This is a genomic window from Pedobacter heparinus DSM 2366, assembly GCF_000023825.1.
GTDB classification, from domain to species: Bacteria; Bacteroidota; Bacteroidia; order Sphingobacteriales; family Sphingobacteriaceae; genus Pedobacter; species Pedobacter heparinus.
Map to the genome: position 1 here is coordinate 4,152,351 of NC_013061.1, position 57,671 is coordinate 4,210,021.

The 57,671-nt window shown below is 43.4% G+C and carries 49 protein-coding genes and 1 tRNA gene (1 of these 50 only partly in view); 20 read left to right on the forward strand and 30 right to left on the reverse strand.

Annotation, left to right across the window (positions count from 1 at the left end):
• Positions 1 to 33: 33 nt before the first annotated feature.
• From PHEP_RS17365 to PHEP_RS21755, 9 genes are all read right to left on the reverse strand, one after another.
• Positions 34 to 1,641: a sulfatase gene (locus PHEP_RS17365; RefSeq protein ID WP_015809289.1), complete on the reverse strand. Its 1,608-nt coding sequence runs from the start codon at positions 1,639 to 1,641 to the stop codon at positions 34 to 36.
• Between the two features lie 10 nt (positions 1,642 to 1,651).
• The gene (locus PHEP_RS17370) at positions 1,652 to 3,556 is read right to left on the reverse strand and encodes an ulvan lysase-like protein (protein ID WP_015809290.1); all 1,905 of its coding nucleotides are present in this window, start codon (positions 3,554 to 3,556) and stop codon (positions 1,652 to 1,654) included.
• Between the two features lie 159 nt (positions 3,557 to 3,715).
• The gene (locus tag PHEP_RS17375; protein ID WP_015809292.1) at positions 3,716 to 6,679 is read right to left on the reverse strand and encodes a glycosyl hydrolase; all 2,964 of its coding nucleotides are present in this window, start codon (positions 6,677 to 6,679) and stop codon (positions 3,716 to 3,718) included.
• Between the two features lie 50 nt (positions 6,680 to 6,729).
• Positions 6,730 to 7,044, reverse strand: a complete 315-nt coding sequence (rhaM, locus tag PHEP_RS17380; RefSeq protein WP_015809293.1) for an L-rhamnose mutarotase — start codon at positions 7,042 to 7,044, stop codon at positions 6,730 to 6,732.
• A gap of 1 nt (position 7,045) precedes the next feature.
• On the reverse strand, positions 7,046 to 8,530 hold the full coding sequence (locus PHEP_RS17385; RefSeq protein WP_015809294.1) for a glycoside hydrolase family protein: 1,485 nt from the start codon (positions 8,528 to 8,530) through the stop codon (positions 7,046 to 7,048).
• A gap of 1 nt (position 8,531) precedes the next feature.
• Entirely contained in the window at positions 8,532 to 8,990 is a 459-nt protein-coding gene (locus tag PHEP_RS17390; RefSeq protein ID WP_015809295.1) for a hypothetical protein, read from the reverse strand.
• Positions 8,991 to 9,026: 36 nt separating this feature from the next.
• Positions 9,027 to 10,586 carry a RagB/SusD family nutrient uptake outer membrane protein gene (locus PHEP_RS17395; protein ID WP_015809296.1) on the reverse strand — a complete coding sequence of 520 codons (1,560 nt, stop codon included), beginning with the start codon at positions 10,584 to 10,586 and terminating at the stop codon, positions 9,027 to 9,029.
• A gap of 20 nt (positions 10,587 to 10,606) precedes the next feature.
• Entirely contained in the window at positions 10,607 to 13,717 is a 3,111-nt protein-coding gene (locus PHEP_RS17400; RefSeq protein WP_015809297.1) for a SusC/RagA family TonB-linked outer membrane protein, read from the reverse strand.
• Between the two features lie 334 nt (positions 13,718 to 14,051).
• Positions 14,052 to 14,744, reverse strand: coding sequence for a DUF4377 domain-containing protein (locus tag PHEP_RS21755; protein ID WP_049772280.1), 693 nt, complete (start codon positions 14,742 to 14,744; stop codon positions 14,052 to 14,054).
• 110 nt (positions 14,745 to 14,854) lie between these two features.
• On the opposite strand from PHEP_RS21755, the gene PHEP_RS17410 reads away from it, so the two are divergent.
• Positions 14,855 to 15,103: a hypothetical protein gene (locus PHEP_RS17410; protein WP_143715770.1), complete on the forward strand. Its 249-nt coding sequence runs from the start codon at positions 14,855 to 14,857 to the stop codon at positions 15,101 to 15,103.
• 28 nt (positions 15,104 to 15,131) lie between these two features.
• Here PHEP_RS17410 and surE (PHEP_RS17415) read toward each other — a convergent pair whose 3' ends face one another.
• The gene (gene surE, locus PHEP_RS17415; RefSeq protein WP_015809300.1) at positions 15,132 to 15,863 is read right to left on the reverse strand and encodes a 5'/3'-nucleotidase SurE; all 732 of its coding nucleotides are present in this window, start codon (positions 15,861 to 15,863) and stop codon (positions 15,132 to 15,134) included.
• Positions 15,864 to 15,937: 74 nt separating this feature from the next.
• Between surE (PHEP_RS17415) and PHEP_RS17420 the strand changes: the two genes are divergently transcribed.
• Positions 15,938 to 16,846 (forward strand): diacylglycerol/lipid kinase family protein, encoded by a 909-nt coding sequence (locus PHEP_RS17420; RefSeq protein ID WP_238326495.1) that lies wholly within the window; start codon positions 15,938 to 15,940, stop codon positions 16,844 to 16,846.
• 158 nt (positions 16,847 to 17,004) lie between these two features.
• Here the strand turns inward: PHEP_RS17420 and PHEP_RS17425 are convergent, their stop codons facing one another.
• From PHEP_RS17425 to PHEP_RS17445, 5 genes are read right to left on the reverse strand one after another with little or no spacing between them, the layout of a single operon-like run.
• Positions 17,005 to 17,607: a histidine phosphatase family protein gene (locus PHEP_RS17425; RefSeq protein WP_015809302.1), complete on the reverse strand. Its 603-nt coding sequence runs from the start codon at positions 17,605 to 17,607 to the stop codon at positions 17,005 to 17,007.
• On the reverse strand, positions 17,600 to 19,054 hold the full coding sequence (locus tag PHEP_RS17430) for an FGGY-family carbohydrate kinase (RefSeq protein ID WP_015809303.1): 1,455 nt from the start codon (positions 19,052 to 19,054) through the stop codon (positions 17,600 to 17,602). Before PHEP_RS17430 ends, PHEP_RS17425 begins: the two co-directional genes overlap by 8 nt.
• 2 nt (positions 19,055 to 19,056) lie before the next feature.
• Positions 19,057 to 20,505, reverse strand: a complete 1,449-nt coding sequence (locus PHEP_RS17435; RefSeq protein WP_015809304.1) for an FGGY-family carbohydrate kinase — start codon at positions 20,503 to 20,505, stop codon at positions 19,057 to 19,059.
• Positions 20,506 to 20,533: 28 nt separating this feature from the next.
• Positions 20,534 to 21,493 (reverse strand): 2-hydroxyacid dehydrogenase, encoded by a 960-nt coding sequence (locus PHEP_RS17440; RefSeq protein WP_015809305.1) that lies wholly within the window; start codon positions 21,491 to 21,493, stop codon positions 20,534 to 20,536.
• A gap of 49 nt (positions 21,494 to 21,542) precedes the next feature.
• Entirely contained in the window at positions 21,543 to 22,829 is a 1,287-nt protein-coding gene (locus tag PHEP_RS17445; protein ID WP_015809306.1) for an MFS transporter, read from the reverse strand.
• A gap of 278 nt (positions 22,830 to 23,107) precedes the next feature.
• On the opposite strand from PHEP_RS17445, the gene PHEP_RS17450 reads away from it, so the two are divergent.
• Positions 23,108 to 23,872 carry a DeoR/GlpR family DNA-binding transcription regulator gene (locus tag PHEP_RS17450; protein ID WP_015809307.1) on the forward strand — a complete coding sequence of 255 codons (765 nt, stop codon included), beginning with the start codon at positions 23,108 to 23,110 and terminating at the stop codon, positions 23,870 to 23,872.
• Positions 23,873 to 23,951: 79 nt separating this feature from the next.
• Here the strand turns inward: PHEP_RS17450 and PHEP_RS17455 are convergent, their stop codons facing one another.
• Both PHEP_RS17455 and PHEP_RS17460 read right to left on the reverse strand, forming a co-directional pair.
• Positions 23,952 to 24,311, reverse strand: a complete 360-nt coding sequence (locus PHEP_RS17455; RefSeq protein WP_015809308.1) for a response regulator transcription factor — start codon at positions 24,309 to 24,311, stop codon at positions 23,952 to 23,954.
• 59 nt (positions 24,312 to 24,370) lie between these two features.
• The gene (locus PHEP_RS17460) at positions 24,371 to 25,687 is read right to left on the reverse strand and encodes an alpha/beta fold hydrolase (RefSeq protein ID WP_015809309.1); all 1,317 of its coding nucleotides are present in this window, start codon (positions 25,685 to 25,687) and stop codon (positions 24,371 to 24,373) included.
• A gap of 145 nt (positions 25,688 to 25,832) precedes the next feature.
• On the opposite strand from PHEP_RS17460, the gene PHEP_RS17465 reads away from it, so the two are divergent.
• The 4 genes from PHEP_RS17465 to PHEP_RS17480 all read left to right on the forward strand — a co-directional run bounded on the left by PHEP_RS17465 (position 25,833) and on the right by PHEP_RS17480 (position 29,442).
• Positions 25,833 to 25,906 (forward strand) — tRNA-Ala (locus PHEP_RS17465).
• 136 nt (positions 25,907 to 26,042) lie between these two features.
• Positions 26,043 to 27,647 (forward strand): Na+/H+ antiporter, encoded by a 1,605-nt coding sequence (locus PHEP_RS17470; RefSeq protein ID WP_015809310.1) that lies wholly within the window; start codon positions 26,043 to 26,045, stop codon positions 27,645 to 27,647.
• A 12-nt stretch (positions 27,648 to 27,659) separates the two neighbouring features.
• Complete coding sequence (locus tag PHEP_RS17475; RefSeq protein ID WP_015809311.1) at positions 27,660 to 28,229, forward strand: acyl-CoA thioesterase; 570 nt, start codon at positions 27,660 to 27,662, stop codon at positions 28,227 to 28,229.
• Positions 28,180 to 29,442 carry a phage tail sheath family protein gene (locus PHEP_RS17480; protein WP_238326496.1) on the forward strand — a complete coding sequence of 421 codons (1,263 nt, stop codon included), beginning with the start codon at positions 28,180 to 28,182 and terminating at the stop codon, positions 29,440 to 29,442. The genes PHEP_RS17475 and PHEP_RS17480 overlap by 50 nt, the downstream gene beginning before the upstream one ends.
• On the opposite strand, the gene lpxB is transcribed toward PHEP_RS17480, so the two are convergent.
• From lpxB to surE (PHEP_RS17495), 3 genes are read right to left on the reverse strand one after another with little or no spacing between them, the layout of a single operon-like run.
• Positions 29,373 to 30,503: a lipid-A-disaccharide synthase gene (gene lpxB, locus PHEP_RS17485; RefSeq protein WP_015809313.1), complete on the reverse strand. Its 1,131-nt coding sequence runs from the start codon at positions 30,501 to 30,503 to the stop codon at positions 29,373 to 29,375. The genes PHEP_RS17480 and lpxB overlap by 70 nt on opposite strands.
• Positions 30,504 to 30,779 carry a hypothetical protein gene (locus tag PHEP_RS17490; RefSeq protein WP_015809314.1) on the reverse strand — a complete coding sequence of 92 codons (276 nt, stop codon included), beginning with the start codon at positions 30,777 to 30,779 and terminating at the stop codon, positions 30,504 to 30,506.
• A gap of 7 nt (positions 30,780 to 30,786) precedes the next feature.
• A complete protein-coding gene (gene surE, locus PHEP_RS17495; RefSeq protein WP_036674772.1) occupies positions 30,787 to 31,632 on the reverse strand; it encodes a 5'/3'-nucleotidase SurE in 846 nt (281 codons plus the stop codon).
• Positions 31,633 to 31,895: 263 nt separating this feature from the next.
• On the opposite strand from surE (PHEP_RS17495), the gene PHEP_RS17500 reads away from it, so the two are divergent.
• A complete protein-coding gene (locus PHEP_RS17500) occupies positions 31,896 to 34,829 on the forward strand; it encodes a M16 family metallopeptidase (protein WP_015809316.1) in 2,934 nt (977 codons plus the stop codon).
• Between the two features lie 70 nt (positions 34,830 to 34,899).
• On the opposite strand, the gene acs is transcribed toward PHEP_RS17500, so the two are convergent.
• Positions 34,900 to 36,798, reverse strand: a complete 1,899-nt coding sequence (acs, locus tag PHEP_RS17505) for an acetate--CoA ligase (protein WP_015809317.1) — start codon at positions 36,796 to 36,798, stop codon at positions 34,900 to 34,902.
• A 325-nt stretch (positions 36,799 to 37,123) separates the two neighbouring features.
• Between acs and PHEP_RS17510 the strand changes: the two genes are divergently transcribed.
• From PHEP_RS17510 to PHEP_RS17545, 10 genes are all read left to right on the forward strand, one after another.
• Positions 37,124 to 38,050 carry a helix-turn-helix domain-containing protein gene (locus tag PHEP_RS17510; RefSeq protein WP_162141667.1) on the forward strand — a complete coding sequence of 309 codons (927 nt, stop codon included), beginning with the start codon at positions 37,124 to 37,126 and terminating at the stop codon, positions 38,048 to 38,050.
• A 332-nt stretch (positions 38,051 to 38,382) separates the two neighbouring features.
• Entirely contained in the window at positions 38,383 to 38,850 is a 468-nt protein-coding gene (locus PHEP_RS17515; protein WP_015809319.1) for a sigma-70 RNA polymerase sigma factor region 4 domain-containing protein, read from the forward strand.
• Complete coding sequence (locus PHEP_RS17520) at positions 38,840 to 39,358, forward strand: hypothetical protein (protein WP_015809320.1); 519 nt, start codon at positions 38,840 to 38,842, stop codon at positions 39,356 to 39,358. Before PHEP_RS17515 ends, PHEP_RS17520 begins: the two co-directional genes overlap by 11 nt.
• A 104-nt stretch (positions 39,359 to 39,462) precedes the next feature.
• Positions 39,463 to 39,696 (forward strand): 50S ribosomal protein L28, encoded by a 234-nt coding sequence (gene rpmB / locus PHEP_RS17525; RefSeq protein WP_015809321.1) that lies wholly within the window; start codon positions 39,463 to 39,465, stop codon positions 39,694 to 39,696.
• A 40-nt stretch (positions 39,697 to 39,736) separates the two neighbouring features.
• A complete protein-coding gene (rpmG, locus tag PHEP_RS21945) occupies positions 39,737 to 39,919 on the forward strand; it encodes a 50S ribosomal protein L33 (RefSeq protein WP_015809322.1) in 183 nt (60 codons plus the stop codon).
• 36 nt (positions 39,920 to 39,955) lie between these two features.
• Complete coding sequence (locus PHEP_RS21950; protein ID WP_015809323.1) at positions 39,956 to 40,114, forward strand: DUF4295 domain-containing protein; 159 nt, start codon at positions 39,956 to 39,958, stop codon at positions 40,112 to 40,114.
• A 72-nt stretch (positions 40,115 to 40,186) separates the two neighbouring features.
• Entirely contained in the window at positions 40,187 to 41,149 is a 963-nt protein-coding gene (gene ftsY / locus PHEP_RS17530; RefSeq protein ID WP_015809324.1) for a signal recognition particle-docking protein FtsY, read from the forward strand.
• Between the two features lie 24 nt (positions 41,150 to 41,173).
• Positions 41,174 to 42,508, forward strand: a complete 1,335-nt coding sequence (rimO, locus tag PHEP_RS17535) for a 30S ribosomal protein S12 methylthiotransferase RimO (RefSeq protein ID WP_015809325.1) — start codon at positions 41,174 to 41,176, stop codon at positions 42,506 to 42,508.
• A gap of 46 nt (positions 42,509 to 42,554) precedes the next feature.
• Entirely contained in the window at positions 42,555 to 44,141 is a 1,587-nt protein-coding gene (bshC, locus tag PHEP_RS17540) for a bacillithiol biosynthesis cysteine-adding enzyme BshC (RefSeq protein WP_015809326.1), read from the forward strand.
• A 5-nt stretch (positions 44,142 to 44,146) separates the two neighbouring features.
• Positions 44,147 to 45,232, forward strand: coding sequence for an Ldh family oxidoreductase (locus PHEP_RS17545; RefSeq protein ID WP_015809327.1), 1,086 nt, complete (start codon positions 44,147 to 44,149; stop codon positions 45,230 to 45,232).
• Between the two features lie 2 nt (positions 45,233 to 45,234).
• Here the strand turns inward: PHEP_RS17545 and lepB are convergent, their stop codons facing one another.
• Genes lepB through PHEP_RS17570 form a run of 5 tightly spaced genes read right to left on the reverse strand, consistent with a single transcriptional unit; the run spans position 45,235 to position 49,624 of the window.
• The gene (gene lepB / locus PHEP_RS17550; protein WP_015809328.1) at positions 45,235 to 46,431 is read right to left on the reverse strand and encodes a signal peptidase I; all 1,197 of its coding nucleotides are present in this window, start codon (positions 46,429 to 46,431) and stop codon (positions 45,235 to 45,237) included.
• Positions 46,432 to 46,437: 6 nt separating this feature from the next.
• On the reverse strand, positions 46,438 to 47,178 hold the full coding sequence (gene dapB, locus PHEP_RS17555; RefSeq protein WP_015809329.1) for a 4-hydroxy-tetrahydrodipicolinate reductase: 741 nt from the start codon (positions 47,176 to 47,178) through the stop codon (positions 46,438 to 46,440).
• Positions 47,179 to 47,233: 55 nt separating this feature from the next.
• The gene (locus PHEP_RS17560; RefSeq protein WP_015809330.1) at positions 47,234 to 47,887 is read right to left on the reverse strand and encodes a DUF5683 domain-containing protein; all 654 of its coding nucleotides are present in this window, start codon (positions 47,885 to 47,887) and stop codon (positions 47,234 to 47,236) included.
• A complete protein-coding gene (locus PHEP_RS17565; RefSeq protein WP_015809331.1) occupies positions 47,887 to 48,810 on the reverse strand; it encodes a ParB/RepB/Spo0J family partition protein in 924 nt (307 codons plus the stop codon). The genes PHEP_RS17560 and PHEP_RS17565 overlap by 1 nt, the downstream gene beginning before the upstream one ends.
• Positions 48,811 to 48,820: 10 nt before the next feature.
• Positions 48,821 to 49,624, reverse strand: a complete 804-nt coding sequence (locus PHEP_RS17570; RefSeq protein ID WP_015809332.1) for a ParA family protein — start codon at positions 49,622 to 49,624, stop codon at positions 48,821 to 48,823.
• Between the two features lie 183 nt (positions 49,625 to 49,807).
• Here PHEP_RS17570 and PHEP_RS17575 point away from each other — a divergent pair, with 183 nt between their 5' ends.
• Entirely contained in the window at positions 49,808 to 50,329 is a 522-nt protein-coding gene (locus PHEP_RS17575) for an NADPH-dependent FMN reductase (protein WP_015809333.1), read from the forward strand.
• Here PHEP_RS17575 and PHEP_RS17580 read toward each other — a convergent pair.
• Positions 50,316 to 50,774: a substrate-binding domain-containing protein gene (locus PHEP_RS17580; RefSeq protein ID WP_015809334.1), complete on the reverse strand. Its 459-nt coding sequence runs from the start codon at positions 50,772 to 50,774 to the stop codon at positions 50,316 to 50,318. The two genes, PHEP_RS17575 and PHEP_RS17580, sit on opposite strands and share 14 nt — an antisense overlap.
• A gap of 18 nt (positions 50,775 to 50,792) precedes the next feature.
• Here PHEP_RS17580 and PHEP_RS17585 point away from each other — a divergent pair, with 18 nt between their 5' ends.
• Positions 50,793 to 52,454: an ABC transporter substrate-binding protein gene (locus PHEP_RS17585; RefSeq protein ID WP_238326497.1), complete on the forward strand. Its 1,662-nt coding sequence runs from the start codon at positions 50,793 to 50,795 to the stop codon at positions 52,452 to 52,454.
• A gap of 4 nt (positions 52,455 to 52,458) precedes the next feature.
• Here the strand turns inward: PHEP_RS17585 and PHEP_RS17590 are convergent, their stop codons facing one another.
• The 3 genes from PHEP_RS17590 to leuS all read right to left on the reverse strand — a co-directional run.
• The gene (locus PHEP_RS17590) at positions 52,459 to 54,897 is read right to left on the reverse strand and encodes a TonB-dependent receptor (protein ID WP_015809336.1); all 2,439 of its coding nucleotides are present in this window, start codon (positions 54,895 to 54,897) and stop codon (positions 52,459 to 52,461) included.
• A 78-nt stretch (positions 54,898 to 54,975) separates the two neighbouring features.
• Complete coding sequence (locus PHEP_RS17595; RefSeq protein WP_015809337.1) at positions 54,976 to 56,928, reverse strand: LTA synthase family protein; 1,953 nt, start codon at positions 56,926 to 56,928, stop codon at positions 54,976 to 54,978.
• A 177-nt stretch (positions 56,929 to 57,105) separates the two neighbouring features.
• Positions 57,106 to 57,671 carry the 3' end of a leucine--tRNA ligase gene (leuS, locus tag PHEP_RS17600; protein ID WP_015809338.1) on the reverse strand. 2,245 nt of this gene lie beyond the right edge of the window, so the window shows 566 of its 2,811 coding nt (coding positions 2,246–2,811); its start codon lies off the right edge, out of view; it ends in the stop codon at positions 57,106 to 57,108.

Genomic DNA, 57,671 nt, shown 5'->3' on the forward strand with positions numbered 1-57,671 from the left:
ATTATGATCAGGCTCTTTTTCGCTTTATAGCTTTTACGGCTTTTCTTTACTATGAAAATACCTGATCATTTTATCCTTTAAACTTTTGGCGATCAGTGCATAATTTCTATCCTTCACTACATTTATTTTTTCAAGCGGGTCCTTCTGATAATCATACAATTCATCACCAACAACAGCGGTAGCCTTAAATGCCTGGTTACTCCTGAAATTCTCCATCCATATCGTGTAACGATATCTTTTTGTGCGAAGTGAATAACCCATAACCTTCGCTGAAGCGTCTGTCATTCGTTGTGTTTCCACAGCATTTGAACTTCGGGGATACTGGCTGATCGCAAATTCCTTTATCGAAGAGGCAGGATTTCGCATCAATGGAACCAGACTGGTACCCTCTAAATGCTGGGGCACCGGAATACCGGCTAAATTGCAAAGCGTAGGAAAAACATCTACAAATTCTGAAAGGGAAGTAGTGGCGGAGGATTTAATACCTGGAGCTGAAAAGATCAAAGGGCTACGGGTGGCCTGTTCAAAATCGGAATGTTTGCACCAAAGGTTATGATCGCCTAAATGCCATCCGTGGTCGCCCCAAAGTACAATGACCGTGTTTTTACTTAAACCCAGTGAGTCCAGGGCATTTAATAAGATGCCTACCTGTGCATCTACATAAGAAACCGCTGCATAGTATCCATGTATCAGTTCTTTTTGTTTAGCTATGGGTAAAGTTAGCCCATAGCTTTTCTGATCAGTAAAAGATAATAAATCCGGAATATCTGAATAAGCCCTGAGTTCCCCCGAATTGTGGTAAGCTACATCCACTGCATTTTTAGATTTTTCCTGAAACGCTGCAACCGGCATATCCTCCCGCTGATACAGGTCCCAGTATTTCTTCGGTGCATTAAAGGGCAAATGAGGTTTGGCAAAGCCTACGGCAAAAAAGAAGGGTTGGCTTTTCTTTTGGAGTGTTGTTAAAATATCCTTTGCCTGCAGGATGTTGGCTCCGTCAATATATGCCTGATCGGGTACATCCACACATTCTACCGATGGTTTGATCGTAGCCAACAATTCCTGATCGGTTATGATCTTTCCTTTAGCCTCAGCCCTGCGTTTTTCAACCAGTGATTTAATCTCTTTTCCCTGATAATAATTTAAAACAGGCTGTCCGGTAGAGGCAGCATAATATTTTTTATCTGTTCTGTAATGTGGAACGGTCCAGCTTGGTTTATCTAAATCCTCATCCACACATCTTGGATCATATATCTTACCGATAGCCTGCGTGGAGTATCCCTGACTGGCAAAGTATTGCGGGATGGTCAGAATATCAGGATTCATATCCCTCATCTTTGTTTTCAAATCCCATACTTTGGTTATATCAGGGCGCATTCCGGTCATGATACTCGCTCTGGTTGGACCGCAAACTGCCTGCTGGCAATAGTTGCTTTTAAAAACCGTACCCATTTTTGCCAACCGGTCTATATTGGGTGTTTTAATCAACCGATCGCCATAACAACCTAAAATAGGCTTCAGGTCATCAACAGCGATAAACAATACGTTTGGCTTCTCCTGCTTTTGAGCAAGTACCTGAAAACCCATGGTAACCAGCCCTAAAAAAGAGATGATCTGAATGGTCTGAGTTCTTAAAATCATAATTGTGCTGTTATTTTTTACCAAGAAATATTTTTAAAGTTTGAGGTGCAGCTGAAACCGTGTTGAAACTGATCACAACCGGATAAGCATTTACCCCTGGAAATGGAGACCAGTATTTGTCTGCATTTGCGCCAAGTGTTATTTTATAGGGAATGGTGCTGCTTATCACGCTTAATTCCCATTCAGCATCTGAAGCAGCTGTTTTTATCACTACGGTACTGTCGTTTTTCAGCTTAAAAGTAGTCCCTTTATCTTTTACAATAGGCTCAACAATGCTATATTTTTGACTTTCTCCCGTAACTGTAAACTCTTTTGTGAGATACCCCTCATAAAACCCTTGTGTTAAATTGTAGCTGGTATTAGATTTTACGCCTTTAATCGTTTGCATATAACCAGCAGCTACTACTTTAACATGATCAGATTCCTTCAATACATTCATTCTGGCATCTGCCTCAAATATATTGGAGTAGTAAGTGGTGTCCTTTGTAAACCCAACCCTCGGTGTTAATGACAACAGGTCCTTTTCAATAGGCATATGTAACTCTTCAATCCTCTGGTACGATGAAGAAGATGAAGATTGCATAAAACCATTTGTACCAAATCCATCGTACCACAGGTTTGTAATGCTGCCACCCCGGCATACAGATTCGCGTGGGTACCTTCTTATTTCTCCATAAGCAGATACCGTAGCCATCATTTTAGCAGTACGGATAACAGCTACTTTCATGTCCGGGAAAAATTTATACCAGTTGTGGTCTTGACTGGACGAGGGGGATTTAGCCTGTATTTTTGTTTTTGGCCCATATTCAATGGCCAATGCAATACTCTGGGCTCTGGCAAAAGTAGAATAATTGCAGGGTGGAGAACTGCTGGCATGTTCTGCGGCATGCGGACCATAACCAATCCAGCCATCCTGCATCGCCCTTGTATTTAAATAGTCCAGGCATTTTAATCCTGCAGCTCCAAATTCCGGGTCCATATCGGCCAGCAAAGCGAAACTGAAATATACGCCAGGAGCAGTTTTTGTTCCGCTTTCATAATTCCATTTGAACGATCGTGTACCCCACGAGTTATCAATAGATCCATTGGGATATACAAATAGTGCATGTGTTTTAAGTAAATTGGCGGCAATTTGTTTAATCTGCAAATCGTTTTTCAAAATGGCATAAAGTGCAATATAACCGATGCTTTGGGCCATATTGTATCCTTCATCTACGCCCTTGCCCTCACCGCTCAAAAAATTATCAGCGGTAACGTAGTTTAAAGTGCTGGTATGCATTAAGGAATCGGCCTTTATCAACCAGCGCTGTTTGGGCTTACTGGCAACTTTGTAGGTGTACAATAAAGTGGCAGCGCCAGTGGGATTATAATTGATATTTCCAATGGGAAAGGTTGCAACAATATAATCAGCAGCCATACTCATGGATTGGTTCCATTTTTCAATTTCGGCAGCACTAAGCCAGGGTTTCAAAATAGCATATGCACCAGCCAGTGAGATCAATTGATCGGTGGTTGTTCCATGCCAGCCTTTTTGTTCCGGATCGGGCCAGCTTTCACTCCAGCCCCCTGTGTTTTTGCCTTCGGTTTGTTGGATTTTTATCAGCCAGTTGCCCAATTTAATAGCTGCATCACGATATCGGACTTCCTTGGTAAGCTTATAGGCAATTGCAAAAGGATATACGGCCTCTGCTGCACGCGAGTGTATGGGGTGGTTTTCCGGATTTAGTGAGGGACAAACCAGGGCACCAAAGTTTGGATCAGTTGGTCCGTTGATCTGCGTGGTAAGTAATACATCACATAAAGACTGTAATGTAGTTTGATAAGGGTCCTTTTGCGCATGTAAATTACCTGAAGTAATCAATAAAAATAAAATGACAAAAATTATCTTTGCATTGTTGTTTATCCTCAAACTCATATTCAATTACTTTATAAATTCACTTGACATCTTGACATATCAAAGCGAATTTATAAGAATCCTGCTTAAATGAGTTTCAGTTTTGGTTCAAATACTTTTGAATTTGATGCAATAAATTTTATTTTCAGATACCAGCACAAGCAGAAAATGGCCAATCAACTAGCGGACCTGAATGCTGACCGGGCCAAGCAAACCTGAAGATAACAGTTTATCTTCTTTTTTAAAGATGATATTGGTGTTTGTCAACCGTTTTTCAATGGGCAATGCAGCATCCCCGATCAAACGGTTCGGCCAAAGGTTGATGATTTCTATTTCCAGCTGGTTACCCGAAGTTTTAAGTGCTCCGCTGATGTCCACCATCCAGGGCGCAGTCCATATGGTTCCCGGGTCTTTACCGTTCAGCTTTACACTGGCAATATTTTTAACTACCCCCAGATCCAGAAATAATTGTTTTCCTTTCGCCAATGGCATATCCAGGTCAAACTGTTTTCTGTATATGGCCTTTCCCGAATAATACCTGATCCGCTCATCCTCACTTTTGCTCCAGTCCTGTAAACTATTAAAGGTTACCCTTTCAGGCCCGCCCCATTTGGGGTCAAAACTTACTTCCCAAGTGCCCTTGATTTCCTGTAAGAGCGCTAAACCCAATCTGCCCTGGAACAGCCATTCATCAGCTGGCTTTAAAACAGGCCTGGCCGATTTCACAAAGATCACAAATATGGAGTGGTGTGGTAGAAAATCAAATTCGATTGCAATCCTGCCCTTAGCTGCTTTATATACCGGCATGGGCAAGATGCGCCCACTTACAGCATCCCACAGCTGGGGGTGGTAACCTGTACTCACCCTGAACGTACAGGTAGTTTTAGCAGCAGCTTCTTTACGATTGGCCAGGAAATATATCTCCGCGTCTTTTGTAGTACGGTGAATAAAATCAATGTAATTGGCTTCACCTGTATATTCAAAATCTGGAACTATGCCTTTGTTCAATAAAACAGCACGGACAGTCTGGCCCGTAATCACCGCAGCAGAACCCCAAATCTCCTCAGCTATTTGATCCAGTTCCTGGTCGCATTGCGGATAGTTTTTTAAACCCGGATCTTTTACCGGTTTAGGGCCAATAATGGTAGCCCCGGCCTTTACCAGTTCCCTGATTTTTTTGGCTACAGGTAAGGGCATAAAACTTACTTCAGGTAATACCATAAGCGCATAGCTCATGCCATCGGGCAATACGATCCGTTTGTTTTTTACACTCAGTCTGGTTAGCAGCACCTCCTCATTGCATACATCATAGTCGTAGCCTTTCCCTAAAGCCGGGTCGGTACGTTTGGGTGCTACCAGGTTTGGTGCCCAGTCGCCATTGTAATAAAGCACATCGGCCACAAAAAGGCCCGACTGTAACAAATACTGACAGCGGTTCACATAATCCAGAAAAGAACCTGCTTTTTCCCACCAGGTGATGTTCCTGTTAAAATGTGTGCCTGCACCATATTCATATCCGGGTTTGCCGTCGCGTGGACGTGTAGCGGTTGAAGTATGGATCACAAAACGGTTTATACCTTCGCAGAAAGCACGGTCGGCCACCGGCTTCAGGCTTTCGGGCGAATCACTCCAATGCGGCTTAAATGAAGTAAGCGCTTCAGCTGAAACCTTTTTTTTGCCATAAATATGAGCTGCCGAAGCCACCAGCTTTCCTACCTGGTTCTGGTCATGCTGTACAAATGTTTTACCCTGCCAGAATTCGCCCATCGGCAAATCCATGCGACCAAGATTTTTAAGCGCATCCATACACATCGTACCTGACCAGCTGGGCCCACCAGCCTCGCTTTGTACCTGCAAGCCATTTTCATGACATAGTTCTGCAAAACGTTTATAATGCCCATCGGCCATACAATCTGCTACCGTTTTCCGGTAATCGTATAAAAAGCGTTCAGATATTTCCGCACTGTCTATTACCACACCTGCAAAAACAGGCAGGTAAGGCGTGGCATCATAGCCACGGTACCCTTTAAAATGTTTTAAAAATTCTGATGTCCAGTTCGGAAAGCCATCTTCAAAACTATCGTCATGAAAATACTTCAGCGATTTGCCTTTAAACTCCCCTGCTTCTTTCAGCAGGATATTGCCCAGATGTTCAAACTGCCGCTCTACCCCTTTCTTATCCAGCCAGTCGATCTCCAGCCCTGCCGCTTCAGGCAATGCATAGGCAGTACGCGCGCCGGTCATCCGATGCCCCGTCCTGATCAAGATCCAGTTCCCTTCTGGCACATCCCATTCCAGCTGCCCGTCTGTCGTTACCTTCGAAGTCAGGTCTATCACATCCGAAGAAGAAACAGGCTTATCATCAGCCGAGGCCGTCCATGGCAACAAAGTCGGCTCCATTACCTCTGCGGCTTCCGCATGGCTGCTTGCATCGAGCCGGTTGCTTTTTGCTGCAAATGATCTGGCACGGTCGCCATCTTTTAACGACAGTGCACCCGGAATTTCCTTATAAGCCACTACCGAAGTATCCCTGTAATCCAGCTGTTCCATCGGCAGGTCAATATAATCTTTTATAAAAAGCTGTTTGGCATTGTCATAACCATCCCTGCTACCGGGCAAAGGGAGTTTTCCGGAAAAACGGGCCGGACCGCTCAGCCTTGTTTTGGCCTGCAGCAACCACCTCCCTGAATCTTCCGGTTTAATCCAGGCGCCCCCCATTGCCCAACCAGTGCTCAGGTTTACCCCTACCTCAATGCCATGCCTGTCGGCCTCTTTTAAAGCATGCCTAAAAAGTGAACGCCACTCATCCGATAAAAATTTCGGGCCTTCAGGGATCGGGCCACTGCCAAACCCGCTGATCGAGTTGATCAGCAATACGCCGCCCATACCTTTTGCTTTAAATTCAGCAAGGTCCAAACTAATCCCTTCCTCATCTACCAGGCTGTTAAACCACCACCAGTAACAAGAGGCTTTAGCACTATCGGGCGGGTTCGTAAACCCAGCTTTCAGGAGCTTTAAAGTCAGTTCTTCTTCAGTCAGTTTTTCATCAAAAATGCTGGCTTTACTGTTTAAGCTAAATACAGCCATATTTGCTGCAACCAGGGAGCTGATCTGTATAAATTTTCTTCGGTTCAGGTTCGGCATATATGGTTAGGTTGAGGGTTCAATTATATTATTTTTAATTAATTGTAAGATCAGGCCAGATGGAACAGTTCGTTTAAAGTAGTCAGAACAGGAACTCCCTCTGCATCACTCAGGGTAATATCACTCATATATTTCCACCATTCACGCATCTGCTGTTGCTGTGAAAGCCAATCGAGCTGTGCGCTGTCGGTTAGCTTTAACGTGGCAAAAAGTGTATTTGTCTGCTCATCCAAATAAATAGAATACGCTGAAATACCCGCTTGTTTTAACAAAGCGGGTATTTCGGGCCATATTTCCTGATGTCTTCTCTTATACTCGTCAACATGGCCCTCAAGCAAGGTCATTTTAAAGGCTATCCTTTCCATTTTAATCTTTTATTTTAATAATGGTAACAGAAAAGGGTTTTACCAGGAAGGCGTTGCCCTTTATTTCACCTTCTGCAATAGGATTGTCCCCTGTCGAAACGTCTACGGTCTGCAGTTTAGCACCTTCCATCCCGGTGACTTTAAGGTTAACCACTTTATTTGTTTTGTTGATGAGCAACAGTTTTTTACCGCTTGCGGTTATAAATGCCTGTGCAACCACATCAGGACTATAGGAATTCGCCGCAACCAACTTATCACCTGGACCAAAATTATCTTTCAACAGTTTCAGCACCCAGTATCTTGCGTTAGGTTTTCCGTTTTTCCAGTTCATCATCGATACATCAGGAAACTGCGTAGGATAACCCACAAGTTGCGATTCACCGGCTACATCAATACCTATTTTGCTAAGCTCTACATACAGATAGGCAAACATGGCGCCCGACAGGTTCCAGTATCCATCAGGTATCACACCCTTATAATCCCTGTTCTGCAGAATATTTCCGATTTCGTTGATCTGCGTAAATGTATTTGGGGCAAGGCGTTTACGGATATTCTCTATATACCTTACACGGTCCAAAAAACCATTGGCCTGGTCAAAAAAAGAATATTGATAGCTGTCGATCTGCTGGTCTATAGAGGCCGGGCGGCCATAAAAATGATAGGAAATGCCATCAAGAGGCACGCCGGATTTATGGTTGGCAGGATTAAGGAAAAACTCAAACCACTGCGGATCCGTTTCGTGTGCAACAGAGATTCCTACAAATTTTGTTTCCGGAGCGATCTTTTTGAGCTCATTAACAACTGCATCATAAATTTTGGTATACAGCTGGGGCGACATCCGATGCTCCAGATCCGGTTCATTTAATACTTCCCAGTAAGGAAATTTATAGTGGTGTCCAGATTTGTGAAATTTGCCAAGTTCATCGGTAAAACCACCCCTGGTATACCAGCTAAAAACTCTTGCAAAATAATCTGCAACCTCCTTGCAGGTTGTATCACGCAGTTCTTTGCCCTGATTATATTCCCAGAAAGGTAAATCGGGATCATCAGGGTGCTCAACAGGTTTAGCCGTTTTGAACATCCATACTGGTATAGTACTAAAATTTATTACAGCCGGATGTCCCTTCGTGGCTTCCATAAAATCGATCACAGCAGGGTCAGCATATTGAAAATCCCAGAAGGTTTCAGTAGCAGTTGGGGCCTTCAGTTCAACAACCGCTGCTTTAGGGTAGGGAAACCAGGGTACATAACGCACATAATTGGCACCCATGTTTTTTAAAGCCTCAAAAGTAGCTTTATGAATTGGTGAATTTGCACGCAACATGGGGTTATATACTACCTGCAGTGTAGGTGTGGTTTTAGAAACCGCAATGGTATTGTTCCAGTTTATAGAAATTGGTTTTTCCTGTGCGGCAAGCTTTTTAAAAGGTATAAGTACCATGACCACTATGGCCATACAACAGGTACGTTTAAGCTTTTTATACATTTCAATTTTTTATCCCAACATAGGTCACCCCATCAGCAAAGCCTCCCCCAAAAGCATTCTGAAGCCCCCAGCCTGTGTTATAACTGTCATACCACAAATCATACGTTAAAATAAAGCCTAAATAAATTTCTGTTTGTCCGGTGCCCTCTGTGGCCTCGCTGATAAATGTACCGCCATAATTTAAGGCCTCATCGTAATAAGCAATCCAGGATATCCCGCAATGTACATCTGAAGTTAGTACCAACGGAACCGTACAGGCAGAATTGCTGTAAAAACGCATGTAATAATCATACCCACTCCATTCATGCCGCTGCCATCCTCCCGGATAATCAGTTCCGCCACTGGGATTTTCTCTTTCCAGTCTGGCATATACCTGTGCCGATACATCGTTGAAACTGAATAAGACTACTGTAAACAAAAGTGCCCACAATGCTTTTTTAAGTGTCTGATAATTCTTCATGTTTTTTAGTTTAAAAGGTTAATTTATATTGGTTCGTTACAAAGGATTCTGTGTTAAGGCAGGGTTAAATTCTCTTTCCGATGATGGGATCGGGAACAATAATTTATTTGCAGTAACATTATAACTGCTTGCCGTATGCCATGGAAACGCAGCCTTTATGGCTATTCCATGTGCATTCATGATCTGTACTGCATTTCCCGATCTTACCAGATCATGCCATCTTTTATTTTCAAAAGCAAGTTCGGTACGACGTTCTTTTAAAATAATGGCGCGCAGAGCGGTCTGGTCGGTAGTCGAGATCTGACCTAAACCAGCCCCAAAAGCCCTGGTCCTTACTTCGTTCAAAGGTCCCAGTGCCGTAGCTTTGTTTTGCTCATTACGGGCTTCTGCCAGCAATAATAAAGCTTCCGCATAGCGGTAAATTGGCCAGTTGTCATTGGAATTCAGCGCTGCCAAAAAAGGAGGATGGATAAATTTCTTAACGTAAGGCAGGTTTATTTTGCCTGCTGCCGGAGGGGTAGCTGTAGTGATGTCTTTTTTACTCGCATACACAAATTCATCACTTCCATTATATGCGCCTTCAATGATCCCGATTGAAGCATCCAGGCGCTTGTCGCCCGGCTCATAAGCGCTGATCAGGTCTGGCGTAGGGGTATTCCAACCCCCATCAGTCTTATTGTTCGACGGAAAAGCGGTACCGGTAATCACGGCAGTAGAGGTAGTTCTTGGTAAAAACATAAAAGGTATAGCATTAGGTGCAGTTCCGGCAGCTGTACCTTCTAAGTATTGAACCTCAAAAATAGATTCCCTGCCGTTCTTTTTTGATGGTAAAAACGCATCGGCATAATTAACCTCCAGCGCATAGCCCATCGGCTGTAATGTAACCAACAAGTCTTCTGCATCTTTCCATCTTTTTAAGGTCACATATACATCGGCCAGCAATACAGTCGCAGCACCTTTGGTGGCCTCACCAGCTTGTTTATTGCTGGCAAATGTTGGGTTCGGAAGTTCCTTTATCGCATCAGATGCATCAGCAATGATCTGCGCATACACTTCAGCCTCTGTAGAACGGCTTACAAAAGCATCATCAGCAGTCTTTAGTTCTTTCAGGTATAATGGAACTCCACCAAACTGCCTTACCAGCTTAAAATAACCCCATGCACGTAAAAACTTCGCCTGCCCATCAATACTATTCTTAGCCGCTTCAGCCATTTCAAAACCCGCCAAACGGTCGATCACAATATTGGCCCTCGAAATTACCCTGTAACAGTGTTCCCATAAAGCCAACACATAAGTATTGCCGGGCAGGTTTTCAAAATCGTCAATATTTTCACGGTTTACATAAGCTGCCCCACGGTTGGTTGCAAAAGGCTGGTAATGGGTATTATCGGAGCGCATCTCTGCGGAATGGAAGTCGTTGGTCATCACATCACGCAGCGGTACATAAGCCCCGGCAACGGCTTGTCTGAACTGCGCTTCAGTTTTAAAAAATGTAGCAGAGGTATACTGGTCTTCCGGAGCCAGGTCTAACAGGCTTTGTTTACAGGCGGTAGCTGTAACAGCAAGTATAGCGATTATGATATATATCTTTTTCATGTCTTTTATGCTAAAATGAACTATCTGAATGTTGTTGAAATACCGATTGAAAATGTTCTTGGAACCGGATAGCCATTTTCATCTACCCCGATTCCTTTAAAAGCATCGGTGCCGTCAAAGCTGATCTCCGGGTTCATCCCACTATAGCCTGTTATTACAAAAGCCTGTTGTACAGATGCATAAACCCTGAAATTCTGGAGCAGCGTTTTACCTTTCATATTGAAACGGTAGCCCAGTGAAATGTTTTTTGCTGCCAGATAAGATCCGCTCTCTACCCACTGGCTGTTCACCTGACGCCCCATATCTGTTGTACTATATCGGGTTGTAGGATAAATTCCTGAACCGGGGTTATCTGCCGATCTCCAGTGGTCTGCAGCAGCTTTCAGCATCACCCTCGAACCGTCCAAATTGGTTGCATAAGCCCATTTGGCCGCATTCAGCAACTTGCCACCAACAGAGCCGGCCATAGTAATGTTAAGGTCGAAGTTTTTGTAGGTAAAATTGTTGGTAAACCCAAAATTGAAATCAGGGGTCGGGTCGCCGATAAAAGTACGGTCGTATTCATCAGAGATGATGCCATCCGGAACACCATTTGGTCCGCTGATGTCTTTCATTTTCAAGGTACCTTCGGCAGAATTCCTGTACTTGGCTACTGTAGGATCTGCTATTTCAGCAGCCGTGTAGAGGCCCTGGAACACAAAGCCATAAAACTCACCTAAGCGGTGACCAATCTGCTGGCGAAAGTAATCGGAAGATACACCGGTATTTCTTCTTACAAAGCCAGGTGCTACCAGGTTGTTGATGATGTTCCTATCAAATGAGATGTTAAAATTGGAGTTCCATTTTAATTTACCCGTTAAATTCTCGGAATTTACAGAAAACTCATGCCCCCAGAATTCAATCTCCCCAACATTAAATAAGATCGACCTGAAGCCGGATGCCCATGGAATAGGCCTGTCCTGGATCAGTCCGTCCGAAACCTTATGGTAATAATCATAAGTGATACTTACCCGGTTCTTTAAAACAGAAAGATCAAAGCCCACATCAAACTGTTTGTTGCGTTCCCAGGCAAGCTCAGCATTCTCTAAACGGGTAATGGCCTGCCCGGAAGCCAATGCGCCATTTAAAATATAATTGGATTGCCCCATAGTGGCCAGCGCTTCGTAATTTCCGAATGCATTGTTTCCTACAATACCATAACTTGCACGTATCTTAAACAGATCTACAAAATTAAAGCCCTTCATAAAATTTTCATCACTCATTACCCAACCTGCCGATACAGAAGGGAAAGTACCATACCTTTTATTTGCCCCAAACCTTGATGAACCATCACGGCGTATGGCTCCAGACAAAAGGTATTTACCCTTATAATTATAATTTAACCGGCCAATAGTCGACATCAGGGAATATTCACTTAAACCACTTGTAGCCGATGTAATGCTGGTAGCAGCAGAAAGATACTGGATATCGTCACTTGGAAAATTGGTACCGTTGATGGTCGCACTATATCCCCTGTACTGCTGTACGGAATATCCACCCAGGGCCTCAATGTGATGATCGGTCCCAAAGGTTTTATTGTATACCAGGTTTGCTTCCGCTGTGTACGATCCGTTATCAAAAGATTGGTTGATAGCAGTAGGTACTCCTTGTGTTGGTGCAATTACTCCTGATATAAAATTGTTGCGGGTTTCAAAACCTTTATCTACACCAAAATTCGTTTTTAAGCTTAAGCCCTGTAAAAATTCATAGTTTAAATAAGCATTTCCCAGTATCCGGGTAGTGATATAATCGTCTTTGGTACCTAGAAACCTGGCTACCGGGTTGATGTAATCTACCATACCCGGCGATTTTACAAATCTTTTTAAAGAACCATCGGCGTTATAAGGAGTTTCCAACGGACTGGCCTCCATACCGTTCTCAAACCATCCGCCAACACCATCGGTACTTACCCTGTTGTTGTGGTCCAGTCGATAACTTGGTGCTACGTTAACCCCTATCTTTAATTTATTATTGCTTAAAGAAAGGTCTGCATTATAACGTAAAGAGTACAGTTTGGTTGAAGTATTGATCAGTACTCCCTGCTGTTCCAGATACCCTGCAATAACCGTAGAAGAAGATTTTTCGCGGGCCGACTGAAAACTTACATTATAATCCTGTATGGGCGCTGTCCTGGTCATCAGTTTAAACCAGTTGGTACCTTCGCCATATTGCTCAGGATTGCCATAAGCAGCTACCTGATCCGCTGGCGGAACAAATGTAGGCACATATATTTTCTGGTCCTCGTACCTGTTTTTCATATAAGTAGCGAATTCCCGGGCATTCATCATTTGGGGAACCCGGTTTTCCGGGATCTTCTGCACACCATAATTGGCATTGAACTCGATCTTGGCATCACCAGATTTGGCATGTTTGGTAGTGATCAGGATAACCCCGTTTGCTGCGCGCGAGCCATACAAAGCCGTGGCAGAAGCATCTTTTAAGATAGAGAAAGATTCGATCTCTGCAGGATTAATGTTGTTGATACTCCCTGTAACCGGCATCCCGTCTACCACAAACAAAGGCTGATTATCGGCCTTGGTTGAAGTAGCCCCACGGATACGGAAGGACATTCCCCGGCCTGGCTGTCCGCTGGTCTGGGCCACCTGCACCCCCGCAACCTTACCGGCCAGCTGCTGTGCAAACTGGTTTACCGGCATGTCCTGCAAAGTAGAGGCATCTACCTGTGCAACAGAACCGGTAATCTCTCTGGCCCTTTGCTTACCATAACTTACCTGAACTTCCTGCAGCTGTACATTTGACGACAGTTTAAAATTAACCACCGTTTCTTTGCCGGCTGTTACTTTAACATTCACCTGATCTGCTGAAGTATAACCAATGTACGAGGCAGTAAGTGTATAAGTGCCTTCTGCAACCCTGATGCTAAAATTACCCTGCGCATCAGCAGTTGTTCCGTTTTTAGGTCCTTTTACCAAAACCGATGCCGCCGGCAAAGGCCCAGAATCATCAGTTATCTTTCCTTTGATCAATCCTGTCTTATCCTGCGAAAAAGCAAAATTTGCAAACAGGAGCAGCGTTAAAATTAAACTGCATGGTTTGTAACTATACCACGTTTTGTAAAAGTGTTTTCTCATAATTTTTATACTTGGTAAACCTAAATTATCCCTTAATAGCTTAATAACTGTTATGTACTGTCATGGTTTCGAAAGTATTTATAACATATTAAAAGAATATTAAACTAATATTAAGCCTAAAAATTAATAAAAAACAATACTTAGACAACACAATTAAACCACGAAGCCTAAGTTCAGCTGGCGGGAAAAACGACCTTATTGTTTCTAAAAAACAAGGTATTACGTAAAACAGCAATAAGATTTAAGCAAATATGGCCACTTCCATCTTGGCCCAAACAAAAAAATGGCTGTGCACAAAAATGCACAGCCATTTTTTTAAAATATTTTATTTTTATCACAAAGGCGCCATCCCAAACATCAGTACCAGTTTGTTGTTCTGGTATAAATTCAGGGTCTGCTCTGCAACATCATATTTAAAGGTCTGGTCACCGATCAGTGTCAGAAACTGATGTTCCAGTTTATTCAGTTCTTCGCTGCAGGCCATCATGGTTCCGGCCATTTGATGAAAGCTCAGCGTACCATCGCTTTTTTCATAAGCACCAAAAAAAGTATTACAGCCTGATTTACCACTAACCCGTTTCTGCACCCCGTCAAATGTCATATACACCGGGGAGTCTTTTTGCGTTACCCCATTCATCTGAATCAGTTTCCATTTATGTTTCAGTACAAAATCCCAGGCGGTATTGGCAGAAGCAGGAATTTTCATTTTTATCTTTTTTAATACCTTTTTAAGCTTGTATTCATAAGCAGAAGCATCGGCTGGCACATTTTTCCTTTTGGTCCTGTTTACCAGCAATACATACCGGTAGCCCGGTTTATAGGTAAAACCTGCAATCTGGCTGTAAAACAATTCCCAGTTTTTGCTGTTTTTATATTTCACCTGCATACAGTTCATCGGCGCTACCCCGGTACAACTGGCCAGGTCCTCTTTTACCACCAAGGTAATTACATCGGCTTTACTGGCTGCCGACAGACCAAAAACCAGCAGCAGCGTCAGCATTAATTTCGAAGTGCTCAATTTTAACATATTCGTTCATTTTATGTGTGATAACAATAAGATGCGGCAATTGTTCTTTTTCCATATTTCCAAACCTTATTTTTCTGTAAATGTTCTTAACTTTATATAAACAGCAGGCTATGGGAAAGTATCAACAGGAATGGAAAAAAATGCTACAGCAGGATGAAGCATTTGAAGATTGGAAGATCAGGACCAGTGGTGGCGATCTTTTGATCCGGGTACCCGAAGAAACCGACATGGAGGTATTAAAAATGCAATTTGCAGATACGATCTCTCACGTTGCCCCATTGGTAAAATCACCCAAAACCACGCTCAAATTTTTTGTAGGCAATTCGGCAGAAACAGATTTTATATTTACACTCAATTAAAAAACAGGACTAACGGTCTTTCAACGATTTACTTTGCAACAGCTAAATGCTGCACCAGTTCAATCTCATTGGTCAGGTCAAGCCGCAAAGGCGTAATGGAAACAAAGCCATTTTCAACAGCCCATCTGTCAGTTCCTTCTTCTGCCGCTGCCAGTGGCGATACAGTGATCCAGTAATGCTTTCTTTGCATGGGATCTATTCCTGGCACCACCTTGCCATCATAAAGCCGGACAGATTGTTTTGTCCACCTGATCCCAATAGGCTTGGGCGGAAAGTTCACATTGTATAAACCAAGAGCAGTAGTATTCAGCAACTCTGCCAGTGCCTGTTCTACATACTTGCCCAGCCCTTCAAAATCCGGCTCGGTTTTCCCTACCGGAGTACTCAGGGCAACTCCCTTCACGCCCAGTAAAACGGCCTGTTTGGCTGCTGCCAGTGTACCGGAGTGCCACATAGAATTGCCAAGGTTTGGCCCCATATTTATACCAGACAACACCACATCGGTATCCGGATAAATGTGTAAGCCTAAGGCAGCACAGTCGGCAGGCGTACCATTTACCCGGTAAGCCTCCATACCTTCAAATGCTATAGGTGATTTTTTTATGGATAATGGCCTGGAATGGGTGATGGCATGGCCCATGGACGATTGCTCTACATCAGGAGCCACTATCCTTACTTCGCCAAACCTCAGCGCAATTTTTGCAAGTGCGGCAATTCCCGGGCTGTATATGCCGTCATCATTTGTAATCAGGATCTTCATGATAAATTATTTAGGTACATTCAAAACCTTATTAAGGTCCATATTGTTCAGTCGATATGAAAAAACCGGGTAAATTGGTAAGATTAGTACACAACCCCACTGCTGGAGAAGGTGATTATTCCAGGAAAAACATCGTTAAACTGATCGAATCCCACGGTTATCGCTGTGTTTACAGCTCCTCTAAAAACAAAATACTGAAATCCATATCACCGGAGACAGAATTTATCGTCATCGCCGGTGGTGATGGAACGATCAGAAAAACCATCATCACTCTTCTTAATAAGAAACTGAAGTACAAACGCCCCATAGCCTTACTGCCATTTGGAACAGCCAACAACATTGCCAGTTCATTAAACATCCCCTCAAACAATGCCATAAATATCCATTCCTGGGCAGAGTACAACCTTAAAAAGTTTGATGTTGGCCAGGTGGTCGGCTTAAAGAAAACAGCCTATTTTATCGAATCTTTTGGCTTTGGTATTTTTCCCAGATTGATGAAGGATCTGGAAAAAATGGACACCGCCCACATTAAAACTCCTGAACAGGAATTTAAACTTGCGCTGGAAACCCTTTTTTCCATCAGTAAAAATTACCAATCCGTTCCGTTTAAACTGGAAATTGATGGGCAGTTGATCGAAGACAAGGCCATCATGATCGAGGTCATGAACATTTCTTACCTGGGTCCGCAATTAAAAATAAGTAAAGATGCAGACTCCGAAGATGGTTTTTTTGACGTCGTCATTGTAACTGAAAAAGACAGAAAAAAAATGGAGACCTATCTCAGCAACAAAATCGGGCTCAAAGATCCGGTCTTCCCAATTAAACCTATTCGCACCAAGAGCCTCCATATCAACTGGAAGGGGAAAGACATGCATGCGGATGACCAGATCATCAAAACCAATCACCCCATCTTAAAAATTTCCCTGATTGACAGCCTGCTCGAAATGGTTACCCCATCAAAGATTAAAGCTGCTAAAAGCTAGGCGGCCAACTTTTCCTTCCCAAAACTTATTCCAGCCTCAGAAGGAATATGCTATTTTTTAAGTAAATCGTACAATGTCATACCCAAGCATACCAAGTATATAAAAACACGAACAATAGGCTTCCTTCTAGAAAATAAAATCACCTTCTCAGAGAACGGTTATTTTATCCTGCTATTTAATAATTTTAAGTTCATCTCTCCACCTTCATCCAAACTGAACAAAGTAATGGAAGAATTTTCCTGTACAATACGGCGGTAATGCTTTAAAGGCATACCTAGCTTATGTGCAAGGTATAAACGGTTGATCCCGTTATGCCCAACAACCAGTACCTTGCCTGAAGGATGTTTACGCAGCAGCTCCTGATAAAAATCATCCACACGGGCCACTACTTCTGCAGCACTCTCGCCAGTACCACCAGCCTTTGCTATTGCCGGATCTTCCATCCAGCTATCCCAAAGCCCTGCATGCTCAGCTATAAATTCTTCTTTCGTTTTGCCTTCCCAATTCCCAAAATCTACCTCTATCAAACGTGCATCTGTTTGTACAGTTTTAACTCCTGAAGCAATCTCAGCCGTATATAAAGCCCTTTTCAGGGGCGAAGCGTAAACGGCATCAAAGGTCATCCCTTTAAGTTGCTCGTACACCAGGTTGGCCTGGGACATTCCTTTTGCCGTCAGGTTTATATCTGTTCTGCCGCAATAGCGGTTTCCATCGGCATTGTATTGTGTTTCTCCATGACGGAGCAAATAAACATTAAGCATGCAGTTCTCCCTTTTTAATGTAACCTTTTTCCAGTAACAGGTCTAAAAACCTGTGGTAATTTTTATTATACACGGCAGCCAGTTCTGGTTCCGGATGCACTTCCTTATCAATGGTTGTTAAAGCAGCCACGGCATCAGCAAGTGAACTGAAATGGGTGTTCGATGCGGCCAGAATTGCCGCACCAACAGCGCCCGACACTTCCTTCATCTTATAAATGGGCAGGTTCAGCACATTACTGCGTATTTTCAACCATACCTCGCTGTTGCTCCCACCACCTGCAGTAAAAACAGCGCTGATCTTTTCATTGGTAAAGCCCTGTATCAGCTCAAAAGAAAAGCGCTCCAGATAAGCTACACCTTCCATATTGGCGGTAAAACGCTCTGCCATCGATAAACCTTCCGGTTCAAAGCCCACCGCATCCGGAGCCACCATAGGAAAACGCTCGCCATGCTGGCGCAAAGGATAAGCAATCAGGTCTGTAGGGATCAGCTTTTCTGCAGCCTTGCCCAATGCTTCCAGGTTATCCCCAAACTCATTCGTTACCCAGTCGGCCCCCGTATTGCTTGCACCTCCTGGCATCCAGTAACCAGCAGGATGCCTGTGACTATAAATACGGCCCTCTTCATCCACGATCTGCTTTTTCGTTACCCCTTTAATAACCATGGTGGTACCAATCGTCGTGTTCCATTCACCTGGTTTCACTGCACCGGATGCAATCTGTGAGGCACAGCCATCGGTAATACCTACCGTTACCTGTATGCTCGCAGGCAGACCCAGTGAAGCGGCAACAGCCGGATCCAAAGTACCGATCACCGTTCCCGAAGGGAACACTTCCGGCAGCCAGGATTTTTTCAAAGGCAGATGGGTATATAAATATTCAGGCCATTCGTAATCGCTTACATCATAGCCCGTTTTAAAAGCATTGGTATAGTCGGTCAGGCCCCAACGCCCGCTTAATTTCCCGGTAATGTAATCCGCCGCATGGATCCATTTAGCTATTTGCGCTGCCTTTTCCGGATAAGTATCACCAAACCAAACGATCTTGGCCAGTGCACTTGAACTGTTAAATGCCGTAAAACCCTTATTGTGGTATTTAACAGCTGCCGCAGTACATATTTTGGCCTGCTTACCCGAACGCTTGTCGCTATACATGATCGCATTGTGCAAGGGCTGGTGCTGCGCATCCAAAGGGATCACTGTACCCGAAGTAGAAGTTACAGCCATAGCCAGTACCTCCGTAAAATCGACATCAGGAACACTGGTTTTCAGCGCTTTTAAGGAGGTTACACAGGCTGCCCACCATACTTCGGGCGACTGCTCCTCCCTCGACTCTTCATTCAGGGGAAATACCTCAGCTGCACTGGCCAGCACTGTTCCAGCGGCGTCCAGTAATACTACCCTTGCCCCTTGTGTGCCTATATCTATTCCTATAAAATAAGGTGCCATATTTAACTAAATATTTCTATAAATGAAGCCCTTGTTTTTTTCCATTCTTCGTACAGCCGTGTATGCTGTTCATTTTGTTGAGGCACAGTTTCTTCCAGTACAAAAGGTTCGATTTCCGCTTTGCCCAAAGCTTTATTACAGATGTATACACCACCCACTACCGACGATTGCCTGTAACTGTTCCTGATGATTACCTTTTTTTGCAGCAGGTTTGCAATAAATTGTCGCAGCGTAGCACTTTGCACACCTCCGCCACAGGCCCATATATAATCCTGTTCATGCGTGGTTACACCACAAAGACTTTTATAATTCTCACTGATGCTGCAGGCAATGTCCCATAGGGTTGCCCATACAAAGCTGCCCCTGGTTAGCAAATGCGACACTGGCGCATCAAATATAAAACCACCACGGGTTAGTGGTGTTTTCTCATCGGCTACCAAAGAGCCCAGCGAGGCAATACACTGAAAATGGGTAACTTCCTTAAGCTCCCTTTCAATCACATCATAACCTTCAACCGGATAAAAAATTTCTTTCAGGCGCTGATAATTCAGGCCCGTTACCCCTGCATTCGCTTCCAGGATAAAACTCCGCTCATCAGTATGTCGACTGGTCCAGGTGCGCTCCTGCTCATCAGTAATGTATTCACCTGTAATTTTAATGATCGGCGTAGTGGTACCCGAAACAATGACCACATCATTTTCCAGTGGTTTGGTACTGATGATGGCCAATTGCGTATCTGCACCACCAACAATCACTTTTGCTTCCGGATTGATGGCCAGTGCGGTGGCCTCAGCTGGCAAAATGGTACCCAGTACAGTGCCCGACAAAGTAAGCGCGGGCAGTACCAAAGGGTCTATTTCAAATACATTGCAGAGTTGTTGCGACCAGTTGTGCTTTTCTACATCATACAGCAAGGTCTCTGAAGCCTGAGAATGTTCGTAGTGCAACACACCGCTCAGCTTATATTCTACCCAGTCGCTAATGCTCAAAAAGGTAGCAAACTCGTTCCAGATTTCTGGCCTTCTGTGTTTAATCCCTACAATTTTTAAGGCCGAGAACAATGAAGTAGGGTAACGGCCGGTTAGCTGATACACCGCACTCTTGTCCTTGATCATGCTGTCCCACTCCCTGCCCCTGTGATCAATATTTGGCAGGCCAATCAGCGATTCGCCTTTTTTGCCGATCAGCACGATGCCTTCACGCTGACTTGTAGCCGTTAAAGCCATCACTTTAACACCCGGTGCCTGGCTCAATGCCTTACCTGCCAAACGCAGGATTTGTTCCCAAAGCGCATTCGGGTCAAAATACAGTGCCTCCGGATAATATTCATCCTTATGGTTCTGCAGGTTCTCTCTTTCAATTCCCAGGATCTCTCCTGAAGTAGTTGCAACAGCCACACGTACATTTCCAGTACCAATGTCAATTACAATATATGCTTCCTGATTTGTCATGTCTGATTTAATCTGTAATAACGCCCACCTAATTTACCTTTTCCTGTGCAAACCACGTCATGATCCTGTTGTTCATGATCTCGACATGGTGGTCCTCTACCTCATGCGTAGCCCCAGCAATGTGCGGTGTAGCCAGTACATTCGGCAGGTTAATGATGCGGTAATCTTTTTCATCAGGCGGTTCATGGTCAAACACATCCAGCACAGCACCTCTGATGCGCTTGTTTTCCAAGGCTTCCAGCAAGTCGTCACGTTTTACTACGCTGGCACGTGCCGTATTTACAAATATGGCATCAGGTCTCATTTTCGAGATCAGGCTTTTATCGATCATTCCTATGGTAGCCTCATTTACGGGAAGGTGGATCGAAACAATATCACTGCTGGCAAATACATCTTCCAGTGAAGTTTTGGTATACCTGGCATCAAAATTTTCCAGGTAAGGATCGTAAAATTTAATGGAACACGGAAAGTTCTCGACCATACTGGCTATGCGCTGGCCTACTGCACCAAAGCCAACCATACCGATGGTTTTACCAGCCATTTCGTTCCCTTTAAACTGCAGGTAGGAAGTGTGCGCATCCGCTGTCCAGTTCCGGTCCTTTAACCAGGCCACACCGGCATAAGTATTTCTCATCAGGTCAATTACCGTTGCCAGGAACATTTCGGCTACTGCCTGCGCATTTCTGGCCGGGGTATGAAATACCGGGATACCCATTGCCTTAGCTGTTTCCAGCGATACGTTGGAAGGGGTTCCACGACATACGCCTATAAACTGAAGGTGTGGATTAGCTGTAATAACTTTTGCGGTAACGTGATCGTGTTCTGTAATTAAGGCATCAGCTTTGGTCTCTGCCAACAACTCAATCAGTTCGTCTTCATGAAATGCACGGCCAAGATCCTTCCATGGACGATAAACCACTTCGCCCAGTTTTTCTGCCAATGTCTGTTGTCCCTGCTCATTGTAAGGGGCCGTAATCAGTATCCTCATATATGCTTATTATTATTGTTGTTAAATGCTTATTTGTGTGTATGCTTAGCTAATTTGCCGCAACAACCGCTGCAGGCTCATTGGAATGGGCGGTTTTGGCATTATCGGGCAAAGTGATAAAGCGGGTCAGGATGGCACTCAGCAGGTACAGACCGGCAAGTATCCACACCACACCTTCATTACCCAGGCTGCCAATAAAAATACCCACAATGGCCGGGCCTACAAATACAGCCAGACCGGCACCAAGGTTTAATACGGCCATGGCAGCCCCTTTATCTTTTTTAACCAGGGATGGGACCAGGGCCGACAAAGGTACATAGCCCGCCAGCAGGGCACCCCATAAAACACCACAGAACATCACCATCCAGAAACTGCTGCCAAACAATACCGGCGAATAATAGAACAGTAAAGTGGTAAGGGCACAGCCGATGCCACCAAACCACATCACCGTATTCCGCCAGCCAAAACCATCTCCTACAAACCCGAAGATCAGGTTAAAAGCGATATTAGCGGTAAATATTGTACCCCATATCTGCAGCCATTCTGTAGTAGTAAAGCCGTGCGCAGCCATATAAGTGGGCAGGAACACCGGAAATGCAAATTGCGCCGTGGTATTGATGATGCGGACAATCCCGCCCAGTAACACCTTAGGCTCCTCTTTCATGATGATGAGCCCCTTGGCCAGTTCTTCAGCTTTGGAAGAGGTATTTTTACCCGCCGAAGCTTCAAACTTGTCTTTATTTAATACCAAAGCAAAGAAAGCACCCAGCAATACCCAGAAGATAGAACTCCATAAGGTATCCAGATAACCCAGGTGCTCAATTGCCCAGCTCGAATAGTAAGCGCCAAATACGTTTAAACCGCCGGTAAAAACAAACCAGAACCATCCTACCGCAGCGCCCAGCTTTTTACCGGGACTGCGATAAGTTATCCAAACCAAAAACGAATAGGCAAATAGCGGATAGCCAAAGCCTCTTATAGCGTAAGTAATCAACATCACCCCAAAATTCAGATCGGGCAGGCCATAGCCCACAAAACCTGCAGTACCCAGAATATAAAGCAGCAAGCCCATCAGCATGGTCTTTTTTGGACCAAAACCTTCGGCCAGTACCCCGGAAAACCAGGAAGAAATGGCAATGGTTATGCCATAGACCGTAAACAGCGAGGCCGACTGCTGGATGGTCATTCCACGTCCGATCAGGTAGGGACTGAGCCAGCCCTGCTCCACGCCATCTCCCATCATAAAAATCATGATCCCTAAATAGCCCCACGCCAGCTGCTTTGGGATACCTGCCCTGCCGAGCAGGGAATTGTCTGAGTTTAATTCTTGTTTCATTTATATTTGGTTATTTGTTTATCTGCCTTCGCGTTGTTCCGTTTTATGTATTCTGATCTTTCTTTTACCAAAAGAATGAAATTAAACATAATAAAACAAAATAAAAGAGAAATAAATATTTAGAAAGCAATAATAAAACTTCAACATCAATCTGCAATACTCTTCATATTAAAGAATTGTGAATTGTTTTAGTTTACTATATTTGGAGAATTATAGGTTGTATTATAGAAATTTCGTAATATTAACAATCTATAAATAGTGTTTAAAGCCATTAATAAATGAAGAACATTACCGAGCGCCATGAATTTATTATTCAGCAGCTGAAGAAAAACGGCAAAGTAAATATTATTGAACTTATAGACCTGATGAAGGTTTCGGGCGTAACAATAAGAAAGGATTTGAAACTCCTTGAAGACAAAAACCTTCTTTTCCGCACCCGTGGCGGTGGGTCTATCAACAACCCTTATGCAACAGAACGTACCATCAATGAAAAAGAATTTATCAATTCTGAAGAAAAGCAAAAGATAGCCAAAGCAGCACTGTCCATTATCGGACAGAACGATTCGATCAGCATCGGTTCCGGGACAACCGTATTTGAACTGGCGCGCTGCTTATACCCCAGTAAACATTTAACCGTAATTACACCAGCTTTAAAAGTTGGGCTGGAGCTGAGCAACCGCCCCAATGTGGAAGTGTTACAACTGGGTGGCCTGATCAGGCCCAACTCCTCTTCCGTGGCCGGGGCACACGCCGAAAAGATCCTCGCCGAGATCTCTTGTGGTGTATTGTTCCTTGGGGTTGATGGGATAGACCTCGACTTTGGTTTTTCCATTACCAATATTGCCGAAGCTACCCTGAACCAGAAGATGATTGAAACTGCCCAGACACTGGTAATTATGGCCGACAGTACAAAGTTTGACCGCAGGGGCCTGGGTAAGATATGTGGATTTGAGCAGGTGCACTATGTGATTACCGACAGTAAGGTATCTCCGCAAACAGTAAAAATGATAGAAGACAAGGGCGTAAAAGTGATCATTGCCTGATCATATTTACCAATATCAACTGTAACAAAAAGCCCGGCAAAATTGCCGGGCTTTCTTTTATCCTAAAAACAAGACCTTTTTAATTCAGCAGTTTATTGATCCTTTTAACAATGTAATCAATATCAAAAGGCTTGCTGATGTAATCATTTGCGCCGGCAGCAATGCTCCGCTCTTTATTCTTGTCATTCGCAGACATTACAATGATCGGAATGTGCTTTGTAAATGCATCGGTTTTAAGATCTGTACAAATATCAGTACCATCTCCGTCCGGTAACATTACATCTAAAATAAATAAATCAGGCACAGAGTCTTTTAGTTTACTTTTTAGTTCATCAAATGACGAGGAAAGCTGTAGTTCATACCCTTCATCTTTCAATAAAACGCCAATAATGTATCTGATATCTTCATCATCTTCAAGCACATGGATTCTTTTGATCATAATTTAAATAGCTTTACGTTTAACTAATGGTTTCATAGCAACAATTTTGCCATAAATTCTCAGGTCCCTGCTTTTATCCAGGCCACAATATCATCAATCAATACTGAAGACACATTTGCCGGGCCGTCATATTGCTGCAAAGTACCTTTTTCTGTCTGAGAACTCAACAGATGGTTAAGGTCAGGATATAACTTAAGTGTAGCATTTTTTTTCTTTCCTAAAGCAGCACTCCACAGGTTATAATCGGTTACTGAAACCTGAAAGTCGTTGCCACCCTGCGCAACAAAAATGCGTTGTTTCAACTTTTTAGCAGTTTCTACCTGTTTGTAATTGTTCAGATCTATCCAGTAAGCGGCGGGCAATCCAAATAAAGCAGAATCGGCTTTTATAGTCCCCAGTTTTGTAATCCTGGTTACATCCAGCTTTTTGTTCACACTATCGAGCATCAGTTTTCCTGCAGCCGTTGTATCTTTTGCAAGTTCAAAAAAATACCTGTTCTGTTCAACAATAATATCTGTTAAAGACCTTGCCGGGGCAGCAGCCAGTAAAATACCGTTCAGATCAGGCGCAAGCAGGGCTATTCTGGGTGCAAGCATTCCGCCTAAGCTATGGCCAAACAGATAGAGCTGTTTTTTATTTACTTCAGGCAGGGTCCTGGCCAGGGCAATGGCAGCAAGTGCATCATCCAAAACTTCTTCCTTAACGGTATTTGCACCTACAAAATCCATCGGATAGACCTTTGTCCTTTTCACATAGCGTATGCTGGCGATCCCTTTGGAAGCCAGGCCCAGCGCAAGATCTTTCAGGGGCTTGTTGGGGCCCATGGTTTCATCCATATCCTGGGGCCCAGAGCCATGCACCAATACCACTACCGGATAGCCACTCCCCTTTTTGGGCTCAGTTAACATACCAACCAGGCTATGACCCGGTGTTTTTACATAAATCTCTTTTTCTTTATACAAAGCAGTATCGGCGTAAACCGGCCGCGTATAAGCAGCAGCAGAGCTTTTCGGTTGCAGGTAAAGTCCAACTATTTTTTCTGTTTTATTAAAGGCCAGTAAAAAATTCTGTGAATCATTGGCAAACTTCACTTCAAGGATAACTGTGTAAAAATCTCCTTCTGTTTTGCTGCTTACCACCCCTGCATTTTCCATCTTACCAAATTTCTCTGAGAGTTTTGCCCACAGGTCTTTTATATTGGCTTCTGTTACCTTGGCCTGGAAAGCCGGATCAAAATAACTGTAGGCCTCGGTATATTTATCTTCCGACAAGAGCTTGAACAAGTCCTGTGAACGACCAAAAAGATTCAGGATACCCTGCGAAAATGAGGCAGTAGAAATGAAAAGCGCTAAAAACAGCAATAATATTTTCTTCATGTTATGGGTTTAGTTGTACCAAAGTTAGCATTAGCTTTAAATAAATGACTGGTCAGCCAACATATTTTAACATTTAATTTGCAGGGTTTCTAAATTTAATTACTTTTGCCCCACGCTGGTGGTTTTGAGCACCGGCAGGCCACACGGGGGATTAGCTCAGCTGGCTAGAGCGCTTGCCTGGCAGGCAAGAGGTCAGCGGTTCGACTCCGCTATTCTCCACCGCAAAAAGCTCCGGATTAACCGGAGCTTTTTTGTTTTTCAGGCATTTCTTCTTTTCCCGGTATGGGCACAGCACCGCTCAGATAAATTTAACGGGATAAGCACAAATATTTTAAGCAAATTCCTATTTTAGTACATGATACATGCCAACCTTCTTTTAATCCTTGCACTGTTTTTTGCCATGGCCCTGCTCTTTCTGCTCAGTCAGCGCTGGAAGATCTCCTACCCTATATTCTTAGTGATTGGCGGGCTCGGCATCAGTTTTATACCTGGCATGCCGGTCATCAACGTCAATCCCGACATCGTATTCCTGATCTTTTTGCCCCCGCTCTTGTTCGAGGCCGCATGGTATACTTCCTGGAATGATTTCTGGAAATGGCGGCGCTCCATCTTTTCGATGGGCTTCGGCCTGGTACTTATTACTTCCTTGGCCATAGCCTATTTTTCGGTCAGCATTATCCCGGGCTTTACCCTTGCATTTGGCTTTCTGCTGGGCGGGATCATTTCACCTCCCGATGCTGTAGCCGCCACTTCAGTATTAAAGGGTGTAAGCATGCCCAAAAGAGGCTTAACCATACTGGAAGGCGAAAGCCTGGTCAACGATGCCGCATCCCTCACCGTGTTCAGGTTTGCACTTGCAGCCATCCTTACCGGTAAGTTTGTATTGCAGGATGCCGTTACCGATTTCTTCATCCTGGCCATCATGGGTGTTGTGGTGGGCCTGGTTATTGCTCACCTCCTGTACTTTGTATTGAAATACTGGGCCAAATCATCCAATATCACTACCCCCATCACCTTAATAGCTCCCTATCTGATGTATATCGTAGCAGAAGAATTTCACTGGTCGGGCGTATTGGCTGTAGTCAGCGGTGGTTTATTCCTTTCTTTCCGTTCAGGTGATTTTCTAAATTACCATACCCGCATACAGGGCAAGGAAGTATGGGCCACTGTAGGTTTTCTGCTGAACGGCTTTGTATTTATCCTGATCGGACTGGAACTGCCGGTCATTGTGGCCGGACTGGAGGGCTATTCCATGGAAGAAGCCATTAAATATGCCCTCATCATCAGTGCCATTGTCATCATTGCCAGGATCATACTGGTCTATGCTTCGGCATTTATTCCCCGGTTTTTAAGTCCGCGTATCCGCAAAAGAGAAAAAAGTCCGGGCCTGAAACTGCCCTTCATCATTGGCTGGGCGGGTATGCGTGGCGTAGTTTCCCTGGCTTCTGCACTGGCCATACCGCTTACCTTAAATACCGGGGCGGCATTTCCGCACCGCAACATGATCCTTTTTATCACCTTTGTAGTTATCCTGGTTACGCTGGTATTCCAGGGCCTAACCCTGCCGGTGTTCCTCAGGGTACTTAAAGTGGAGGAAATTGACGAGCACATTCCCGAAGATGAACAGCTGGAAACCATCCGCATGCAGCTGGCACAAGAATGTGTAAACTACCTTAACCAGCATTACAGCAACGAAATGAGCCAGTTTGAAACCATCGCCCGCGTTAAGGAGCAGCTGGAAAGAAGCATCAGGGCTACTGAACGCACTTTAATAGCGCAATCACAAAAAGAAGAGGTGGTATCGGTAAGAAGGCTTTACCGACAGATCATGCTGGAACTGATTGAGCTGAGAAGAAAGGGATTGAGAAAAATGAAAGCCACAAAAAAATACGACCATGAAGTACTGCGTGATATGGAAGACAACCTGGACCTGGAAGAAGCGCGCTTAAACAAGCATTAACCTATAAGCATCATGACCCAAACCCCTCAATCTGAACCAACAGACTATAAACCGGTAAGCTTTTCACAGACCGTACTTACAGAACTGATGATCCCCGCCTACTCCAATTTCGGCGGAAAAATACATGGTGGGATCCTGCTGTCGCTAATGGACAAAGTGGCTTACGTTTGCGCAGCCAAACATGCAGGCAATTATTGTGTTACAGCTTCTATAGATACGGTCAATTTTCTGGAACCTGTAGAAGTGGGCGAACTCGTCTCACTCATGGCTTCCATTAACTATGTGGGCAACACTTCACTGGTGGTGGGCATCAGGGTAATTTCCGAAAATGTGAAAACCAACACCATCAAACATACCAATACCTGTTACTTTACCATGGTGGCCAAAGACGAGAAAAATGTAACCGTACAGGTACCCGGATTGATACTGGAGAACCACGACCAGGTAAGGCGCTTTATTGAGGCCAAAAGCCGTAAAGACATCCGACGCAGTTACAACAAAGAACTGGAACAGGTCAGCATTCCTGAAAAAGATGAACAGTGCATGGCCTTACTGGCCGGTGAGCGCTGCAAACTGGCCTGACTTCAAAGAAATAATCGTAACTTCAGGTATGGCAAAAACGTATAAAGCCCCGGGTGTATATGTAGAAGAAATACCAGGTTTACCTCCATCGGTAGCACAGGTACCTACAGCCATCCCCATATTTATTGGTTATACCGAAAAAGCAGGAATTAGTACAGATGATCCTTTGACATCGGTGCTGATCAATGATATCCCTGTAAGCGAGGCCAAACGCATCAGTTCCTTATTGGAATACGAAAGTTATTTCGGAAAAACAACATCCGGCAGTTTAAGCCTATACCCCCACCTGCAGCTATTTTTCGCGAACGGAGGCGGCCCCTGCCATATCGTCAGCGTTGGAAATGCCCTGGAAACGATTGCTATTGACAACCTGCTTGCAGGCTTGGCAATGGCAGAAAGGTACGACGAACCCAGCCTGCTGGTCATTCCCCAGGCCGTTCTGTTGCACACTGCCGCTGAAGCATACACCGTATACCGGGCGGCATTATTACAGGCTGCCCAACTTAAGGACCGTTTTGTACTGATCGATTGTTATGGAGACGATCCCCAGACCCTGCGCAGCGCAGATGGCATTGGCCCGCTCCATTTAAAATATGGCGCAGCCTACCACCCTTATCTGAAAACTACACTCCATTCGGCTGTCCTTCCCCCATCAGCTGCCATAGCGGGTGTTTATGCGGCTACCGACCGTGACCGGGGTGTGTGGAAAGCACCGGCAAATGTAAGCCTGAACCTGGTATCCGCTCCCTCAAAACAAATCAGCAGCCGGGCACAGGATGAACTTAATGTAGATGAAGTGGCAGGAAAATCGATCAATGTGATCAGGACATTTACCGGTAAAGGCGTAGTAGTATGGGGCGCCAGGACCCTGGCAGGTAACAACAATGAATGGCGTTATATTTCTATAAGCCGCTTGTTTATCATGGTGGAAGAAAGCTGCAAAAAAGCACTCAACAATTTCGTATTTGAACCTAATGATGCCAATACCTGGACAAAGGTACGTGCTATGCTGGAAAATTATCTGTATGACTTATGGCAGCAAGGGGCTTTACAGGGCGCTAAACCTGAACATGCTTTTCATGTATCCATTGGCCTCGGTCTGAGCATGACCGCGCTGGATATCCAGGAAGGAAGGATGATTGTTCAGATTGGCATGTCCGCCATACGACCTGCAGAGTTCATACTGTTCAGGATCAGTCTGGCTGTGCGCTGAGAAGCTCCGGCAGTACCCATTTTAGCGGAAAGCTCCCGGTAATCGTCCAGCATCTTTTCCCTTACGGGCCCCTGTAGTATATTTTTCAGCGTAACCGTAATGTTGCCGGTATTGCAATCGTTCTGGATCAGCTCGGTAACCACAGCCCTGTCCATAATTAAATTAACCAGCGATATGAACCTGATTTTGACCAGTGCACGGGCAATAGCTACAGAAATTGCACCGCCGCGGTACACCACCACCTGCGGTACATGGAACAAGGCCGTTTCCAGGGTTGCTGTTCCCGAAGTCACAATTGCAGCCTTAGCTACCTGCAGCAGGTTATAGGTCTGCGAAAAAACAAGGGTTACATTCTCCGTTTTTATAAACTGCCGGTAATACGCTTCGTCAAAACTGGGTGCTGCCGCCACCACAAAGTGATGATCAGGAAATTGTGCCGTTACACTCAGCATATCCGGTAGCAGGCGTTCAATCTCCTGCCGGCGGCTGCCGGGCAATAAGGCAATCAGCTCTTTTTCCAGTCCGTATTTCTTCCGGAATTCGGGATCAGGTGTAAACTGGGCAATTTCATCCAGTAAAGGATTGCCCACATAATCAACCTCCATGCCCCATTCCCGGTAAAAATCAACTTCAAAAGGCAAAATGCAAAACATTTTATCTACTACCTTTTTGATCTTAAGTACCCTTTTCTGGTTCCAGGCCCATACTTTTGGCGAAATGTAATAACAGACCATCATGCCATTTGCTTTGGCAAATTCAGCTATTTTGAGGTTAAAGCCAGGAAAATCGATCAGGATCAGTACATCCGGCCGATAGGCCATTACTGCAGCTTTGCAGGCCTTAATGTTTTTAAAAATGGTCCTCAGGTTCAGCAGCACTTCGGTAAAGCCCATAAAAGCCATCTCCGAGTAATGTTTATCGAGTACACCACCTACGGCCTTCATTTTATTGCCGCCATAATACCTGAATTCGGCAGCCCCGTCTTCTGCCCTTAAGGCTTTCATTAAATTGGCCCCGTGCAGGTCACCGGAAGCTTCGCCAGCTATTAAATAATACCTCATTTACCGGTTTATTTTATAAAAAAAGAAAGCAAAAGCCCATAAAAAGGTGGCACTGATAATGCCCCGGCCAATGTTCTCCTTGTTCAGTTTGAAAAAATAATGCATCAGTAAGGCATTTGCAGCAATGCAGCCAATCAGCAGCAGATCGGCCTTGGCTAAAAATGCGAATCTGTGCATCATGTACCATACAATGGACAGCAGGATACCCGGAATAAGCAGTCCGATACCCAGGCCTGTAAATACAGAGTTCTTAAGACGTTTCAGCTGTTCCTGCATCTCCTTTTTAACCTAATGATAATCCGTCGGGTGCAGGGGTTCTGCCTGCAGCCTTTGTTTCTGGCTTAGCATCCACTGCATCAAAATCCCAGGTGTTCAATACCGGGATGGCATGGTGTGCAGTAAGGTCGAACTGTACCGGCACTACCGATACAAAACCATGCTCCAAAGCCCATACATCGGTATCCTCACCTTTATCATAGTTCTGAAAAACACCTGTTAGCCAATAATACGGGCGTTCGTACGGGTCTTTACGCTCATCAAACTCTTCAGCCCATTTCGCATTGGCCTGCCGGCAGATCTTTATGCCCTTCAAGCCATCCCCTTTTGGGAAATTTACGTTCAGCAGCGTTGCAGCAGGCAGCCCATGCGCCAGCACCTGTTCTGCAATGACCTTAATGTATTTTTTGCAATGGCTGAAATCGGCCTGCTGAGAAAAATCATCCAGTGAAAACCCAATAGAAGGAATATTTTCTATAGCCCCTTCTACGGCGGCCGACATGGTGCCTGAGTAAATCACATTAATGGAATTGTTTAAACCGTGGTTAATCCCCGAAACGCAAAGATCGGGCTTTTTACCCTTAAAGATCTTGTTAACGGCCAGCTTCACGCAATCTACCGGGGTACCCGAACATTTGTACATCTCTACACCGGGGTACAAATCTACTGCATCAAAACGCAATGGTTTACCGATCGTAATGGCATGGCCCATGCCAGACTGAGGCCCATCAGGCGCCACAACCACCACATTGCCCAGTTCTGTCATTACATCTATCAGGTTTTTAATTCCCGGAGCGGTAATGCCATCATCGTTCACTACTAAAATATTGGGTCTCGAATTTTGCTTTTTCATCTGTTTAAAATTAATCATTTTTACCCTGTGATCCGGAAAATCAATAAGGTTTTATACTGATTTGCTTCAGTTAAAGGGCCCGGCAATGTGTTAAAATCACCTGTTTTAATACACAAAAACCCTTATAACCTTTGTAGCAGCAAAAGTACAAGAATTAGGGCATAAAAATTCAGTAATCAGCTTATATTTGACCGTAACTTATTAAAGCTGGATCTGTCTAAATTAAACAGCCAGCTTCACAACCGTATTAAAACTTATATTTAATGAAACACAAATTATTATTGCTTGTCTGTTTGCTGATAACAGGTACAAGCCTGATGGCGCAGTCCACTTATCAATGGAAAACAGCCTCTTCCGGTGGTTACACTTATAAATACGTAACCAACGACCCTACAAAATCCCGTTTCTATACTTTAAAAAATGGACTTACGGTTGTTTTATCACCAAACCCCAAAGAGCCGATTATTGAATTCCGCCTGGCCGTAAGGGCCGGCAGCAATACCGATCCGCGTACAGCCACCGGCCTGGCCCATTACCTGGAGCACCTGCTGTTTAAAGGCACCGATAAATTTGGCACAATGGACTTTGTCAAAGAAAAACCCCTGCTGGACAAGATAGATGCTTTGTACGAACAGTACCACGAAACCACAGATCCGGCAAAACGCAAGGAAATCTATGCCCAGATCGATAAAACATCAGGAGAAGCCTCTAACTACGCTATCGCCAACGAATACGATAAAATGATGAAGGCCATTGGCGGCCAGAGCACCAATGCCCATACCTGGTACGAAGAAACCGTTTACAATGAAGATTTTCCTTCAAATGCGACCGATCAGTTCCTGGCCCTGCAGGCAGAACGCTTCCGCAATCCCATTTTCCGTATTTTCCATACGGAACTGGAAGCAGTATATGAAGAAAAAAACCGGGGGCTCGACAATGATGGCTGGAAAGTAAACGAACAAACCGGAGCCCTGCTGTTCCCCACACATAATTACGGGCAGCAAACCACCATCGGTACTGTTGAGCACCTGAAGAATCCCTCCTTACTGGAAATCAGAAAATATTACAACAAATATTACGTACCCAACAATATGGTCATTGCACTTGCCGGCGACCTTAACCCCGACGAGATGATCAAAAAAGTAGATAAGGCCTTTGCTTACATGAAAGCCAAACCATTTGAGCTGTACAATCCGGCACCTGAAAAACCACTTACGCAGGTGCAAAAAATAGACATTTATGGGCCAAGCGCCGAAAGTGTAAGGATGTCGTACAGGGGTTATGCACAAAATACAACCCAAAGCATGCTGCTCGACCTGATCTCGAGCATCCTATCTAATGGAAAAGCGGGACTGCTCGACATCAACTTAAACAAACAGCAAAAAGTCTTGAGCTCAAGCGCAGGTTACCAGCAGATGAAAGATTATGGCATTTTCACACTTATTGCACAACCTAAACAAGGCCAGAGCCTGGAAGAAGCCCAAAAGTTATTGCTGCAACAATTGGACATCCTTAAAAAGGGAGATTTTGATGAAAGCCTGATCAAAGCTACGGTAGCCAACAGCAAGCTGGGCTTACTGGAAGCTTTTGACAAGAACAGTTTCCGGGTAGAATCTGTAACCAATGAATTTATCCTGAACCGTGCCGAAAACTGGGACAAATCTTTAAATGCCCTGGATGCCATGGCCAAAATAACCAAAAAGCAGGTGATAGATTTTGCCAACCAGTTTTTTAAAGACAACTATGTAATAGCCTTTAAGCACAAAGGCGAAGACAAGAGTATACAGAAGGTAGAAAAACCGGTCATCACACCAGTAAACACCAATGCCGGCGAGACCTCTGAATTCACTAAAAACCTGCTGGCCATGCAGGTAAAACCCATTGCGCCTAAATTTTTAGATTATAAAAAAGACCTGAACTTTGGAAAGGCCGGCATTGCCGATGTAATTGCCGTACAAAACAAGGACAACAGTATTTTTAACCTGACCTACCGTTTTGATATTGGTGCCTGGAACTATAGGCTACAACCTTATGCAGCCTCGTACCTTGCTTTTTTAAGTACCGACAAATACACCGCAGAAGAGATCAGCAAACAGTTTTATAACATCGCCTGCAGTTATTCCTTTAATGTGAGCAATGAGGTGGCCAGTATCAACATCAGCGGTCTGCAGGAAAATTTTGATCAGGCCGTAAGTCTGGTTGAACATATTTTTGCCAACTGCAAACCCAATGAGCAGGCCCTGACAGAACTGAAAAGCCGCATCTTAAAATCAAGGGAAAACAACAAGCTCAATAAAGCCTCTATTTTAAGTGGCCTAACCACTTATGCACAGTATGGCGCCAGCAATCCCTTCAACTATACCCTAAGCAACGAAGAAATAAAGAACATAACTTCAGATCAGCTGGTCTATATATTGCACAACATCAACAACTACAAGCATACCATTACATATTACGGACCACAAACACTGGCTGCTTTTACTGCGGGCATCAGTAAACTACACAATTTACCCAAAGAATTTACACCCGAAGCCCCTGCTAAAAAATTCAGCTATGCGGCCGAAAATGGCAACAAGGTATATTTTGCCGATTATGACATGGTGCAGTCGGAAATCCGCTGGGTACGCAACGGCGGGCCTTATAACCAGGCATGGGCACCAAAAATAAACTTATTTAACAGCTATTTTGGAGGTGGTATGGGTTCTGTGGTATTCCAGACCATCCGTGAATCAAAAGCCCTGGCCTACTCTACTTTTGCTGTATTTTCTTCACCGGATAAAAAAGAGAAAAATTACACCATGGTGGCTTATGTAGGCAGCCAGGCCGACAAAATGAATGATGCCGTTAAAGGCATGAACGAACTACTGAATACCTTACCACGAACAGACAAGGCTTTTGATGCTTCAAGATACAATGCGCTGAATGCCATTGAAACCAGCCGGATTACCAAAAACGACATTATTGGCGCTTACTTTTCCGATAAGAAACTGGGCTTTGACCATGATTCGAGAATGGATGTATACCAGGGTTTAAAACCCCTTACATTTGGGGACATAAAAACCTTTCATGAAAACAATGTAGCCAACAAGGCCTATAATTATTGCATTGTTGCTTCAGAGAAGAACGTAAAGATGGAAGACCTGCAGAAATTTGGCACTGTGACCAAGCTGAGCCTGGAACAGATATTTGGTTATTAAACCAGGTATTGAAAAACAAAAAAGGGGCATGAAATTCATGCCCCTTTTTTTACCCAATTAAATCCGGGTATTATTTTAGCTGTCCTGCTTTTTCTATGATCTCCGTTACTACTGCAGGATCCAATAAAGTAGAGGTATCGCCGATCTGAGAAGTTTCGCCTTCAGCGATCTTCCTTAAAATGCGGCGCATGATTTTACCCGAGCGTGTTTTAGGCAAACCCGATACAAACAAGATCTTATCCGGTTTTGCAATAGCGCCGATAACCCGGGTTACCGTTTGCAGGATATCTTTACGGGTAAGGTCTTCATCATTATGGACATTAGGGTTAATTACGAAAGCATAAATACCCTGCCCTTTTACATCATGTGGATAACCTACCACTGCACTTTCTACCACACCGGCATGCATGTTGATGGCATTCTCTACCTCTGCTGTACCAATGCGGTGGCCAGATACGTTGATCACATCATCTACCCTGCCGGTAATGCGATAATAACCATCCTCGTCCCTTAAACAACCATCACCTGTAAAATAAAGGTCTTTGTAGGTCGAGAAATAAGTTAGCTTGCAACGCTCATGATCGCCATAAGTGGTGCGCAGCATGCCAGGCCATGGGAACTTGATACACAGGTTTCCATTTACGCCATTGCCTTCAATTTCCTTACCCTGCTCATCTACCAGCATCGGCTGGATACCCGGCAAAGGTAGCGTAGCAAAACTTGGTTTGGTTGGCGTAACATAAGCGATCGGCGAGATCATAATGCCGCCTGTTTCCGTTTGCCACCAGGTATCTACAATCGGACATTTGCTTTTGCCTATGTTCTCGTCAAACCAGTGCCATGCCTCTTCATTTATAGGCTCACCTACCGACCCCAATACCCTTAAAGAGCTCAGGTCTATTCCTTTAAGCGGTTCTTCACCAAAGCTCATTAAGGAACGAATGGCCGTTGGTGCAGTATATAAAATGTTTACTTTATGTTTTTCTACCACCTGCCACATGCGCGATGCATCAGGGAAAGTAGGGATACCTTCGAACATCAAAGTGGTAGCGCCCTGCGAGAGCGGCCCGTATACAATGTAAGAGTGGCCGGTAATCCAGCCGATATCTGCCGTACAGAAGAACACTTCGTCCGGCTGATAGTTAAATACGTTAGAGAAGGTATATCCAGCATATACCATGTAACCGCCAATGGTATGTACCACCCCCTTAGGTTTGCCGGTTGAACCCGAAGTATATAAAATGAACAGCAGGTCTTCCGCATCCATTTCTTCAGCCGGGCAATTGGTATCTACCAGTTTAATTTCATCTTCCCACCATACGTCACGTCCTTTCAGCATGGATACGGCCATACGGGTATGGGTTAAAACGATTACCCTTTCCACTGTCGGGCAGCCAATCAGGGCATCGTCAATTACTTCTTTCAGCTGAATCTGCTTGTTTCCTCTAAATGCACCATCGGCTGTGATAACCACTTTACATTCTGCATCATTGATACGGTCGGCAATAGATTTGGCAGAGAAACCACCAAATACTACTGAATGTACTGCCCCAATACGGGCACAGGCCAGTACAGCAACAGCCAGTTCAGGCACCATAGGCATGTAAATACATACCCGGTCGCCTTTTTTCACGCCATTCTTTTTCAGCACGTTGCCAAAACGGCAAACCTGCTCATGTAATATTTTATAACTTAAGGTAATACTTTCTTTTTGAGGATCATTTGGTTCCCAGATAATGGCTGGTTTATCTCCATTTTCTGCGAGGTGACGGTCTAAACAGTTTTCAGTGATGTTTAATTTAGCCCCTTCAAACCATTTAATATTAGGTTCAGAAAAATTCCAGGACAACACTTTATTCCATTTTTTTCTCCACTGAAAATTATTGGCAATACCCTCCCAAAACTGCTCAGGGTAATCTACACTATACTGATAGGTTTTTTGATACTCTTCAAATGATTTAATTTGCATGGTTTAATTTATTTCGATACTAAAGTTCAAATATAGCTTTATTAAAAAGCTATCAAAACTTTTATAGTATGTTTTATAAGATAAAAATGCAAAAAGCGTAAAGAAGCTTATTAGAAGCGGTTACGTAAACACATAATCATAAAGGCAGATATTTTTCTAATAAAAGGAGTATAAGACCACTGGTCAATACACACCAGCCGGAGTAATACCGTAGCAATTCTGTATAAAAATTTTGATGTTAACTGTAAAGTTTACTAGGTTTACATAATGATGCATTTTTAAATGCTGATGTATGCTCTTATTTCTGCCTAACCTCTCAACACCTATGAACAACATTGACCGTCTATTAGACTATTTACACAAAATGTTTCCCCTTTCGGCTGGCTTTTGGAACGACCTGCAGCCTATGATGACCGAAAAAGTTAAAAAAGACAAGCACTTATTTTTAAAACCCGGCCAGCTGGCCAATAAAGCCTGGCAGCTGATCAGCGGATTTATTGTAGTGATCAGGGAAGGTAACGAAGGTGAGGAAATTGTAGAAAGGATCTATCAGCCACTGCAAATTGTAACCGATCTGGACAGTTTTTTTGAGCAGATACCTATCCGGTTTAAATTTGTTGCTGTAGGCGATGTAACCGTTCTTGAGATCAACAGAGCCGATGTGATGCAGCTGCAACAATATCCTGAAACCAATAAACTGGTACAGCATATCATTTTTCTGGACAAGCAGGCCGCCGATCACCTGGTACAGATGTTAAGGCTGCCGGTAAAGGAAAGGGTAAAGTTGTTTCTTGAAAAATACAAGATTAGTGGCTTGCCTGCCAGGTACTGCGCCTCTATGCTTAACCTGTCGGAAACGGAATACCTGGAAAATAAAGCTGCGCTTCAGCCGCTGACAGAACCCCAGGATACCACATCCGACGCGGCACATGCAAATGATACGGCCTATAAGATCAAAGCCTATCTCATGGAAAACTATACCCAATCCAATCTGGGCGACACCTACGAAATTGCGAAACAATTTAACACCAGCACCCGCACGCTGAACCGACTCTTTGTAAAAACCTTTGGTCTGACTGTAAGCAAATTTATTGTAAAGCTGCGTATGGCAAAGGCAATGGAATTGCTAAAACAACCCGGGCTTACTGTGGGGCAAATTGCACTTACTGCAGGCTATAAAAATATCTTTCATTTTAGTAAAGTCTTTAAAATGTATTATGGTTATCCACCTAAAATGGGTACGAAACGGTAAATATTGATCCCACAGTAAGGCCACAGTCAGCCCACAGTGAGCCCACGTTTTTCCAGGGAAAAGGTGGGCTAAGGATGGGTTAACCATAAATTAATAATGGGAATACCAAAACCCTGCCATTTCCATGTATTCTTAATCTATAAGATGTAAACCCCTTCTAATAAAATACGGGCTGAGCTACGCACCAAATGTATTCAAAAGGCTAATTTAAAAATGAACAAAAAGCTTTTGCTGAACTTATTGGTTGATTTGCAAAACTTTATTAATTTAGTGGCAGGCAACTAACTTTAAATTAGTCACTTATAACAAAAACGCATCAAAACCAGACTCTAATGCTCCAAATCAATCAAAACCTATCTGTTAAAAACGGGGACGAACGCCTGAAACAGGTTTATGACCAATATGGCGGAATGCTGCTGGGTTACATTAACCAGGTTATAGACAATGAGAAAATAGCGGAAGAATTTCTTGTAAACATATTTACAGACATTGCACGCAACTATAATGTATGGAACTGGGACGAATACAATATTTGGAGCCAGTTGTTAAATTTTGCGCGGTCTAAACTCATAGGATTTAGTGAAATGGCTATGGCTATAGGTTTGGATCCTCAAAAAAATAGCGCCAGCAACAAATGCTTTACGAAATTGTCTCCCGAACAAAGGCACGTGCTTAAGGAAGTGTACTATAAAGGCAGACTAATCCAAACCCTTGCAAAAAATGAAAATAAACCCGAAGATTTAATCAGAAAAACCTTGAAAGAGGCTTTCGACCAAATAAGAAATACTTGTGGACATTAATGAATACATAAAAAGCGGAGCCCTGGAAGCTTATTTATCGGGCTCGGCCAGTGAAACAGAAACCCATAAACTATTATACCTTAAAGCAGTACACCCCGAAATTGACGATGCCTTGTACAGAATGGAAGTTGATCTGGAAAACCTGGCCAAATATATGGCGATTAAACCTCCGACAAGGGTATGGGACAAAATTGATGACAACCTTAAAGAACTGGCCAAAACAGAAGAGGACCATCCGGGAATGTTAAAAGTCCATTCAAAAAGAATTGGAACTGAAGAGAAACAAATACCCGCCAAAGATGGTCAGTTTATTGAAGTTGAAGGCTCCTCTACCCATATGCGCATCCATAAAATATGGAGATGGATACTGCTGGGCATTTTTATACTTGGAAAAATATTTTTAGGCTTTGCTATTTATTATTACCTGGAAAACCGGCAGATGATGAAACAAATGGAAAAACAACAGCAGGAGCTAAGTAAAAAGAAACAAGGACAGCCTGAAAAATAAATTGAAAATATTTTGGGCACGGCTTGATGGTTACAAATATTTTATTGATATTTGCAAACTCTTAAAAAATTAAGAAAGTATAATTAAACACTATAAATAAAGGCATGTCAAGAGTTTGTGATTTAACCGGAAAAATGGCAATGGCAGGTTTTAATGTTTCTCACTCAAACGTTAAAACCAAGCGTAAGTTTTATCCCAACCTACAACTTCAGAAATTTTATATTCCTGAAGAAGACCGTTGGATAACACTGAAAGTATCTACTTCAGCAATCAAAACCATTAATAAAATTGGTATTACTGAGGCGATCAACCGTTTCGTGAAAAAAGGATATTTGTAAATAACATTGGTTGATGTGAATCAACCTTAAGATAAATAAAATGGCAAAAAAAGGTAACAGAGTACAAGTTATTCTAGAGTGTACAGAGCATAAAACTAGCGGCATGCCTGGTATGTCTAGATATATCTCTACTAAAAACCGTAAAAACACTACAGAGCGTTTGGAATTGAAAAAATTTAACCCTGTATTGAGAAAAGTAACGGTACACAAAGAAATTAAGTAATACATTTAGTATTTAAAAAATACAATCCATTAAATCATGGCAAAAAAGGTAGTTGCAACCCTTAAAACGGGCAAAGGAAAAGAATATTCGAAAGTTATTACAATGACTAAATCACCTAAAGGTGCTTATTCTTTCAAAGAAGTTATTGTTCACAACGATCACGTTCAGGATGCTATCGCTGCATCTAGAAAATAATTTTAATATTTAATCATATTAAAGCCGTCCCTTTTTATCGGGAGGGCTTTTTTTGTTTTGTTATACATTCGTATGGGTTTATTCGATTTTTTCAAGAAAAAAGAAACTGCGCCTGAAGCGCAAGAGGCTCTGGATAAGGGATTAGAAAAAACAAAAGAAGGTTTTTTTAGCAAGATCACAAAGGCAGTTGCAGGCAAATCGAGCATTGATGATGATGTGCTCGACAACCTGGAAGAAGTACTGGTGACCTCGGATGTGGGTGTAAGTACAACATTAAAAATCATTGAACGTATTGAGCAGCGCGTAGCGAAAGACAAGTACTTATCTACCACTGAACTGAATCACCTGCTGCGCGATGAGATCCAGCTGCTGCTGGCAGAGAACAACAGCAATGATTTCCGCCAGTTTGAATACGGACAGCACAAGCCTTATGTAATTATGGTAGTTGGTGTAAATGGTGTAGGTAAAACCACCACCATAGGCAAACTGGCACATAAACTGAAAGCAGAAAACCTTAAAGTTGTTTTAGGCGCTGCCGATACTTTCAGGGCTGCTGCAGTAGAACAAATTAAACTTTGGGGCGAACGGGTTGGTGTACGTGTAGTGGCACAGGCCATGGGGTCTGACCCCGCTTCGGTAGCTTATGATACCCTGCAATCGGCAGTAGCCAATGGCGAGGATGTGGTGATCATTGATACCGCCGGCCGTTTACACAATAAAGTGGGCCTGATGAACGAACTGGGGAAAATTAAAAATGTAATGCAAAAGGTGATCCCTTCTGCCCCACACGAAATACTGCTGGTACTGGATGGGTCGACCGGACAAAATGCCTTTGAGCAATGCAAACAGTTTACTGAAGCTACTGATGTAAATGCGCTGGCCATTACCAAACTGGATGGTACCGCAAAAGGCGGTGTAGTGATTGGGATTTCTGATCAGTTTAAAATTCCGGTAAAATACATAGGCGTAGGCGAAGGCATGAACGACCTGCAATTGTTTGATAAAAAAGCATTTGTTGACAGCCTGTTTAACTAATAAAAAGAATACCCAATATATAACATGAATACAAAAACACCGTCAAAGATAGTACCTGTTAAAAAACCTAAAATCAATGTAATTACATTGGGTTGTTCAAAAAACACCTACGATTCGGAAGTTTTAATGGGTCAGCTGCGCGGCAATAGCATGGATGTGGTGCATGAGGCCAATAAAATGGGTAAAGACGATATCGTAGTGATCAATACCTGCGGTTTTATTGACAATGCAAAACAGGAATCTATTGATACCATATTGCAATACAGTCAGCTTAAAGAAGAAGGAAAAGTGGGAAAGGTTATTGTAACCGGATGTTTATCGGAGCGTTATAAACCAGAACTGGAAGCTGAAATTACCAATGTTGATGCTTTTTTTGGCACCAACGATTTAAATAACCTGCTACACGCTTTAGGTGCAAACTATAAGCATGAGCTGATTGGCGAACGTTTACTGACTACGCCTTCCCATTTTGCCTATTTTAAAATAGCAGAAGGCTGTAACCGCCCCTGCTCTTTTTGCGCCATCCCGCTTATGCGGGGCAAGCACGTTTCGCGCGACATGCAGGAACTGGTAAATGAAGCTAAAATATTGGCTGCAGGGGGTACCAAAGAACTGATATTAATCGCACAGGACCTCACTTATTATGGCCTGGATATTTACGGTAAACGTAACCTGGATGAACTGCTGCGCAGATTGTCTGATGTGAACGGTATTGAGTGGATCAGGTTGCAATACGCGTACCCTTCCGGTTTCCCAATGGAAATCCTGGATGCCATGAACGAACGCGAGAACATCTGCAAATACCTGGACATGCCTTTACAGCACATTACAGACAATATGTTGAAATCGATGCGCCGTGGCATTACCAAACAAAAAACCATAGACATTGTAAACCAGATCAGGGATAAGGTACCGGGCATTGCCATGCGTACCACCTTAATTTGCGGTTACCCGGGCGAAACGGAACAGGATTTTGAGGAAATGATGGATTGGGTGGAAGAAACCCGTTTTGACAGACTTGGCTGTTTCACTTACTCGCATGAAGAAAAAACCCATGCCCACAGTTTGGTAGATGATGTGCCTGATGAAATAAAACAGGAACGTGTAGACGCCATTATGGAACTGCAACAGGGAATTTCGTACGACATCAACCAGGAAAAGGTTGGCAAAACCTATAAGGTGCTGGTTGACAGAAAAGAAGGCGCCTTCTTTATCGGCCGTACTGAATTTGACTCGCCGGAGGTAGACAACGAAGTTTTAATTGATGCCAGCACGGGCTATGCCGCCAATGGCAGTTTTGTAAAGGTGAAGATTGACCGGGCGGAAGATTTTGATCTATATGGACAGATTGTAAAATAAAAGCCGCAAATTAAGAATTATGGTTTATTAACTTAAATTCGTGGCAATGCAGGCTAAATACATCTCTTATCAGGAAACAAACGCTTTCTCTGCCGTTGTACTCGATTACATCAGTGGAAATGATCAGTTAAAGGCATTTTACAGGTATAGCCCCAGCTTTGAGGGCTTTGCCCAGGCCATTGCCAATCGCAACTTTAAGGCCGACAGAGATCTGCTGGTGGAAACTTTACAAAGACAATATGCCAGTATAAAAACACCGGCAGCGGTGATCAAAAACATCGGACTGCTTAATGACAAAAAGACCTTTACCATTACAACCGGCCATCAGCTCAATATATTTACCGGCCCGTTGTATTTTATCTATAAAATTGTAACGGCCATAAATCTGGCGGCCGACTTAAAAGCAGAGTTTCCGGAATATAATTTTGTACCGGTTTACTGGATGGCTACTGAAGACCATGATTTTGAAGAGATCAACCATGTAAAAGTTGAGGACAAGATGCTGACCTGGAACAAACAGGCTGCTGGGGCAACGGGACGATTGGGTACTGCCGATATTGAGGACACCCTCATCGCTTACAAAGGTTATCTGGGCATTAGCGAAAACGGACTGTGCCTTTCTGACCGGGTAGACCATGCCTATACTGGTCATGAAAAACTGAGTGATGCCACCCGAGACCTGGTGAATGCCTTGTTTGGGAAATATGGCCTGGTTTGCATAGATGCTGATGACCACCGGCTTAAACAGGAGTTTGCAGAGATCATATATAAAGACATTACGGAGCAGCAGAGTTTTAAACTGATCAGTGAAAGTAATGCCGCACTTGAAGCCCTGGGCCATAAGCCGCAGGTAAACCCCAGAGAAATTAATTTCTTTTACATGACCGATAAACTGAGGGAACGGATTGTGGAAGAAGATGGACGGTATAACGTGATGAACACGGATATCAGTTTTGATCAGCATACACTTAAAACTGAAATTACAAACTTCCCTGAGCGTTTTAGTCCCAATGTAGTGATGCGCCCTGTATACCAGGAAGTGATTTTACCCAATCTCGCTTATATAGGTGGCGGAGCAGAACTTACTTACTGGTTACAGCTGAAAAATAACTTTGACCATTACCAGATAGATTTTCCTGTGCTTTTATTGCGCAACTCGGCCCTGGTGATCGATAAACCCAGCGAAACAAGGATGGAAATACTGGGTATCAGCCATAAAAACCTGTTCAGTAAAACTGAAACGCTTAAAAACGAATGGGTGAAGGCACATGTGAATTTGCAGCTTTCCCTGGACGATGAGGAACGCGCTATACGGGCGGTGTTTGACCAGATCAAACTGAATGCCTATAAAATTGACAAGAGCCTTTCGCAATCTGCCGATGCGGCCAAAACCAAAGCACTCAAATTAATAGCCAGCCTGGAAAAGAAAATGCTGAGGGCAGAAAAGCGCAAGCATAAAACTTCACTGGCACAGATAGAAAACCTGAAAGAAAAACTTTTTCCGACCGGGGTATTGCAGGAAAGGGTATTGAATATTGCTCCCATGTTTGTGCTGTATGGCGATGATTTCATCGAATCGCTGATCAGCAGCTTCAAACCTCTTGACCATCAGTTCACTGTATTATTTGCCTGAATAACATGATATTTTACACCTTTACCGAGCAACATTTACGTCAGTTTACCGAAAATGTATTTATACAGATGGGTTGTCCGGATACCGACGCAAAACTGGCAGCCGATGTTTTACTGCGTTCTGATTTAAGGGGCATTGATTCGCATGGCGTAGCACGCTTAAGTGGTTATGTAAGGTTATGGGAAAAGAAACGCATCAATGCCCGGCCGGTTGTAAAAGTAGTGCACGAAACAGCCACTACGGCAACAGTTGATGGCGATAGTGGCCTGGGCCTGGTTGTAGCGCCTTTTGCCATGAAAATTGCGATAGAAAAAGCGCGGACTTATGGCAGCGGATGGGTTTCGGTAAAAAACTCCAATCATTTTGGTATAGCAGGCTACCATGCTTTAATGGCAGTAGAACAGGACATGATCGGTATCAGCATGACCAATGCCAGTCCGCTTGTGGCCCCTACCTATACTACAGAACGCCTGCTGGGCACCAACCCCATGTGCTATGCTTTTCCTGCCGGCAAATATCCACCGGTTGTGGTAGATATGGCTACTGCTGCAGCTGCAAACGGAAAACTGGAAATTGCACAAAGGGCAAATACAGCAATACCGGAAGGCTGGGTACAGGATGCAGCAGGAAAAACATCAGTAAACCCACACGAACTTAAAGCAGGTGGCTCACTCCTGCCCCTGGGCAGCGATAAAGATCATGGCAGTCATAAGGGCTATGGCCTGGGTGCAACGGTTGACATTTTATCTGCAGTGCTTTCAGGTGCCAATTATGGCCCCTGGGTGCCCCCTTTTGTAGCTTTTCTTGATCCGCCCAATGATCCTGTTGGCGAAGGCATCGGCCATTTTTTTGGCGCCATGCGTGTAGATGGTTTCAGACCGGCGCAGGATTTTAAAGAGCACCTGGACAACTGGGTTGCACGCTTTAAAAGTGCAGCGCCTATAGACCAGGAGAAACCCGTTATCATTCCCGGTGAACCGGAATATGCTGCGGAAAAGGAGCGCAAAAAAAACGGCATCCCTTTAATAGATGCCGTTGTAGATGATTTAAATGCACTTGCCCTTAAACTGGGCATTGCTGGTTTATCCTGATCTTAATGGATGCCCCTGAGTAACCTGCTCCACCTGATCTTGTGGAAGAATTTGGCGTTGCTATCAAAGCTCATCCAGATAAATAACGCTTTTCCTACAATATGGTCTTCCGGAACAAAGCCCCAATAACGTGAATCCAGGGAGTTGTGCCTGTTATCACCCATCATCCAGTAGTAATCCATTTTAAATGTATAAGTATCGGCAGGCTTTCCGTTGATCAGCCAGCCATTGCCCGATTTTTCCAGTTTATTGCCTTCATAAATGCGGATACTGCGCTCATAAAGTGGCATATTTACACTGTCTAGCTTCACCGTCCACCCTTTTTTAGGGATAACAATTGGCCCAAAGTTATCTACATTCCAGTTTCTGTTTTTATCAAAAGGAAAAATATCTGCTTCACGCTGTCCTTCCGGTTTTGACAGCTCTTTAACAGATTTAACAAAATCAAGTTTCCGCACCTGGTCCATCATCAGTTCAGAACCATTGAAATAACAGGTGGTCGGATCTACGCTGTTGATGTCATTGCTGATGTTAAAACCAATATCTTCGAAAACTGCGGGGTTCACATCAGGCGTTTTAAAGGTCACTTCATAAGAAAACTGTCCTGTAGGTTTCAGTTTTTCAGGTTTCCCGTTCACAGAAACCAGGCCTGCCTTCATGCTTACCGTATCACCGGCTATACCGATGCACCGTTTAATGTAGTTCTCTCTTTTATCGACCGGTCTGCTCACCACCGTATAACGGGTATTGATCTCTTTCCAGCCCTCACTTCTTACCATCTGGTAATAATCAATATCCTGTTGTTCCAGGGCAACCGTATCGCCCTGCGGATAGTTAAAAACAACTACATCATTTCTTTTGATATCAGACAATCCCGGTAACCTGCGGTATTTCCATTGCACCCCGTCCCAGTACGCCTTGGTGCCCGTTAAAGGCATGGTATGATGGGCAAAAGGAAAAGCAACAGGGGTCATAGGTATCCTTGCTCCATAATTTACTTTACTTACAAACAAAAAATCACCGATCAGTAAAGACCTTTCCATGGAACCGGTAGGGATGGTATAAGCTTCTATAAAAAAGACCCTGATGATGGTGGCGGCAACAACGGCAAAAACAATGGCATCCAGCCATTCACGGCTTCTTGTTTTTTTCTTTCTTGGCTTGTCTTCTTTAGTTTTTTGCCAGAATTTCCAACTCATATCTTGTTATTTAAAATTAAATATATCGGCTATGTTATAAAAGCCCTGTTTATTTTGTAACCATTCGGCGGCAACTACTGCACCCAATGCAAAACCTGCACGGTTATGGGCGGTATGCTTCAGTTCTATTTCATCCACTTCCGAACTGTAGAGTACGGTATGTGTACCCGGTACGTTTTCCATCCTGAGCGATTCGATCAGCAATTGCTCTTTTTTCACCACATCGTCAAACTGGGTACCTACCAGTTCATTTACCCACTCGGTCTTTCTGTCCATCTGCTCAATAATCCCTTCAGCAATGGTCATAGCGGTACCGCTTGGTGAGTCCAGCTTCTGGGTATGGTGGATTTCTTCTACCTGTACTTCATAGGCCGGATAGTCGTTCATCAGTTTCGCCATTACTTTATTGATATGGAAAAACAGGTTAACCCCTATGCTAAAGTTTGACCCGTAAAGGAGGGTATTGTTACTGCTCAAACACTCATTTTTTACTTCCTGCAGTTGCCCGTACCAGCCGGTGGTACCAACCACCACTGGCAGGTTGGCATCAAAGCAGGCGTAGATATTGCTCAAAGCTGCATCAGGGGCACTAAAATCGATGGCCACATCGGCCTTCGACAGGTTTTCCCTCGTTAAATCTTCTGTATTGTCAATATTGATCTTCAGGACCACTTCATGGCCCCTTTCCAGGGCAAAGCGCTCAATGATCTGTCCCATTTTACCGTAACCGAGTAAGGCTAATTTCATATATATCTTTTTTAGGTTAAGCAGCTGCCTGCGCAGTTTTCATCCTTCTATTTATTTAAAACGTTAAACTAAGCTTTATTCCGGGAGTAACCGGGTTAAAGCCATATATCGTATTGGTATTGATCAGGTCAGGTGTTACTTTTATCTGGCTTACATCGCCTACATCAAAGTTTGCCAGGCGCGCATCAATATAGGCTTCTACAATATTCAGTAAATATAAGCCTACATAAGAAAAAATAATAACCTGTTTGTTTCGGCGGTAAATATCTTTAGCCTGGGTAAGCCGGTCGGTAGGTGAACTCGCATAAGGGCTTCCCGGTGGCGACTGATTGTTATTTTTTGCTCTATATTCCAGCTCATCTAAAAAGATGTTGTACTTTTTGCTGTTGTCCATATAAGAAATGGTAAGCAGGGTTGCTCCGGTATAAATACCGGCCACTTTTAAGCCCCTGTAAAAAGTAAAGCCATTACGGATCTGGCCCAGTCCCGGCAGCATAGCCGACCTGATTGCAGCCCTGCGGCCGGCAATCTTACCCATGTTTACATAAGGCTTTATAGAATCTCCTCTGGAGGTCTGCAGTACTGTGCTATCCTTTTTTTTTGCCTCTGTTTTTTCCCTGGTTGCAGTCTTTTTGCCGGGCGCAATCTGGGCACTTGTGGTAAGACCAGCAAAAAACAACAGCACCGATAACAGCAGCAACTTATACATTACCAGTCAAGCAGCTCTAAGATCCTGTTCAGGTCGTCGTCGGACATAAAGGGGATTTCTATTGCCCCTTTGCCATTCTCGCCTACCTTCAGCTTCACTTTTGTGGCAAATTTAGAAGCCAGGTCTTTCTGCAGCTTCTGATATTCGGCCGGTACTGATTTGGTTTTAAGCTGGAATTTTGGTTTTACTTCAACGCTGTTGATGCTCCTTACCAGTTCCTCTACTTTTCTAACCGAAAGTCCTTTATCAATAATTTCCTGGTGGATAAAAAGTTGTTTATCGGGCTGTTCTACATTGATCAGTGCACGGGCATGTCCCATAGATATTTTCTGGTCGCGGATAGAGATCTGGATGGCCGGGGGTAATTTCAGCAGGCGCAGGTAATTGGTTACTGTGGTCCGGTTTTTACCTACCCTTTCGCCAAGCTGCTCCTGTTTCAGGTTACATTCGTCCAGCATGCGCTGAAAGCTGAGGGCTACCTCTATCGCATTCAGGTTTTCGCGCTGTATGTTCTCAATCAGCGCCATTTCCAGCATCTGCTGGTCGTTTGCAAGCCGGATGTATGCTGGTATTTGTGTTAAGCCTGCCAGTTTAGAGGCACGCAGTCTGCGCTCACCCGAGATCAGCTGGTAGTGGTTGGCCGACTGCTTTCTAACTGTGATCGGCTGGATCAGTCCCTGCACCTTGATAGACTCCGACAGCTCATTTAAAGCCACCTGATCAAATTCAGTACGCGGCTGGTAAGGATTGGTCTCAATTTCGCTGATATTGATCAGGCCGATCCCGTTGTTACTACTGGTTTCCTGCCTGGTTTCGCTTACCGGGTTAACCCCATTATTTTTAGGTGGATTAGTCGATTCGCTATCATCTAAGAGCGCACTTAATCCTCTGCCTAAACCTGTTTTTCGCTGAAAAGATGTCATTAAAAAATAATTATATAATTGCTGTGGTTACATCCTGCACTTCTTTAACCATTCCGTTTTTACGAACAATCTCGCGTGCAAGGTTCAGATAATTGATGGCCCCTTTGCAATTTGCATCGTGCATAATTACAGAAACACCATAACTTGGTGCTTCACTCAGGCGGGTATTACGTTGAATAATGGTTTCAAAAACCAATTCCTGAAAATGTGTCTTCACTTCTTCAACCACCTGGTTGGACAAGCGCAAACGTACATCATACATGGTCAGCAAAATACCCTCAATTTCCAGTTCAGGATTTAAACGGTTTTGTACAATTTTAATTGTGTTCAGGAGTTTACCCAAACCTTCAAGCGCAAAATATTCGCATTGTACAGGGATGATCACAGAATCTGCAGCTGTAAGTGCATTGATGGTGATGAGGCCCAGGGAAGGAGAACAGTCAATAATGATAAAATCATACTGATCTTTGATCTTTTCCAGTACAGCCTTCATTTTATACTCCCTGTTGTTCAGGTTGATCATCTCAATCTCGGCACCAACCAGGTCTATGTGCGCAGGCAACAGATCCAGGTTAGGAGTCTCTGTTTTTTGTATCGCTTCTGTAGGTTCGATATCGTTAATGATACACTCGTAAATGCTGTTCTTGATATTTCTTGGATCAAAACCAATACCGGAGGTAGAATTTGCCTGAGGATCTGCGTCAACCAATAATGTCCTGTATTCCAGTACGGCTAAACTTGCGGCTAAGTTTATAGATGATGTTGTTTTACCTACACCACCTTTTTGATTTGCCAATGCAATAATTTTACTCATTTATCTTTTTAATAATTTACCAATTATTTAATAAGGCTTTAATTTACGTTGAAGTAAATCTATAAAAAATGCTATTTTTGTAATGATTTAGGCATATTTTAACGATTAGCTAAGATACAAACTAAATGGCAAAATTAGTATTAATGCCATAAGTGTTTTACACATCTTATTAACAATTTATACATGGTAACCATCATATCGGGCACAAACAGGCCGGCAAGTAATACCTTAAAAGTTGCAAAATATTACCAGAAAACATTGGCAGAAAAAGGGTTACAAACCAACCTTTTTAATCTGGAAGACCTGCCGGAAAGCCTGATTGAGTCTGACCTTTATGGAAAAAGAAGTCCGGGTTTTGAGCCCATCCAGCAGCTGGTTACCCAAACCAGCAAATTTCTCTTTATTATACCCGAATACAACGGCAGCTTTCCCGGGGTTCTGAAAACGTTTATAGATGCCTGTAACTTTCCCGAGAGTTTTTATGATAAAAAAGCGGCTTTAGTGGGGCTTTCCTCTGGCAGGTATGGCAACATCAGGGGAATAGATCATTTTGGTGGGGTTTGCAGCTACCTGCATTTACATGTATTGCCCTTAAGGATCCACATTTCTGCCATTAAAACCGAATTTGATGAAAATGGCAACCTGTTTAAAGAAGATACTTTAAAATTTACAGGACAGCAGATGGACAAGTTTATTGCGTTTTAAAGCTCAGCCAGTCAATCCCTTCATTGCCAAACACAAAAGATCCCGGATGCAGCATTTCTGCAATGTCTTCCAGTAATGCTACCAGGTCCCTGGCATCGTCAAAATCCAGGTCAAGCCCGTTCATCAGGTAAACCTGGTTATAAGCCACAGCAGGCCATGTATTTTGCAGTAGTGCAGGTACAATACCCATCAGTTCCAGCATGGTGCGCCCCTTTTCCATATAGATGACCACTTTTGCGGTATCGGTAAAATCGTGCAGCAGCCCCCCGGCATCTACAATCACTTCTTCCAGCGCATAATTTAATTTGTTATGTGTATCCAGACAGGCTACAGGTACCTTTTCCATAAACTTTATTTTATGCTGGATTATATCTACCCTTTCCTGAAGATCTTCTCTTAAAGTCTCATCTTTAACTTTATTTATAACCGCATTTAAAAAAGACATATAGATTTATTTATTACTTTGTACAAAATTACTATTCCTGAACTGATGCGCCGTATTCTAAGCAATATTTTTTCTTTGCTGCTCATTTTAACTTTTGCAGCATGTAAAAACCAATCTTCCAATGCAGAAAAAAAGGTTTTTAGCATGAACCTTGATCAAAATGTGACATCCCTTGATCCCGCTTTTGCGCGCAACCAGAATGCCATCTGGATGATCAACCAGATTTTTAACGGACTGGTACAGATTGACAGTTCCTTAAATACCTTGCCCTGTATTGCTAAAACATGGGAAATTTCGAAAGACGGCTTAACCTACACCTTTCACCTCCGCAATGATGTTTATTTTCATGACGACCCGATTTTTCCGGGTGGCAAAGGCCGTAAAGCTGTTGCAGCAGATTTCAGATACAGCTTTTACAGGCTTATAGACCCAAAAGTGGCTTCATCCGGGGGATGGATCTTCAGCGATAAGGTAAAAGACATCAATAGCTTTATTGCGGTAAATGACACGACTTTCCAGGTAAAACTCATGAAGCCTTTTCCTGCTTTTATGAACCTGCTCACTACGCAGTACTGCTCAGTGGTTCCGAAAGAAATTGTAGAGCATTATGGTAAGGATTTCCGTAGTCACCCTATAGGCACGGGTCCGTTTAAATTCAAGTACTGGAAAGAGGATGAGATACTGGTGATGTTAAAAAACGAACATTACTGGGAAAAAGAAGGCGACCGGCAATTGCCCTACCTGGATGCGGTAAAAGTTACTTTTATTAGCGACAAGCAGAGTGCCTTCATGAATTTCATTAAAAAGGACCTGGATTATTTTGATAAGGTTGATGGCAGCTACCGTGACGATATTTTAACCAAAAGCGGAAAAATGACCAGTAAGTACAAAGGCAAATTCAAGCTCAGAAAAGGCCCTTATCTGTGCACAGAATACGTAGGTATCCTGGTAGACACCTCGAAGGCCATTGCTAAAAATTCGCCCTTAAAATATAAAAAGGTAAGACAGGCCATTAATTATGCGATTGATAAACCCAAGCTGATCAAATATTTAAGGAACAGCATCGGCATGCCGGCCACCTCTGGATTTATCCCGCATGGCATGCCTGGTTTTGACAGTACAGCGGTTAAAGGTTACCATTACGAACCGCAAAAAGCAGCCCGCCTACTGGCCGAAGCTGGTTTCCCGAACGGAAAGGGTATGCCGCAGATTACCCTCAGCACTTCTACCACTTATAAAGACCTGATCGAATTTATTCAGGGGGAGCTAAGTGCCATAGGCATCAATGTAAAGGTTGATGTAAGCCCAAGTGCCAGTCTGCGCGACCTGATCTCAAAAAATGGGGTAAACTTTTTCAGGGGCTCCTGGATTGCCGATTATCCGGATGGCGAGAACTACCTGGCCATGTTCTATTCCAGGAACAAAGTACCGAACGGCCCCAATTATACAGGTTATTTTAACGATGAGTTTGACCGTCTTTTTGAACAGAGCTATTACGAAAGCGACAACCAAAAGCGTTACCTGCTGTATCAGAAAATGGATAGAATGATCGTAGAATATGCCAACGTAGTGCCGATACTCTACGATCAATCGCTTGTGATGACACAGAACAATATCAGTGGCCTGCAGGTGAATGCGTTAAACCTGATGATATTGAAGACTGTCAGGAAGGAAAATTAAGCGGTTATTTTAGTCCGCCACCACCCATTTGCCCAGCACCCTGCTGCTCGTCTTTCTTAAGGTCGTCGTTGTTGATCCCCTTTTTCTTTTTAGACTGGGCATTGTAGTTTATTTTTCCAAAATTATAACTGAAGTTCAACCCAAAGGAACGCAAAGGATAATGGATATCGGTGCGCTGGATAGAATTGGCAGTGGTATTGGTAGTTTTGATGTTCAGATCGCGGTTAATCGGGTTCAGCACATTTAATCCTATCGTAGCTTTTTTCTTCAGGATTTCCTTTTTAACCGCTCCTCCATAAAAATACATCATATCGGTTTTTCCCTGGAAGGTCCGTTTTGGTGCATTCAGCACACCCCATAGCTCGGTGCTCCAGCCACCAGGCAGCGCATAAGCAGAACGGGCAAAAGCAGTATAATTTAAAAAGGTACCGGTATTTATATTGTTCTCTGCATTGTTAATTTCGTAGGTGTTTAGCCCCAGGTTGGCCATTAAGGTCCATTTCGGTTTAGGGTTATAAGAACCGAATACGTTAAAACCGTAAGACTGACTGGTACCCACATTGATATAGGTAGTCAGGTTTTTACTTATGCCATTGTCAACAATTGGCCTTATGGCACTTTCTATTACATTCTGTGTATTGCGGTAAAACATCGAAACGTTAATTACAGAACCTTTTATAAAAGTGGAATAACCCAGCTCTATGTTATCCGAAAGTTCGGGCGACAGCTTCGGGTTTCCTTCCATAGGGTTAAACACATCACTTTCATTTCTGAAGGGATTCAGATAAAACAGGCTGGGTCTTTGCACCCTACGGTTATAACTCAGCTTCAGGGTGGTCATAGCTTTTAAGGTCTGCGAGATCACCATACTAGGAAACAGGTTAAAATAATCGTTGTCAAAATTAAACGTATTACCTGCCAGTCCACCTATTTTGGTATATTCTGCCCTTAAGCCGGCCTTAACCGTAATTTTCTTGCTCAGTTTAAAACCCATCACCCCGTAAGCCGCAGCCACATTCTGGTCATAATCAAAATCCTGTGCCGACTGGTCATAATCGCTGATGATGTTCCTGAAGATCCCCTTTAAACCTGTTTCAAGAGTAGTTGTTTTGCTAAAAGGATAGGTATAATCGGTTTGAAGGGTATACTCATTGTTTTTACCTGTGTTATGGCCAAGTATCACCACATCAGGAATCCCTGCGCTGGTAAATCTGTTGGTAAAATCACTACCATTGCGACCGGTCGACAATTGTGCAGATACGCTAAACTCTTCTCCTTCTTTTTTACTTGTTTTACGGTAGTCTACGTTCCAGTCAAGGTTATTAAAACTCATGTCCATATCCCTGAAATTGGTAGAAGCAATGCCATTTCTCAGGATGTCTGAACTGCCGGGCCCTCCATTAGAGAAACGGTTCATTTTTACCGTGGTACTGAAGTTGTTATAGGCATTCACATCATAATCCAGGCCAAAGCTCCCATTGTAACCTACCCTCGACCATTTGGAATAACCATCCTGTAATACCGTATTGGTAACCCCATCTATAGTGGCACTGTTAAAAGTAACCACCTTTGAATTTTGCGGGTAGGCCTGGTTTAACCCCAGATTTCCATTTACGGATAAACGCCCGGTTTTGGCATTCAAACTAAAGTTTCCATTATTGGAACGCGTACCTACGGTAGTATTTATACTTCCGCTAACTCCTTCGGCGGTTTTCTTTTTGGTAATGATGTTGATGATCCCACCCGAACCTTCAGCATCGTATTTCGCAGAGGGGCTGGTAATCACCTCTACACTTTTGATCTGCTCTGCAGGGATCATTTTTAGCGCATCGGCCACACTATTGGCCATAGTTCCCGATGGCTTACCATTGATCAGTACCCGCACGGAACTTCCCCTCAGCTGCACATTCCCGTTAATATCAACCGAAAGCATTGGAACTTTGCGCATCACATCGGTCGCATCGCCGCCGGCATTGGTAATGTCCTGCTCGGCATTATAGACCAGTTTGTCTACTTTATTTTCTATCAGTGCTTTCTGCCCTGTAATCTCTACTTCCTTTAAATTACCTGCAATAGGGCTGATGTAAATTATCCCTGTATTGTGGTCTGGTTTTTCTGGCGTGGTTTTCACATTCAACGTCCTGGTCTTATAGCCCATAAAGCCGACCGTCAGTTTATATTCGTCGGGTACAACATTTTGCAATACTACCTTTCCTTTCGCATCGGTAACTCCACCGTTAACAGATTTATTGTCCTTCACCTTAATCAGGGAAATACTGGCATAGTCGACAGGCTTTTTAGTCAGAGAATCCATGATTATAGCCGTAATGCGACCGGTAACCGTAGATGTTGTACCGCCGCCCAGTGAAAATTGCGCGCTGGCATTAAAAGCAGTTGCTAAAAATATAAATAGTAAAATGATTGGTTTCTTATAAGTTTTCATACTACAATTAGTTGACGAAAGATAAAGATTGTTACAGCTCATCCGAAAATTCATTATAATGGGAAACTATCCAAACACTTACTGGTGCAGGCCACCGTTTTTAAACAGGTCGTAAGCCGTTTGATAATTGGCCATGGCCTGCTCAATAACCGTTCTGGACAACGGATTGGGTACCTGTTCATTGTTCTCCCGGTGATAAATAAAGGTCTCGGTTTTTTGCTGTGGCCCCAATATAACCAGGCTGTCCTGCTTTAAATATCCCAGCTGTTGGTAGGTACCTAATACAGCACGGGGCTGGTAGCCTGGTTCTAAAACATTCTGTCCATACAGGTTACTCTCGTAATTCCAGCCCAGCAGGTCGAACAAAGTGGGGTACAGGTCTATCTGCGAGCAAAGTTGATCAATTGCTACTTTACCTTTTACCGGCAGGTTCAGTACAATACAGGGAATGTGATATTTACTGATGTCGATCTCATTTTTTCCCGCACTGGCCGCACAATGGTCGGCCACAATAATCACCACTGTATTTTTAAACCACGCCTTCTTCTGCATCTTTTTCAAAAAGTCGCCTATAGCAAAATCTGTATACCGCACTGCAGCCTCCCTGTTCTTCACTTTGGCCTCAATTTTACCATCAGGAAAAGTAAAAGGCCTGTGGTTAGAGGTGGTCATTACAAAATTGTAGAAAGGCTTACCATTCTGGTAATCTTGGTCGGCACCCCTTATCACGGCATCAAAAAGATCGCCATCACATATTCCCCATGCATTTTCAAAGGTTACCTGTTTATCCTGAATGATGGTCCTTTTGGTCAGGTAACTCTCGCCTACCTTAATGTTCCTGCCCCTGTCAGTAATGTCAAAACCATTACTGCCAAAATACTCATTCATGTTATCGAAATAACCATCGCCACCATAATAGAAAGTCCGGGTATAACCTGCCTGTTGAAAAATATAACCAACAGTACACAGGTTCTCATTTTTACTTCGCCTTACAATACTGCTTCCCGGTGTTGGAGGAATAGCAAGCGAGAGGGCTTCCATTCCCCTTACGGTACGGGTGCCCGTTGCAAACATATTGTTAAATACCAGGTTGTGTTGCGACAGCGAATCCAGTACCGGGGTTAAATGCTGTGTATTGCCAAAATGCCCAAGAAAATCTGCACTCAAGCTCTCCACCGTAATCATGATCACATTGGGTTTATACAAAGGTTTGTCACTCTTAACTGTTCTCTTTATCGAATGGCCTGTACTGACAAATGCACTGTGCCGATCCTGCAGCTGTTTTCGCATCAGGGCAAAAGCTTTATCGTCAGGAAGCAAGGCATAAAAATCCTTATAATTAAGTTCATTGTTTTTAAAGGCTGCAAAAATGGAATAGATACCTGCTTTTGAAAGCTCGTTCTGGTAACGATTGGTACCAGATTCTGCAAAAGAATTGCTGAGCACCAGCGGATAAACGATGGTTGCCAGCAATAAAACACCAGATATTGCTATTCTTTGTTTAAATGGCATGGCCGACTGAAAGGTATACCGGAAGACCTTCTTTTTGGTAAACAACCAGAACACCAATACCACCAGCAGCAATATCCCGCTGATCAGTAATGGCAAAGGATACGATTCAATGATGTTATTGATTACTTCGGTAGTGTAGATGAGGTAATCTACAGCAATAAAATTAAACCTGCTCTCAAATTCCTGCCAAAAAGTAAGTTCGGCAAAAAAAGAAAAGAAAGAAATGAGCAAGATGATAAAAAGCCCCGCATAAGTAAGGACCTTATTTGCTATAGAATTGGCCCATTTACCTGGCAGAAAAAGCAGGTACAGGTTATACAAGCCAGTTAAAAACAAACCTACAGCCAGGTCATAAACAAAGCCCAGCAGGTAAATCTGAATTACGCCTAAAATAGTAAAATCTGCTTTTCCAATTGAGATAAAGAGCAATACAGTCCTGATCAGGAAAGAGCTAAAAATAAAGACAAGTAGAAAAGAGAACAAGCTGCTATACCTGCCTTTAAATAATTTGTTCAGCATATCTGGTTAATTTAAGCCTGCAAATGTAAGCTTCAATTCTGTTTAAATACTGAACTTAGTCATTTTTTTCTGACAAAACTGTTTTTACTTAGAAAACCCGGAAATAAAAAACCTGGGCCAGTTATATTACTGAACCAGGTGCTCTGTTTAATCAAAAAAACGCTGAAAGCTGCGCTCTTAGATCACAATATTGACAATCCTGCCCTTCACTACAATTACTTTTTTAGGTGCCTTACCTTCCAGGTATTTCTGCACATCTTCATTGGCCAAAACGGTTTCTTCTACTTCTTTAGCCTCTAAAGTAAGGCTCATGCTCAGGTTTAAACGGGTTTTACCATTTACCGAAACAGGGTAACTGAACTCATCTTCAACCAGGTAAGCCGGATTAAAGGTTGGATATGGTGTATAGGACAAGCTGCCAGCCTCATTGCCCAGCAACATCCAAAGCTCTTCACATATATGTGGTGCATAAGGTGAAAGTACCACCACCAGGTCTTCCAGCACCTGACGGTTTTTACATTTCAGATCAGTCAGCTCGTTCACTGCAATCATAAAGCTGGAAACAGAGGTATTGAAAGAGAACCTTTCAACATCATCCTGCACCTTTTTAATGATTTTGTGCAGGGCTTTTAGTTCCGCTTTAGAGGGCACCGAATCGTTTACATGAAATGTCCATGCTTCATTATGGAACAGGCGCCAAAACTTACGCAGGAATTTAAATACCCCTTCAATGCCATTGGTAT

Coding starts and splice junctions, on each gene's coding strand:
- PHEP_RS17385 (WP_015809294.1), bottom strand. CDS start 8,530: ATGTATAAAAAGCTTAAACGTACCTGTTGTATGGCCATAGTGGTCATG.
- PHEP_RS17410 (WP_143715770.1), top strand. CDS start 14,855: ATGGGAAAGTATCAACAGGAATGGAAAAAAATGCTACAGCAGGATGAA.
- rhaM (WP_015809293.1), bottom strand. CDS start 7,044: ATGGAAAGGATAGCCTTTAAAATGACCTTGCTTGAGGGCCATGTTGAC.
- PHEP_RS17430 (WP_015809303.1), bottom strand. CDS start 19,054: ATGGCACCTTATTTTATAGGAATAGATATAGGCACACAAGGGGCAAGG.
- PHEP_RS21755 (WP_049772280.1), bottom strand. CDS start 14,744: ATGTTAAAATTGAGCACTTCGAAATTAATGCTGACGCTGCTGCTGGTT.
- PHEP_RS17390 (WP_015809295.1), bottom strand. CDS start 8,990: ATGAAGAATTATCAGACACTTAAAAAAGCATTGTGGGCACTTTTGTTT.
- PHEP_RS21950 (WP_015809323.1), top strand. CDS start 39,956: ATGGCAAAAAAGGTAGTTGCAACCCTTAAAACGGGCAAAGGAAAAGAA.
- rpmG (WP_015809322.1), top strand. CDS start 39,737: ATGGCAAAAAAAGGTAACAGAGTACAAGTTATTCTAGAGTGTACAGAG.
- PHEP_RS17475 (WP_015809311.1), top strand. CDS start 27,660: ATGACCCAAACCCCTCAATCTGAACCAACAGACTATAAACCGGTAAGC.
- PHEP_RS17595 (WP_015809337.1), bottom strand. CDS start 56,928: ATGCTGAACAAATTATTTAAAGGCAGGTATAGCAGCTTGTTCTCTTTT.
- PHEP_RS17480 (WP_238326496.1), top strand. CDS start 28,180: ATGAACAGTGCATGGCCTTACTGGCCGGTGAGCGCTGCAAACTGGCCT.
- rpmB (WP_015809321.1), top strand. CDS start 39,463: ATGTCAAGAGTTTGTGATTTAACCGGAAAAATGGCAATGGCAGGTTTT.
- PHEP_RS17460 (WP_015809309.1), bottom strand. CDS start 25,687: ATGAAGAAAATATTATTGCTGTTTTTAGCGCTTTTCATTTCTACTGCC.
- PHEP_RS17450 (WP_015809307.1), top strand. CDS start 23,108: ATGAAGAACATTACCGAGCGCCATGAATTTATTATTCAGCAGCTGAAG.
- PHEP_RS17470 (WP_015809310.1), top strand. CDS start 26,043: ATGATACATGCCAACCTTCTTTTAATCCTTGCACTGTTTTTTGCCATG.
- rimO (WP_015809325.1), top strand. CDS start 41,174: ATGAATACAAAAACACCGTCAAAGATAGTACCTGTTAAAAAACCTAAA.
- PHEP_RS17375 (WP_015809292.1), bottom strand. CDS start 6,679: ATGCCGAACCTGAACCGAAGAAAATTTATACAGATCAGCTCCCTGGTT.
- surE (WP_015809300.1), bottom strand. CDS start 15,863: ATGAAGATCCTGATTACAAATGATGACGGCATATACAGCCCGGGAATT.
- dapB (WP_015809329.1), bottom strand. CDS start 47,178: ATGAAATTAGCCTTACTCGGTTACGGTAAAATGGGACAGATCATTGAG.
- PHEP_RS17515 (WP_015809319.1), top strand. CDS start 38,383: ATGCTCCAAATCAATCAAAACCTATCTGTTAAAAACGGGGACGAACGC.
- PHEP_RS17560 (WP_015809330.1), bottom strand. CDS start 47,887: ATGTATAAGTTGCTGCTGTTATCGGTGCTGTTGTTTTTTGCTGGTCTT.
- PHEP_RS17575 (WP_015809333.1), top strand. CDS start 49,808: ATGGTAACCATCATATCGGGCACAAACAGGCCGGCAAGTAATACCTTA.
- PHEP_RS17490 (WP_015809314.1), bottom strand. CDS start 30,779: ATGCAGGAACAGCTGAAACGTCTTAAGAACTCTGTATTTACAGGCCTG.
- ftsY (WP_015809324.1), top strand. CDS start 40,187: ATGGGTTTATTCGATTTTTTCAAGAAAAAAGAAACTGCGCCTGAAGCG.
- PHEP_RS17570 (WP_015809332.1), bottom strand. CDS start 49,624: ATGAGTAAAATTATTGCATTGGCAAATCAAAAAGGTGGTGTAGGTAAA.
- PHEP_RS17435 (WP_015809304.1), bottom strand. CDS start 20,505: ATGACAAATCAGGAAGCATATATTGTAATTGACATTGGTACTGGAAAT.
- PHEP_RS17445 (WP_015809306.1), bottom strand. CDS start 22,829: ATGAAACAAGAATTAAACTCAGACAATTCCCTGCTCGGCAGGGCAGGT.
- PHEP_RS17440 (WP_015809305.1), bottom strand. CDS start 21,493: ATGAGGATACTGATTACGGCCCCTTACAATGAGCAGGGACAACAGACA.
- PHEP_RS17370 (WP_015809290.1), bottom strand. CDS start 3,556: ATGAGTTTGAGGATAAACAACAATGCAAAGATAATTTTTGTCATTTTA.
- PHEP_RS17590 (WP_015809336.1), bottom strand. CDS start 54,897: ATGAAAACTTATAAGAAACCAATCATTTTACTATTTATATTTTTAGCA.
- PHEP_RS17580 (WP_015809334.1), bottom strand. CDS start 50,774: ATGTCTTTTTTAAATGCGGTTATAAATAAAGTTAAAGATGAGACTTTA.
- PHEP_RS17455 (WP_015809308.1), bottom strand. CDS start 24,311: ATGATCAAAAGAATCCATGTGCTTGAAGATGATGAAGATATCAGATAC.
- PHEP_RS17510 (WP_162141667.1), top strand. CDS start 37,124: ATGAACAACATTGACCGTCTATTAGACTATTTACACAAAATGTTTCCC.
- PHEP_RS17425 (WP_015809302.1), bottom strand. CDS start 17,607: ATGCTTAATGTTTATTTGCTCCGTCATGGAGAAACACAATACAATGCC.
- bshC (WP_015809326.1), top strand. CDS start 42,555: ATGCAGGCTAAATACATCTCTTATCAGGAAACAAACGCTTTCTCTGCC.
- PHEP_RS17395 (WP_015809296.1), bottom strand. CDS start 10,586: ATGAAAAAGATATATATCATAATCGCTATACTTGCTGTTACAGCTACC.
- lpxB (WP_015809313.1), bottom strand. CDS start 30,503: ATGAGGTATTATTTAATAGCTGGCGAAGCTTCCGGTGACCTGCACGGG.
- lepB (WP_015809328.1), bottom strand. CDS start 46,431: ATGAGTTGGAAATTCTGGCAAAAAACTAAAGAAGACAAGCCAAGAAAG.
- surE (WP_036674772.1), bottom strand. CDS start 31,632: ATGAAAAAGCAAAATTCGAGACCCAATATTTTAGTAGTGAACGATGAT.
- PHEP_RS17565 (WP_015809331.1), bottom strand. CDS start 48,810: ATGACATCTTTTCAGCGAAAAACAGGTTTAGGCAGAGGATTAAGTGCG.
- PHEP_RS17545 (WP_015809327.1), top strand. CDS start 44,147: ATGATATTTTACACCTTTACCGAGCAACATTTACGTCAGTTTACCGAA.
- PHEP_RS17400 (WP_015809297.1), bottom strand. CDS start 13,717: ATGAGAAAACACTTTTACAAAACGTGGTATAGTTACAAACCATGCAGT.
- PHEP_RS17365 (WP_015809289.1), bottom strand. CDS start 1,641: ATGATTTTAAGAACTCAGACCATTCAGATCATCTCTTTTTTAGGGCTG.
- PHEP_RS17500 (WP_015809316.1), top strand. CDS start 31,896: ATGAAACACAAATTATTATTGCTTGTCTGTTTGCTGATAACAGGTACA.
- acs (WP_015809317.1), bottom strand. CDS start 36,798: ATGCAAATTAAATCATTTGAAGAGTATCAAAAAACCTATCAGTATAGT.